Annotated in this window: 50 protein-coding genes (2 of these 50 running past the window's edge); 15 read left to right on the forward strand and 35 right to left on the reverse strand. The window is 61.0% G+C overall.

Annotated elements, in window-relative coordinates; all coding sequences use genetic code 11:
* The 3 genes in view from J2887_RS15660 to J2887_RS15670 are tightly spaced (at most 39 nt apart) and all read right to left on the reverse strand, a layout consistent with a single transcriptional unit that may run on beyond the window.
* Window positions 1–50 carry the 5' end (the start) of a phosphotransferase family protein gene (locus tag J2887_RS15660; RefSeq protein WP_227172030.1) on the reverse strand. 1,015 nt of this gene lie to the left of the window's left edge, so 50 of the gene's 1,065 nt are visible here — the first part of the coding sequence; its start codon is at window positions 48–50; the stop codon falls past the left edge of the window.
* A gap of 10 nt (window positions 51–60) precedes the next feature.
* Window positions 61–876 (reverse strand): SDR family oxidoreductase, encoded by an 816-nt coding sequence (locus J2887_RS15665; protein ID WP_227172031.1) that lies wholly within the window; start codon window positions 874–876, stop codon window positions 61–63.
* A 39-nt stretch (window positions 877–915) separates the two neighbouring features.
* Window positions 916–2,124, reverse strand: a complete 1,209-nt coding sequence (locus J2887_RS15670; protein ID WP_227172032.1) for an acyl-CoA dehydrogenase family protein — start codon at window positions 2,122–2,124, stop codon at window positions 916–918.
* 113 nt (window positions 2,125–2,237) lie between these two features.
* On the opposite strand from J2887_RS15670, the gene J2887_RS15675 reads away from it, so the two are divergent.
* Window positions 2,238–3,161: a LysR family transcriptional regulator gene (locus J2887_RS15675; protein WP_227172033.1), complete on the forward strand. Its 924-nt coding sequence runs from the start codon at window positions 2,238–2,240 to the stop codon at window positions 3,159–3,161.
* Here the strand turns inward: J2887_RS15675 and J2887_RS15680 are convergent.
* Complete coding sequence (locus J2887_RS15680; RefSeq protein WP_227172034.1) at window positions 3,158–3,514, reverse strand: hypothetical protein; 357 nt, start codon at window positions 3,512–3,514, stop codon at window positions 3,158–3,160. The two genes, J2887_RS15675 and J2887_RS15680, sit on opposite strands and share 4 nt — an antisense overlap.
* A 45-nt stretch (window positions 3,515–3,559) precedes the next feature.
* The gene (locus J2887_RS15685) at window positions 3,560–4,324 is read right to left on the reverse strand and encodes an EAL domain-containing protein (protein ID WP_227172035.1); all 765 of its coding nucleotides are present in this window, start codon (window positions 4,322–4,324) and stop codon (window positions 3,560–3,562) included.
* Between the two features lie 206 nt (window positions 4,325–4,530).
* On the opposite strand from J2887_RS15685, the gene J2887_RS15690 reads away from it, so the two are divergent.
* Complete coding sequence (locus J2887_RS15690) at window positions 4,531–5,682, forward strand: isocitrate/isopropylmalate dehydrogenase family protein (RefSeq protein WP_227172036.1); 1,152 nt, start codon at window positions 4,531–4,533, stop codon at window positions 5,680–5,682.
* Between the two features lie 115 nt (window positions 5,683–5,797).
* Window positions 5,798–7,057 carry an aspartate aminotransferase family protein gene (locus J2887_RS15695; RefSeq protein WP_227172037.1) on the forward strand — a complete coding sequence of 420 codons (1,260 nt, stop codon included), beginning with the start codon at window positions 5,798–5,800 and terminating at the stop codon, window positions 7,055–7,057.
* Between the two features lie 58 nt (window positions 7,058–7,115).
* Here the strand turns inward: J2887_RS15695 and J2887_RS15700 are convergent, their stop codons facing one another.
* Complete coding sequence (locus J2887_RS15700) at window positions 7,116–8,093, reverse strand: D-2-hydroxyacid dehydrogenase (protein ID WP_227172038.1); 978 nt, start codon at window positions 8,091–8,093, stop codon at window positions 7,116–7,118.
* Window positions 8,094–8,313: 220 nt separating this feature from the next.
* Between J2887_RS15700 and J2887_RS15705 the strand changes: the two genes are divergently transcribed.
* From J2887_RS15705 to J2887_RS15725, 5 genes are all read left to right on the forward strand, one after another.
* A complete protein-coding gene (locus J2887_RS15705; RefSeq protein WP_227172039.1) occupies window positions 8,314–9,537 on the forward strand; it encodes a pyridoxal phosphate-dependent aminotransferase in 1,224 nt (407 codons plus the stop codon).
* Between the two features lie 47 nt (window positions 9,538–9,584).
* The gene (locus tag J2887_RS15710) at window positions 9,585–9,776 is read left to right on the forward strand and encodes a CPXCG motif-containing cysteine-rich protein (protein ID WP_227172040.1); all 192 of its coding nucleotides are present in this window, start codon (window positions 9,585–9,587) and stop codon (window positions 9,774–9,776) included.
* 135 nt (window positions 9,777–9,911) lie between these two features.
* Window positions 9,912–10,481 carry a DUF1439 domain-containing protein gene (locus J2887_RS15715; protein ID WP_227172041.1) on the forward strand — a complete coding sequence of 190 codons (570 nt, stop codon included), beginning with the start codon at window positions 9,912–9,914 and terminating at the stop codon, window positions 10,479–10,481.
* Window positions 10,478–11,092 (forward strand): LysE family translocator, encoded by a 615-nt coding sequence (locus J2887_RS15720; RefSeq protein ID WP_227172042.1) that lies wholly within the window; start codon window positions 10,478–10,480, stop codon window positions 11,090–11,092. Before J2887_RS15715 ends, J2887_RS15720 begins: the two co-directional genes overlap by 4 nt.
* Window positions 11,093–11,166: 74 nt before the next feature.
* Window positions 11,167–12,033: a tetratricopeptide repeat protein gene (locus J2887_RS15725; RefSeq protein ID WP_227172043.1), complete on the forward strand. Its 867-nt coding sequence runs from the start codon at window positions 11,167–11,169 to the stop codon at window positions 12,031–12,033.
* A 96-nt stretch (window positions 12,034–12,129) separates the two neighbouring features.
* On the opposite strand, the gene J2887_RS15730 is transcribed toward J2887_RS15725, so the two are convergent.
* From J2887_RS15730 to J2887_RS15755, 6 genes are all read right to left on the reverse strand, one after another.
* Window positions 12,130–13,599, reverse strand: coding sequence for an IS1182 family transposase (locus J2887_RS15730; RefSeq protein ID WP_227172044.1), 1,470 nt, complete (start codon window positions 13,597–13,599; stop codon window positions 12,130–12,132).
* 122 nt (window positions 13,600–13,721) lie between these two features.
* Window positions 13,722–14,819, reverse strand: coding sequence for a fatty acid desaturase family protein (locus J2887_RS15735; protein ID WP_227172045.1), 1,098 nt, complete (start codon window positions 14,817–14,819; stop codon window positions 13,722–13,724).
* 453 nt (window positions 14,820–15,272) lie between these two features.
* Complete coding sequence (locus J2887_RS15740; RefSeq protein ID WP_227172046.1) at window positions 15,273–15,938, reverse strand: response regulator; 666 nt, start codon at window positions 15,936–15,938, stop codon at window positions 15,273–15,275.
* 40 nt (window positions 15,939–15,978) lie between these two features.
* Window positions 15,979–17,925, reverse strand: a complete 1,947-nt coding sequence (gene acs / locus J2887_RS15745) for an acetate--CoA ligase (protein WP_227172047.1) — start codon at window positions 17,923–17,925, stop codon at window positions 15,979–15,981.
* 251 nt (window positions 17,926–18,176) lie between these two features.
* Window positions 18,177–19,712, reverse strand: a complete 1,536-nt coding sequence (locus tag J2887_RS15750; RefSeq protein WP_227172048.1) for a fatty acyl-CoA reductase — start codon at window positions 19,710–19,712, stop codon at window positions 18,177–18,179.
* A gap of 377 nt (window positions 19,713–20,089) precedes the next feature.
* Window positions 20,090–21,403: an AAA family ATPase gene (locus J2887_RS15755; protein ID WP_227172049.1), complete on the reverse strand. Its 1,314-nt coding sequence runs from the start codon at window positions 21,401–21,403 to the stop codon at window positions 20,090–20,092.
* Window positions 21,404–21,814: 411 nt separating this feature from the next.
* Between J2887_RS15755 and J2887_RS15760 the strand changes: the two genes are divergently transcribed.
* Window positions 21,815–23,776: an HDOD domain-containing protein gene (locus tag J2887_RS15760; RefSeq protein WP_227172050.1), complete on the forward strand. Its 1,962-nt coding sequence runs from the start codon at window positions 21,815–21,817 to the stop codon at window positions 23,774–23,776.
* On the forward strand, window positions 23,769–25,949 hold the full coding sequence (locus J2887_RS15765) for an EAL domain-containing protein (RefSeq protein ID WP_227172051.1): 2,181 nt from the start codon (window positions 23,769–23,771) through the stop codon (window positions 25,947–25,949). The genes J2887_RS15760 and J2887_RS15765 overlap by 8 nt, the downstream gene beginning before the upstream one ends.
* A gap of 28 nt (window positions 25,950–25,977) precedes the next feature.
* On the opposite strand, the gene J2887_RS15770 is transcribed toward J2887_RS15765, so the two are convergent.
* Window positions 25,978–26,775, reverse strand: a complete 798-nt coding sequence (locus tag J2887_RS15770) for a substrate-binding periplasmic protein (RefSeq protein ID WP_227172052.1) — start codon at window positions 26,773–26,775, stop codon at window positions 25,978–25,980.
* A gap of 471 nt (window positions 26,776–27,246) precedes the next feature.
* Here J2887_RS15770 and J2887_RS15775 point away from each other — a divergent pair, with 471 nt between their 5' ends.
* Window positions 27,247–27,900, forward strand: coding sequence for a class I SAM-dependent methyltransferase (locus tag J2887_RS15775; protein WP_227172053.1), 654 nt, complete (start codon window positions 27,247–27,249; stop codon window positions 27,898–27,900).
* 54 nt (window positions 27,901–27,954) lie between these two features.
* Complete coding sequence (locus J2887_RS15780; RefSeq protein ID WP_227172054.1) at window positions 27,955–28,962, forward strand: DUF2156 domain-containing protein; 1,008 nt, start codon at window positions 27,955–27,957, stop codon at window positions 28,960–28,962.
* A 14-nt stretch (window positions 28,963–28,976) separates the two neighbouring features.
* Here J2887_RS15780 and murI read toward each other — a convergent pair whose 3' ends face one another.
* Both murI and nudC read right to left on the reverse strand, forming a co-directional pair.
* Window positions 28,977–29,789: a glutamate racemase gene (gene murI, locus J2887_RS15785; RefSeq protein WP_227172055.1), complete on the reverse strand. Its 813-nt coding sequence runs from the start codon at window positions 29,787–29,789 to the stop codon at window positions 28,977–28,979.
* Window positions 29,786–30,601, reverse strand: a complete 816-nt coding sequence (nudC, locus tag J2887_RS15790; RefSeq protein ID WP_416381919.1) for an NAD(+) diphosphatase — start codon at window positions 30,599–30,601, stop codon at window positions 29,786–29,788. The genes murI and nudC overlap by 4 nt, the downstream gene beginning before the upstream one ends.
* 153 nt (window positions 30,602–30,754) lie before the next feature.
* Between nudC and plsB the strand changes: the two genes are divergently transcribed.
* Window positions 30,755–33,220 (forward strand): glycerol-3-phosphate 1-O-acyltransferase PlsB, encoded by a 2,466-nt coding sequence (gene plsB / locus J2887_RS15795; protein ID WP_227172057.1) that lies wholly within the window; start codon window positions 30,755–30,757, stop codon window positions 33,218–33,220.
* 19 nt (window positions 33,221–33,239) lie between these two features.
* On the opposite strand, the gene J2887_RS15800 is transcribed toward plsB, so the two are convergent.
* The 7 genes from J2887_RS15800 to ppc all read right to left on the reverse strand — a co-directional run bounded on the left by J2887_RS15800 (window position 33,240) and on the right by ppc (window position 41,052).
* On the reverse strand, window positions 33,240–34,037 hold the full coding sequence (locus J2887_RS15800) for a class I SAM-dependent methyltransferase (RefSeq protein WP_227172058.1): 798 nt from the start codon (window positions 34,035–34,037) through the stop codon (window positions 33,240–33,242).
* Window positions 34,037–34,396, reverse strand: coding sequence for a UDP pyrophosphate phosphatase (locus tag J2887_RS15805; protein WP_227172059.1), 360 nt, complete (start codon window positions 34,394–34,396; stop codon window positions 34,037–34,039). The genes J2887_RS15800 and J2887_RS15805 overlap by 1 nt, the downstream gene beginning before the upstream one ends.
* A 179-nt stretch (window positions 34,397–34,575) precedes the next feature.
* Complete coding sequence (locus J2887_RS15810) at window positions 34,576–35,373, reverse strand: undecaprenyl-diphosphate phosphatase (RefSeq protein WP_227172060.1); 798 nt, start codon at window positions 35,371–35,373, stop codon at window positions 34,576–34,578.
* Window positions 35,374–35,402: 29 nt separating this feature from the next.
* A complete protein-coding gene (gene tsaB, locus J2887_RS15815; RefSeq protein ID WP_227176150.1) occupies window positions 35,403–36,101 on the reverse strand; it encodes a tRNA (adenosine(37)-N6)-threonylcarbamoyltransferase complex dimerization subunit type 1 TsaB in 699 nt (232 codons plus the stop codon).
* A gap of 16 nt (window positions 36,102–36,117) precedes the next feature.
* A complete protein-coding gene (adk, locus tag J2887_RS15820) occupies window positions 36,118–36,768 on the reverse strand; it encodes an adenylate kinase (protein WP_227172061.1) in 651 nt (216 codons plus the stop codon).
* A gap of 174 nt (window positions 36,769–36,942) precedes the next feature.
* A complete protein-coding gene (locus J2887_RS15825) occupies window positions 36,943–38,313 on the reverse strand; it encodes an HDOD domain-containing protein (RefSeq protein WP_227172062.1) in 1,371 nt (456 codons plus the stop codon).
* A 93-nt stretch (window positions 38,314–38,406) separates the two neighbouring features.
* A complete protein-coding gene (gene ppc, locus J2887_RS15830; protein ID WP_227172063.1) occupies window positions 38,407–41,052 on the reverse strand; it encodes a phosphoenolpyruvate carboxylase in 2,646 nt (881 codons plus the stop codon).
* A gap of 168 nt (window positions 41,053–41,220) precedes the next feature.
* On the opposite strand from ppc, the gene J2887_RS15835 reads away from it, so the two are divergent.
* Entirely contained in the window at window positions 41,221–41,454 is a 234-nt protein-coding gene (locus tag J2887_RS15835) for a hypothetical protein (RefSeq protein ID WP_227172064.1), read from the forward strand.
* Between the two features lie 126 nt (window positions 41,455–41,580).
* Here the strand turns inward: J2887_RS15835 and J2887_RS15840 are convergent, their stop codons facing one another.
* From J2887_RS15840 to cysM, 5 genes are all read right to left on the reverse strand, one after another.
* A complete protein-coding gene (locus J2887_RS15840) occupies window positions 41,581–41,925 on the reverse strand; it encodes a pilin assembly protein (protein WP_227172065.1) in 345 nt (114 codons plus the stop codon).
* 164 nt (window positions 41,926–42,089) lie between these two features.
* Window positions 42,090–42,944, reverse strand: a complete 855-nt coding sequence (mazG, locus tag J2887_RS15845) for a nucleoside triphosphate pyrophosphohydrolase (RefSeq protein WP_227172066.1) — start codon at window positions 42,942–42,944, stop codon at window positions 42,090–42,092.
* Window positions 42,941–45,178 carry a GTP diphosphokinase gene (gene relA / locus J2887_RS15850; RefSeq protein ID WP_227172067.1) on the reverse strand — a complete coding sequence of 746 codons (2,238 nt, stop codon included), beginning with the start codon at window positions 45,176–45,178 and terminating at the stop codon, window positions 42,941–42,943. The genes mazG and relA overlap by 4 nt, the downstream gene beginning before the upstream one ends.
* A gap of 57 nt (window positions 45,179–45,235) precedes the next feature.
* On the reverse strand, window positions 45,236–46,585 hold the full coding sequence (gene rlmD / locus J2887_RS15855) for a 23S rRNA (uracil(1939)-C(5))-methyltransferase RlmD (RefSeq protein WP_227172068.1): 1,350 nt from the start codon (window positions 46,583–46,585) through the stop codon (window positions 45,236–45,238).
* A gap of 127 nt (window positions 46,586–46,712) precedes the next feature.
* Complete coding sequence (gene cysM, locus J2887_RS15860) at window positions 46,713–47,606, reverse strand: cysteine synthase CysM (protein WP_227172069.1); 894 nt, start codon at window positions 47,604–47,606, stop codon at window positions 46,713–46,715.
* A 321-nt stretch (window positions 47,607–47,927) separates the two neighbouring features.
* Here cysM and J2887_RS15865 point away from each other — a divergent pair, with 321 nt between their 5' ends.
* The gene (locus J2887_RS15865) at window positions 47,928–50,804 is read left to right on the forward strand and encodes an ATP-binding protein (protein WP_227172070.1); all 2,877 of its coding nucleotides are present in this window, start codon (window positions 47,928–47,930) and stop codon (window positions 50,802–50,804) included.
* Between the two features lie 59 nt (window positions 50,805–50,863).
* Here J2887_RS15865 and pdxJ read toward each other — a convergent pair whose 3' ends face one another.
* The 8 genes from pdxJ to J2887_RS15905 form a co-directional block, all read right to left on the reverse strand.
* Window positions 50,864–51,616 (reverse strand): pyridoxine 5'-phosphate synthase, encoded by a 753-nt coding sequence (gene pdxJ, locus J2887_RS15870; RefSeq protein ID WP_227172071.1) that lies wholly within the window; start codon window positions 51,614–51,616, stop codon window positions 50,864–50,866.
* A gap of 10 nt (window positions 51,617–51,626) precedes the next feature.
* Entirely contained in the window at window positions 51,627–52,334 is a 708-nt protein-coding gene (recO, locus tag J2887_RS15875) for a DNA repair protein RecO (protein ID WP_227172072.1), read from the reverse strand.
* Window positions 52,335–52,341: 7 nt separating this feature from the next.
* Window positions 52,342–53,259, reverse strand: a complete 918-nt coding sequence (gene era / locus J2887_RS15880; protein WP_227176151.1) for a GTPase Era — start codon at window positions 53,257–53,259, stop codon at window positions 52,342–52,344.
* Complete coding sequence (rnc, locus tag J2887_RS15885) at window positions 53,259–53,951, reverse strand: ribonuclease III (protein WP_227172073.1); 693 nt, start codon at window positions 53,949–53,951, stop codon at window positions 53,259–53,261. Before rnc ends, era begins: the two co-directional genes overlap by 1 nt.
* The gene (locus J2887_RS15890; protein WP_227172074.1) at window positions 53,948–54,355 is read right to left on the reverse strand and encodes a DUF4845 domain-containing protein; all 408 of its coding nucleotides are present in this window, start codon (window positions 54,353–54,355) and stop codon (window positions 53,948–53,950) included. Before J2887_RS15890 ends, rnc begins: the two co-directional genes overlap by 4 nt.
* 25 nt (window positions 54,356–54,380) lie before the next feature.
* Window positions 54,381–55,187 (reverse strand): signal peptidase I, encoded by an 807-nt coding sequence (gene lepB / locus J2887_RS15895; RefSeq protein ID WP_227172075.1) that lies wholly within the window; start codon window positions 55,185–55,187, stop codon window positions 54,381–54,383.
* An 11-nt stretch (window positions 55,188–55,198) separates the two neighbouring features.
* On the reverse strand, window positions 55,199–57,001 hold the full coding sequence (lepA, locus tag J2887_RS15900) for a translation elongation factor 4 (RefSeq protein WP_227172076.1): 1,803 nt from the start codon (window positions 56,999–57,001) through the stop codon (window positions 55,199–55,201).
* A gap of 149 nt (window positions 57,002–57,150) precedes the next feature.
* Window positions 57,151–57,671: the end of an EAL domain-containing protein gene (locus J2887_RS15905; protein WP_227172077.1), read on the reverse strand. Its footprint extends 2,206 nt past the window's final position; only the last 521 of its 2,727 coding nucleotides appear in the window; its start codon lies beyond the right edge, outside the window; its stop codon occupies window positions 57,151–57,153.

Consider the following 57,671-nt stretch of genomic DNA (forward strand, 5'->3'; position numbering starts at 1 on the left):
TCCAGTTCTTCACCCTTGCGGATTGCCACCGCCTGGTCGATCTGGCTCATTGCTCTTCTCCTATTGGGCAGCCTTCGCCATCTTGCCCATCCAGCGTTTGGTTTCCTGGTGCATTAACCAGTCGAATGCGCGGGGGACGTATCGCTTGAGAACCCACATTCGACGCTCCTTGGCATGGGGCAGCACCCAGAACTGGCCAGTGCGGACGGCGCGATGAATGTCTTCCGCCACCTGGTCGGCCCCCACGCTGGAGCGCTTCATCAGTTTGTTGACGTTCTGCTGCATGCCGGGAATGTCCGACCGCATGGTGCTCGCCAGGTTGGTCTGGAAGAACGCCGGACACACACAGCACACGCCGATGCCGGCGTCCCGCAGTTCCTGGCTCAGGGTTTCCGACAGTGCGATCACGCCGGCCTTGGAGACGTTGTAACTGCTCATCACCGGCGCCAGCATCAGCCCCGCCATCGACGCCACATTGACAAAGGTACCGGCGCCCTGGCGCTTGAACAGCGGTGTGAACGCCTTGCAGCCCCGGACCACCCCCAGCACGTTGATATCAAGAATCCATTCCCAGTCCGCCAGGGTGCTGTCTTCAATGGTACCCGCCGAGGCGACGCCAGCGTTATTGACCACCACGTCTACGCCGCCCCAGCTATCCAGCAGGGTATCGCAAGCCCGTTCCAGATCGGCCAGTTGCCGCACATCGCAGTTCAGATACAGGGGCTCACCACCGGCGGCGCGAATCTCCGCCTCCACCTCGGCGCCCTGCTGCGGGTTGATATCACCAATACAGACTCGGGCACCGTCACGGGCATAGCGCAGGGCAAGGGCACGACCAAGGCCGCTGGCGCCACCGGTAATGAAAATTCGTTGCATGGTTTGCCTCGTCGTTGACTCTGTGAGCGTTGCCGGCGCTCAGCGGTATTTTCTCAGTTCCATCCGCGCCACGGTGGCGCGATGCACTTCGTCCGGACCGTCCGCCAGGCGCAGGACCCGGGCGTAGGCAAACAGCTGGGTCAGCGGGAAATCGTCATCGCTGACACCGGCGCCGCCGTGGATCTGGATCGCCTGATCGACGATGGTCTGCAGCATCTGCGGAATCACGGCCTTGATCATGGCCACCTCGGCAAGCGCACCCCGAATGCCTTTGGTGTCCAACAACCAGGCGCATTTCAGCGTCAGCAGCCGGGCCTGCTCAATCGACATGCGGGCGTTGGCAATGATGTCCGGATTCCCCCCGAGCTTCGCCAGCGGGCGGCCAAAGGCCTCGCGGCTCACCGCCCGTTTGATCAGTAGCTCCAGGGCCCGTTCCGCGGCACCGATGGCCCGCATGCAGTGATGCACCCGCCCCGGCCCCAGACGACCCTGGGCGATCTCGAAACCGCGCCCGGGCCCGGCAATGAAAGCGCTGGTCGGCAGGCGCACGTTGTCGAACACCACCTCGCCGTGACCATAGGGCTCGTCGTAGGCGCCAAACACCGGCAGCATCCGCTCGATCGTCACACCCGGCGTGTCCAGCGGCACCAGGACCATGGAATGCTGGCGATGCTTGTCAGCCTGGGGATCGGTCAGGCCCATGAATATCGCCACCTTGCAGTCCGGGTGACCAATGCCGGTACTCCACCATTTGCGACCGTTGAGTACCACTTCGTCGCCTTCCACCGTGGCGGTGGCCGCCATGTTGGTGGCATCGGACGACGCCACTCCCGGTTCGGTCATACAGAACGCCGAGCGGATCTCGCCACTGAGCAACCGCGGCAGCCACTCGGCTTTCTGCTGCTCCGAGCCGTAGTGAATCAGCACCTCCATGTTGCCGGTATCAGGCGCGTTACAGTTGAAGATCTCCGGCGCGATAAAGCTCTTGCCGGTTTCTTCAGCGATCAGCGCGTAATCGGAATTGAGCAGACCGCAACCATGGGCCTCGTCGGGAAAGAACATGTTCCACAGTCCCTGGGCCCGGGCCTTTTCCTTGAGCTCACGGATAACCGGCAATTCCACCCAGCGATTGTCCTGGGCCGCCAGCTCACGATGGTATTGCGCTTCAATCGGAAAGATCTCGTCCCGCATGAATGCCTTGACGCGCTCGAGATAGTCCTGCCCCTTGTCGGAAATAGTGAAGTCCATGGTGATTCCCTCATCAGTCGATTGGCACCAGTCTAGGAGCCCTCAAGTTATCAAGCGACTGAATTATTTTAATCCGCTATCATAAGGCTGACTTATTCACAGATCCGCGAACCATGGCACTGAATCGACTCGACCTGAACCTGCTGCACGTCTTCGACACCATCTACCGGGAAGGCAGCCTGACCCGCGCGGCCCGGGCGTTGCATCTGACCCAGCCAGCCATCAGCCACTCTCTCGCCAAGCTGCGCGAACACTTTGACGACCCGCTGTTCACCCGCCAGGGCAACCAGATGGTGCCCACTCCCCTGGCCCGCCGATTCCTCGCCTCCATGCGACCGGGGCTGACCCAGATCCAGAGCGCCGTCAACCAGTTCCACGCCTTTGATCCCGCCAGCCATCGCAAGACCTACGCCCTGGCGATGCGGGACGTGCTGGAGTCCACCTTTCTCCCCAGCCTGATGGCACGTCTGGAACCCTATCCGGAACTGGAAATCATCAGCCAGCGGGTGGCCCGGCGGGATATGGAGACCCAGCTCGCCGCCGGCAAGCTGGATTTTGCCGTCGACGTGCTGCTGCCGGTGTCCGAGCAGACGGCCCATGAGCGGCTGCGGCAGGATCGCCTGGTGGTCATCGCCCGCAGTGACCACCCGCTGGCCCACGAGCCGCTGACTCTGGACGACTACCTGGCGGCCAGTCATGTACTGGTATCATCCCGGGCGGAGGGCCCCGGTATTGAAGATTTTGAACTGTCCCGGCAAGGGGTTCAGCGGCGCATTCGTCTGCGCTGCCAACACTACTTCGCAGCCTGCCGGGTGGTCGCCCAAAGCGATCTGCTGCTGACCATGCCGGAAACCTACGCCCGCATCATTGCCGAAAACACCGGTCTGGCCCTGCTGACCGCGCCTACCAACCTGCCCGATCTCGATGTCCATCTCTACTGGCACCGGCCATATGAGCAGGAGCCGGCACTGGCCTGGTTTCGTCAGCAACTGCACCGCATCGGCCAGGAAACGGCTGATGTATCAGGGGCGGGCTAAACTGCCCCGACCAGATACAGGAACGCGGCAAACCCGCTACCGGTCACCAGCAACGCCGCCAACACAATCCCCAGCCCCCACCACATGGCAGCGGCATCGGAGATAGCGACGTCGTGGCCGCGCAAGGTTCGGTAAAACGCCCAGGGACCCAACAACAACGCGCCGACACCGGCGAACACCAGCCCAATGGCGACACCGGCGAAGGTCCAGGTTGCCAGCACGGAGGTCCGGTCCGCGAGCTGGTCGACCACACCATGGCGCTGCAGAAAGCGACGACAGAACAGCCACAGCAGGCCAAACAGCGCGATCACAAACAGCACCGCCCCCAAGAGGGTGAGAACACGATAGAACAACTGGGTAACTCCTTGTTACGGCTAGGATGGTTCAGCAAACCCCATTCAGCGGGGAATGTAAACCTCAGGTAACTGATCGAACGCCGGCCGGGCAAACAGGTAGCCCTGGAACAGTCGCACTCCCCGCTCCCGCAACCAGTCGTACTCCGCCTCGCTTTCAATCCCTTCCGCCATCACCTGCACTCCCAGGCGACGGCAGGTCAACAGCAGGCCATCCACCACCGCCTGACTCCTCGGACGCTGATCAATGTCGCGAATCAGCATCATGTCCAGCTTCAACAGGTCCGGCGGGGTATCCATCAACACATCAAAGCGGTTGTAGCCGGCGCCGAAATCGTCCAGCGCCACGCTGAACCCCATCTGCTGGTAGCTGGCAAGAATCGACAGAAGATGCTCCTTTGACGTCAGCGCCTCGCCTTCGGTGACCTCGAAGATGATCCGGCTGGTATCGAAGTCGTAATGTTGCGCGGCCGCCAGGGTGGTGCGAATACAGTACTCCGCCCGATAGACCGCATTGGGCAGGAAATTGATGCTCAGGCGGGCGGTCATCCCCAACCGCGATGCCAGCTTGACCGCCCGCACCCGACAAACCTGGTCAAAGGCATAGCGGTTGGCGTTATGGACCCGGCCGAGCACTTCACCCGCCGGTTCGCCCTGCTCGCCACGGACCAGGGCCTCGTAAGCGAACACTGTACGGGTCTCGGCATCAACGATGGGCTGGAAGGCAAAACTGATAGAAAAATCCAGTCCCGCGCCACAGGCGCACAACTCACAGTGGGACTCGTCAAACAATTCCTGTGGAACCGACATGCTGCATCCTTTGTCATGAAAACCGGTAAGACAGCTTCAACACCAGCATAGAAGCTCCAGTGGCACATCAAGCAGGGTCCGGAAGAAGGCTCCGGGCTGGCGAGGGCCACTGCCACAGCTACACTGGTTTCAGGATTGAACAGCCTCACAACCGATGTCGCATCTTGCGACTACTTGCTTGTACGACCGATGGATAAGGAATCCCTATGGCCAAGACTACCCGCATTGCAATCACCCCCGGCGATGGCATCGGCCCGGAGGTCGTCGCCGAAGCCGTTCGCTGCCTGGAGGTACTGAGACAGCAACACCAGCTGGAGCTTGAGTGGGTCCGCTTCCCCTGGCCGTCCCATGCCTGGCACGAGGAACATGGCGAATCCATGCCGGCAGACGCATTGCAGCAGTTGCAGGCATTCGACGCCATCCTGCTCGGTGCCCTTGGCGATCCCGGTCCGGTGAACGATCCCGACCGCTACCTGCTGCCAGACAGCGTGTCGCTGGCGCCATTGCTGCAGATGCGTAAAGGTTTCGACCAATGGGTCTGTGAACGCCCGGCCCGGCTGCTGCCCGGCGCTCGCCAGTACCTGGCGGATGACCGAGCCCGCGACATCGACATGCTGGTGATCCGGGAGAACTCGGAAGGCGAGTATGTCAGCCAGGGCGGCCGGCTGCGCCAGGGCACCCGAGACGAAATTGCCACCCAGATCGAGCTGTTCACCTACCGTGCCACGGAGCGGATCATCCGCTACGGTTTCCAGCAAGCCAGACTGCGGGCTGCGCAGCGCCGGGCCGACAATCAGTCGCGTCAGTTCCGTACCCAGGATGGCCGCCAGTGTGACAGCCAGGTCTGCGTGATCACCAAACGCAATGCCCTGCGTTACTGGGGCGACCTCTATACCGAGGTCTTTGAACAGGTGGCCGCAGACTATCCCGATGTCGCCACCCACCACGAGCTGGTGGACGCCGCCTGCATGAAGTTCGTCCAGTGCCCCTGGGCGTTTGATGTGGTGGTAGCCAGTAACCTTCAGGGGGACATCCTGACCGACCTCGCGGCTGTGCTGTCCGGCGGCATGGGGGTGGCGCCGTCCTGCAACCTGAATCCCGACAACCCGGAGCTGCCGTCGATGTTCGAACCCACCCACGGCAGCGCACCCGACATCGCCGGCCAAGGCATCGCCGATCCCACCGCCATGCTGTTCACCACCGCGCGGATGCTGGAGTGGCTGGGCCGTCAGGATCGCCGCCTGGCCGAAGCCGGAGAACGGCTGTTTCAGGCCGTCGCGGATGATCTGGCCAGTCAGCACGGCCAGGCCCGGGATACCCGTACCATTGGCGATGCAGTATGCCAACGGCTGGGCTAGACAGCCCTGGCAGGGTGATCCGAAGCTTTCAAAGGTTCCCTTGCAACACAGGCATTTAAAATCCTCGGCTTAAGGGCTAGGCTGGGAAAGACCAACTCAATTCGGGAGGTGCACCGTGACGGATCATAAAGGCAAACTGTCTCCCCTGCTGAAGCAGGCAACCGGTATCGTGGCCGCCAAGGGCGAAGGCTGCCATATCATCGACCCGGAGGGTCGCCGTTATCTGGATTTCACATCCGGTATCGGCGTCACCAGTACCGGCCACTGTCACCCCAAAGTGGTTGAAGCGGCCCAGAAGCAGGTCGCCACCATGATCCACGCCCAGGCCACCACGGTGATGAACCCGCGCTTGCCGGAACTGGCAGAGAAACTGGGGGAACTGACCCCGGACAACATCGACGCTTTCTTCTTTTCCAACGCCGGCACCGAAGTGGCCGAAGCCGGCATCCGCCTGGTGCGTCAGGCCACCGGTCGCCCTAACATCATTGTGTTCCACGGCGGCTTTCACGGCCGAACCATGGGGTCACTGTCGCTGACCACCTCCAGCGTTGGCCTGCGGGCCGGCGTCAGCCCGATGATGGGCGGCGTGGTGGTGGCGCCCTTCCCCCACGTGCATCACTACGGCTGGTCGGAAGAGGAAACCACCGACTTCTGCCTGCGGGAACTGGACCGCATCTTCGTGACCTACTCGGCGCCCAAGGAAACGGCCGCCATGATGATCGAGCCCGTGCAGGGCGAAGGCGGTTACGTGCCGGCCAACCGGCGTTTCATGGAGGGATTGCGGGAACGCGCCGACAAGCACGGCATCATGCTGGTGTTTGATGAGGTGCAGGCCGGCTTTGGCCGCAGCGGCCAGTTCTGGGGGCACGACCACTTTGGTGTCAAGCCGGATGCCATCATGATCGCCAAGGGGCTGGCCAGTGGCTTCCCGATTTCCGCACTGGCGGCCTCGGAAGACACCATGGCCAAGGGCTGGCCCGGCTCTCAGGGGGGCACCTACGGCGGCAATGCCGTCGCCGCTGCCGCCGCCCTCGCCACCATTGACGTGATTCGCGAGGAGCAACTGGTGGCCAATGCGGAGGCAATGGGCAAGCGACTGCGGGACGGCCTCGAAAGCCTGCAGAAAGACTATCCGGAAATGGAGGATGTCCGTGGCCTTGGCCTGATGCAGGGGGTGGAAATGCGCCGCGACGGCCAGCCGGATGGCGAACGCGCCGACAAGATTCTCAAGGAATGCGAGCACCGTGGCCTGCTGATGCTCCGCTGCGGTCCCTACCAGGAGATCGTGCGCTGGCTGCCGCCGCTGATCGTCAACAGCCAGCAGATTGACGAAGCCCTGGGCATCTTTGAGGAAGCGCTCAAGGCCACCGCCTGATCTGCTGCTTTCTCAGCCAGCGGCACCGCCCAGGTGGTGCCGCTGGCTGAGACACACTCTATCCCGCGTAACCCAGGGACTTGTTCACTTCATTGAACAGCGACTCCCCCTGGTGCCAGCGATCAAAATTTTCCAGGAACTGATCGGTCAGTGCCCGCCGCCAGCCGATAAAATCCCCCGCCATGTGTGCCGTCATGATGACGTTGTCCCGTTCCCAGAGCGGGTGCTGCGGCGGCAGTGGCTCCTCCTCGAAGACATCCAGCGCGGCACCGGCGATCTGGCCCTGGTCCAGCGCGGCCACCAGATCATCGGTCTTCACAATCGGTCCCCGACCAATGTTGATCAGGCGTGCGGTGTCCCGCATCGCGGCAAAGGCCTGGGCGTCAAACAGGCCCTCAGTCTGCGGTGTCAGAGGCGCGGCAATGACCACATAGTCTGCCAGCCCCAATTGCTCCATCAGTTGCTCCTGGCTGTGTACCGCAACAAAATCCGGGTCGTCATGACGTTCCCGCCGGGCGATACCATGGGCGTGCATTCCCACCGCGGTCACCAGCCGGGCAATCTGACGACCAATCGAACCGGCTCCAACCACCAGCACCTGCCGGCCCTCAGCCCGCTCGGTATCGCGATGTTGCCACTGGTGCGCCAGCTGGTAGCGGATGGATTGCGGGAAGTCCTTGGCGAACATCAGAATCGAGCACAGCACGTATTCGGCGATGGTGCGATCAAAGATGCCCCGGGCGTTGGTTACGGTCACGGGGCCTTCGATCAGGGCCGGAAACATCAATGCATCCACCCCGGCACTGGTGGCGTGTATCCACTGCAACCGGTCCGCCGCCGGCCAGGCCGCCGCCAGCGCCTCGGTGCGGAAATCCGTCACCATCATTACGTCGGTCCCCGGCAGGGTCTCGCGTAGCGAGGCTTCGTCCGAGGCCAGCCGGACCTCGGCGCGGCTGCGCACCGCCTCCAGCCCCGGTGGCTCAGGATCACCCGGGGCAGTCAGCACAGTGACGACAGGACGGACATTGGTGGACATGGCAGTTCTCCATTTGATTGCTAGACATCAGCGCAGTCACGGTTTTAACGAGGCCAGAATCCCCCGCAAACGGTAACGGTTTCCTCAGTCTGGGCGCTGGGAAAAAGCCGGTCAAATTCAGGGGTTGTCCCGCCTGCGTTTCCTGTCTAACCTGCATGAAGGTCCTGAACAATGGTCGTTCGACCTCAGGCCTTCGCCTATGTGATCTCAGGAGGTGTGTATGCCGGAAGCAGCACGGGACGCAACAACCGCCCAGCCACGCAAGATCAAGTACCGCAAGTCGAAAGCCCGCTGGCATCCATCGATGCAGGCGATACCGGTTCCAGGCATTCGCCGCATGGTCAACATGGCCGCCACCATGAAGGACGTGATCCACCTGTCCATTGGCCAGCCCGACCTGCCCACGCCCCCGCACATCGTCGATGCCTACATCGATGCCCTCAGGGCCGGCCAGACCGGCTACACCATGGACGCCGGCCTGCCGGAGCTATTGGTGGCACTGCGGGACTATTACGGCAAGCGCTACAACCGCAAGCTGACGCGGGACAATATCCTGATCACGTCCGGGGCCACCGAGGCCATGTACCTGGCCATATCCGCCACCGCCGCCCCCGGCCGCCAGTTCATCGTGACCGACCCGTCGTTCCTGCTGTATGCACCGCTGATCCGCATGAATGGCGGTGAGGTGAAGTTCATACCGACCCACCCGGAGAACAACCACCAGCTCGATCCCGACGAAGTGATTCGCGCCATGGGGTCGCGCACGTTTGCCATCATCCTCAATTCCCCCAACAACCCGACCGGCGCGGTCTACCCCCGCAGCACCATCGAAACCATTGTTGAGGAATGCGCCTACCGTGGCATCCAGATCTACAGCGACGAAGTCTACGACCACCTGATCTTCGATGACGACGACTACGCCAGCGTGCTGAGCTGCGCCGTCGACCTGGATAACATCATGTGCATCAGCAGCTTCTCGAAGACCTACAGCATGGCCGGGCTGCGGGTGGGCTGGGTGATCTCCAGCCAGGCCGCGATCAAGTCGCTGCGCCGTTACCACATGTTCACCACCTCGGTGGCCAACACCCCCTCCCAGTTTGCCGGAGTGGCGGCGCTGACCGGCGACCAGCAATGCACCCGGGACATGGTCAATATCTATCGCGAACGCCGCGACAAGATCATGGACCTGATCGACGAAACGCCACACCTCACCGGTTACAAGCCCGGTGGCGCGTTTTTCTCGTTCCCCAACCTGCCGCCCCATGTGGACGGCTCCGATCTGGCCCTGCGCATGCTCAAGGAGACCGGTGTTTGCGTGGTACCTGGCGATGCCTTCGGGGAGGATACGGCAAACGCCCTGCGGTTCAGCTTCTCCACCTCCTGTGAAAAACTGGAGGAAGCGTTCGACCGCATCATCCCGTGGATGGCCAAACAGCAGTTCTGATCAAACAGCAGATCTGACCAAGCAACCCGACGGACACAGACCGCAACATGGCAGCCCTGGAACACGCCACCATACAATGCCCCTACTGCTGGGAGATGCTGGACATCAGCATCGACCCCAGCGTATCGGAGCAGACCTATGTGGAGGACTGCCAGGTCTGCTGCCAACCCATCGTGATCACGGCTGCCATTGACGACCGGAGTGAACTGACCGTCACCGCCGAGGCGGAAAACGCTTGAACCGTCGCCGACGTATGCCCGGCCGTGGGCGTCAGCGACGGGTGACCGATCAGTAATACGCCACAGCGCCCCCCAGCAAGGCAATTACAGGTAGAATAACGACAGTCCGACTCACTCCGACCCTAGAGGCCCGCGATGAAGCAACTGCTCGCCACCTGTCTGTTGGCCCTGACCGTCAGCGCCTGCGCCAGTTTCTCCCCCTATTCCATCAGCGAGGGCACGCTGGAGAACCATCTCGCCCGCGCCATCAATGACTTTGACCGGCAGCAGCTCCAGGCTGGCTCGCCGCTGAGCGTCACCCTGAACGATGCCGACATTACCCTGGGGCCCGACGGTCGTGACGTCGCGGTGATCGACATCGACGGCCAGATTGCCGTCAACGCACTGATGACCAAGATTCCGGTGGATGTGTTTCTGAAAGTGGAAGGCGCGCCCGTGTACGACGCCTCAGAGAAAGCCATCTTCATCCGTCGCCTCCAGTTGCTGGACAGTCGCGTGGAATCCAACCTCTTCAATCAGGACCTCAAACCGCTCACCGACACGGTGATGCGGGCCGTGGCCCAGTTGCTGGAAACCGTTCCAGTGTACCGGCTGGATGAGTCCGACGCCCGCCAGCGGCTGTTTGGCATGGTGCCCATGGACATCCGCGTTGCCCCCGGGCGCATTGAGTTGGTGATGGACGAGCAGAAAGGTCGCGCGCAATGATCACCATGGAATTCCTGGTCACCTGTCTGGTGCTGGTGCTGATCCCCGGCTCTGGTGTGCTCTACACCGTTGCCACCAGTCTGGCTCGCGGCCCTCGTTCCAGTGTCGTCGCCGCCTTTGGCTGCACTCTCGGTATCCTGCCCCACCTGGCGGCAACGGTGCTGGGCCTGGCCGCCATCCTGCACACCAGCGCCGTGGTGTTCCAGGTTCTGAAGTTGGTGGGCGCGGCCTACCTGCTCTACCTGGCGGTACAGACCTGGCGCAACCGGGGCGGGTTTGCCCTGGAGGAAAGTGATGACGGTGAAGGCTCCGGCAACCTGGTGGTACGCGCCATCCTGTTGACCATTCTCAACCCCAAGCTGAGCCTGTTTTTCCTCGCCTTCCTGCCACAATTCGTCACCGTGGGTGCCGAACAGGCCACCACCCAGTTGGTGGTCCTCAGCGCCGTCTTCATGGCTATGACCTTTGCCGTCTTCGCCGGCTACGGCTTCCTCGCCAACCTGTTCCGCCGAGCAGTGATGGAGTCCCCCAAGGTCCAGGGCTGGCTCCGCCGCGGCTTTGCCAGCACCTTCGCCGCCCTCGGCGCCAAGCTGGCCCTGGCGGAGCGGTAGCTGATCGGTTCAGCCATTGCGAAGTCAGGGCCTCCCTTTGCCCAATATGGAATGTTAAAAAAGGAACTTTAGTAGTGATTCACACCATCAAATCACTGGTAGCCGGCGGCCTGCTGCTGGCTACAACAGGTTGTGCAACAACAGACACAGGCAGAGCGATTGCGTTGGTCGAAGAGGACCGGGACCAGGAAGCCCTGGTGTATCTTGAGAGATCCGCTCAGGCGGGAAGCAAGTATGCGGCGCTGCTCGCAAGCTTTCTTTACTTGTCCGGCGATCAGATTCCGGCCGACTTCGACAGCGCAGAGAAATACCTGAAGCTGGCACGAAGCCTGGAGGACGTACATCAGGGCCAAGTAATTGACTACTTCACGGTTCTGGCCGAATCACAGTGGATGTTCTACGACGGCGATCCAGCCAACGATGAAACTGCGGCGAACCTGCTTCGCTCAGATAATTACGCCGACTACGCACCGGCGCTCCGGCTGCTGGGAACAGCCTATGGATTCGGCATAGGCGTTGAGAGAAACCATCGTTTGTCCAAGCTCCTGTACGAACGTGCGATCGAGCATGATGACGGCAGCACAGCAAAGTCCCACTATGCTTGGTGGCTGGTCGCGCATCCAGACGAAAATTACAGGAACCCGCCCCATTCCCAGCGACTTCTGAATGAGATCATGACTGATTCGGAGTGGCCGGATCATCCGATCGACTACAAAATAACCGCCGCGATCTTTGCGGCCAACGGCGACTTCGACCAGGCGCTCCACTATCAGGGGGAAGGCATCCAGAGGCTCAAGGTGCTCGAAGACAATTCCGCCAATTTCCACCGACAACTGGCGAGTTACCGATGTCTAGAGCGAGCCTACGGACACCGGATTGCCTGGCATTATGAGCCGGAGGATACCCCCTTCGACTACCATGCGATCACACCTTGCCGCTAATTGCCATCAGGCAAAAAAAGGCACGCCCACATGGACGTGCCAGACTGCTGACAAACCCCGGTTTTCCGGGGTTTGTTGCATTTGGTCGTTCTGTTTTCAGCCGACGGTCGCTTGAGTCAGCCTTCCTCGTCGATACTTCCTATCAACCAGTTTTTGAGTCCATGCCAGGATTGATGCCTGTAAGACCAGTGCTGCGAGCGATTTCAGCCCCAAAATACGCGCCAGGAGCTGCGCGATCTTCTTCATGTTCTGGGCAGTCGCAGCCAACAGACATTGCTCGCGGACCTTTGACAGCCCTCGCAATCGAGCATAGCGATGGCCATGCAACTGCTTGGCATCCGCGAACGAGCGCTCCTCCGTCTCTTGCCGTCGTTTGTACAGCGCCTTGCCCCAAGGCGTTAATCGGTTGTGGTCGACTCGTTCTTTGCAGTCCTGCCAAACGTGGCGGGTGAGCACCTTGACGTGGTTAGCGCTGCGCGTGCACTGACCAAGTAGCGGGCAGTCTTTGCAGTGAACCGGGTTGGACTTGTACTCCCGGTAGCCCTGCCGGTTGGTGGTGGCGTAGATCAGTAACTGTCCCTCGGGGCAGCGATAGGTATTGGTTTCCGGGTCATAGGTGAAGGCGCGCTTGGGGAGATAGCCCTTGGGCTTGTTGGGGCGTCGGTAGCCCATCACGCCATAGATGCCCCGGTCTTCCAGGCCCTTGCAGAGACCCGCCGTGTAGTACCCCGCATCCAACCCCACACCCCAGACGTCAAAACCGAAGCGTTCTCGCTGGCGGTCCAACCGATCGAGGTAAGGCCGGCTGTCATGGAGATTGGCCGGGGTCGCGTAACTGTCTGTGATGATGGCATGACGCCCATCCACCGTCCGGTGGTCCAGATAGAAGAAGCCCTTGGGTTTCCCTTCCCGCACCATGTAACCGCTGTCCGAGTCGGTACGACTCACCTTGGTGTCCTTCATTTTGGGCGGCTGCTCGGACAACTTCGTTTTCAGCGGCTGCTTGCCATGAGCCTTGCGGTCGCTCTCGATCGCCTGCTCCAAACTCTCCAGGTAATCCACCACCTTCACTTCCGCCTGTGCCAGGTCGTACTTGTTCTTGTTGGCGTTGGCCTTGAGGTGGGTGCTGTCGGTGTAGAGCACTTCGCCACCAACCAGGCCGTACCTCATGGCCTGAAGCACGATCTCATCGAAGATCTCCTGATAGATGTGGCTGTCATGAAAGCGACGACGGCGGTTCTGGCTCAGCGTGGAGGCATCTGGCACCTTGTCGGTCAGGTTGAAACGCAGGAACCAGCGGTAGGCCACATTGACCTGAATCTCCCGCACCAGCTGCCGCTCACTGCGGATACCGAACAGGTAGCCCAGAAACAGCATCTTGAACAACACCACCGGATCAAGGGCCGGGCGGCCGTTGTTCGCGCAATACAGGTGCCGTACACGCTCACGAATGAACTCGAAATCAATGGCGTGATCGATTGAGCGAAGCAGATGGGTTTCAGGAACCAGGGACTCGAGACAGACCATCTCGAGTTCGTGTTGTTGTGGGGAGGGCTCTTTGAGCATGGGGCAGCCTCTGGAAAGTCGCTGACCCAATTACAACAAACCCCCGCTACCATGGCGAGAGTTTGTCAGCAGTCTGAGGCACGCCCATGGGCGTGCCTTTTTGTTTTCACGGTGCCTTCCGGTTATCCGGCCTGATGGAACGTCGTGGCCGAGTACCGGGATTGCAGTGGCATCAGATCAAATACCCGCTCCGGACGGATGGGGTCCACCAGCTCCGTGGCCGACTTGTAGACCCTCGGTGTGGTGTACAGATACTTGATCGCAGTGCTGTGAGGCATTGCCATATAGCGGTCGCCATGATGCTGTTCCAGCCATTCCCGCACCCGCGGCGCCTTGTTGGAAGACATCTTCGGGAAGAAGTGATGCTCCACGTGATGGCTGAAGCGGTAGTGCAGTCGGTCCAGGATCGGGTTGCTGCGCAGGCTCATGGAGTTGTCCAGCGGGTTGTTGCTGACCGTCTGCGGGCGCAGGAAGTGGTTGGTGAGGATGTACCCCTGACCAAGCGCATTTGCCACCATGAACGGGATCAACACCGTAAACACCGCCAGCGGCCCGGACAGGATCGCCAGCACGGCCCAGGCCGCCACGCACAGGTAGGTCTGGCGGATGGCCTTCTTGCGGTCAAAGCCCTTGAAAAGCTTGCGACGCTTGGCCTGGAACCACAGCACCAGCTGCGCATGCATGGTGAACGAATAAGTCAGGAACAGGTAGCTGTACCAGGTGCCTGACCCCGGTGCCAGCTTGGTGAACTTCTGTTGTTTGGGGTCCACCCGGTAGCGACGAAGGGTACCAAAGCTGTCCGGGTCTACATCGCCCATGTTGGTGTTGCCGTGGTGCACTACATTATGCCACTTGCGCCAGAACTCGGGCGGGACGATCAGCGGGCCGAACCCGAGCCAGCCAAAAAAGTTCTGCCAACGCTTGCTCATACCCAGCGCACCATGCAGTACCTCATGCGCCAGGAGCGCCTGGGAACCAATGGTGTGCCCCACCAGCAAAGCCAGGCCCAGGTTGGCATACCAGGGCAGACCCGCCAGAAGAATGGTGGCAATCCCTCCCCAGATCACCAGCTGGAGCGGCAGGAACCAGATGACCCGCCAGGTCTGGGCCTGAAAGGTATCCGCTGGCAGCTCCTTACGCATGTCGTCGCGAAGCTTGCGTTCATCCTGGAAGCCGAAACCACTGGTCTCAAACGATTCGGGTTTGACAGCTGCGTTCATTCAATCACCTACGAAATTCAGCGTACATTTGTTAGCTGAATTTACAGAACTGCCTGTGACAAAGCAATGGCATTTACATAAACATTTGATTACAAAACAACCGGCCAGAATACCGAAAAACTAGCAATAGCTTGATTAAAAATGAATTTATATAGACTTCCATTTCTGAGAAACACTTCCAAACGATCACCAAGATCTCGATAATTTGCGAACACCCGTACCTCTATCCGAATATTGCATTAACCAGAGACGGCTGTCTGAGTTGGGGAATATGACACGGCAGGCATCGCCAACGGCACAGGCACAGGCACAGGCACAGGCACAGGGACAGGGACAGGGACAGGGACAGGAGAAGAACAGCCAGAACAACCTCCGGAAATAAAAAAAGCTCCCGAGCCACAGCCCGGGAGCTTTCTGTTTTCACGCTGGCCAGTGCCCGTAGGGCGACCTGGATCAGCTACCGGATAATGAGGTATCCGAAGGATCGATCTCCATCTGCTGGATGGCGATTACCGCCTGGGTGCGGTTGCGCACCCCCAGCTTGCGGAACACCGCCGTGATGTGAGCCTTGATGGTGGCCTCCGACACGTCCAGATCGTAGGCGATCTGCTTGTTCAACAGGCCTTCGGCGAGCATCCCCAGCACCCGGAACTGTTGCGGTGTCAGTGATGCCAGCTTCTCGGAGAAGTCGGGGGCATCGGCCTGCAGTCGCTCAATTTTCTCTGCCACACCATCCGGCAGCCAGACGTCGCCTTCCAGCACAGCCTGAATGGCCTCCGTGATCGTGGGCAGCGACGCCGACTTCGGGATGAAGCCGGAGGCGCCGTAGTCGATTGAGCGTCGCATCACCTGGAGCTCCTCAGAGCCTGACACAACCACCACCGGCAGCCCCGGATACTGTCCACGCATGAACACCAGCCCGGAGAAGCCGTGAGCCCCCGGCATGTTCAGATCCAGCAGGACCAGATCCGCATCCGGATGGGCCTCCACCGCCGCCTGCAACGCCTTGATGCTTTCCACTTCCACCGTTTCGGCATCAGGTACTGCCTGGTTGACCGCCTGCTTCAGGGCTGCCCGAAACAGGGGGTGATCATCGGCGATGATAATTTGTTGTGCCATTCAACAGAGTCCTCACAGGTGTCAGGCCTGTCGCCAGGCCTTACTGGAATTCACGATGATTGATGAGCTCATCCACCACACTGGGATCGGCCAGCGTGGAGGTGTCGCCCAATTGATCGTGCTCGTTAGCCGCAATTTTACGCAAAATACGGCGCATAATCTTCCCTGACCGGGTTTTCGGCAAGCCCGGCGCCCACTGAATCACATCAGGTGACGCGATGGGACCGATTTCCTTGCGCACCCACTGTACCAGCTCCTTCTTGAGCTCGTCGGACGGCTCTTCACCCTGCACCAGAGTGACGTAGACGTAGATGCCCTGCCCCTTGATGTCGTGGGGATAGCCCACCACCGCGGCTTCAGCGACCAGATCGTGGGCCACCAGCGCACTTTCCACCTCGGCGGTGCCCAGGCGATGACCGGAGACGTTCAGAACGTCATCCACACGCCCGGTGATCCAGTAATAGCCGTCATCGTCGCGGCGGGCGCCATCACCGGTGAAGTACATGCCCTTGTAGGTGCTGAAATAGGTCTGGACGAAACGCTCGTGGTCGCCATAGATGGTACGCATCTGCCCCGGCCAACTGTCGAGGATCACCAGGTTGCCTTCGGTGGCTCCCTCCAGAACGTTGCCGTCATTGTCTACCAGCGCCGGCTGCACGCCAAAGAATGGCAGCGTCGCAGAGCCAGGTTTGAGATCAAACGCACCAGGCAGCGGTGAGATCAGGATACCGCCGGTTTCGGTCTGCCACCAGGTGTCCACGATCGGGCAGCGGCTGTCGCCGATGACCCGGTGGTACCATTCCCAAGCCTCGGGGTTGATGGGTTCCCCCACCGAGCCCAGCAGATGCAGGGACTCGCGGGTGGTGCCTGCCATACAGGACTCACCCTCGGCCATCAGGGCGCGGATCGCGGTCGGCGCTGTGTAAAGCACGTTCACCTTGTGCTTGTCCACCACCTGCCCCATGCGGGAGCTGTCCGGGTAGTTTGGCACCCCTTCAAACAGCACGGTGATGGCACCATTGGCCAACGGCCCATAGAGGATGTAACTGTGGCCGGTGACCCAGCCAAAGTCGGCGGTGCACCAGTAAACGTCGCCATCCTGATAGTCAAACACGTACTGGTGAGTCATGGACGCGTAAACCAGATAGCCGCCAGTGGTGTGCAGTACACCTTTGGGCGCCCCGGTGGAACCGGAGGTGTACAGCATGAACAGCGGGTCTTCGGCGTTCATCGGCTCCGGCGCACAATCGGCGGAGGCGTCCTTCATCAGCTCTTCGTAGCGTACATCCCGGCCTTCGTTCCAGGGCACATCGCCCTGGGTGCGGGACACCACCACAACTTTCTCGACACTGCCAAGGTTCTCATTCCGCAGGGCCGCATCGACATTCTTCTTCAGCGGGATCTTGCGACCGCCACGAACCCCCTCATCCGCGGTGATCACAAAACGGGATTTGCCGTTGTCGATCCGCGCTGCCAGCGCCTCTGGCGAAAAGCCACCGAACACCACCGAATGAATCGCACCAATGCGGGCGCAGGCCAGCATGGCGACGGCGGTTTCGACGATCATCGGCATGTAGATGGTGACCACATCCCCTTTCTTCACGCCCTGGGATTTGAGGACGTTGGCAAACTTGCAGGTCTCTTCGTGCAGTTCACGGTAGCTGACGTGACGGGACTCCGCCGGGTCGTCGCCCTCGAAGATGATGGCGGTCTGGTCGCCCCGGGTTGCCAGGTGACGGTCCAGGCAGTTGGAGGAGGCATTGAGCTCTCCGTCCTCGAACCATTTGATGGACAGGTTGTTGTAATCGTAGGTGGTATTTTTCACTTTAGTGTACGGCTTGATCCAATCAAGCCGTTTGCCGTGCTCGCCCCAGAACGCATCTGGTTCGTCGACTGACTGACGGTACATCTGATCGTACTGCTCCCGGGTGATCAGGGCCCGTTTGGCAAAATCCGGATTGACCGGGTAAACGTGCTTCTCAGTCATTGTGCTCCCCTCATTTTATTGTGAGTCTGTTCATCGTTGTGAGTATTGTAGTGAAAGCGCCACTGGGGCTATGGAGACGGATTCCCTATAGTTCACCATGCGGGCAGTTCGTCAATGAATTAGACCAACGTCCTAACAAAATGGCACTTGTGGATCAGGCCACTTGGGGGCTTTTTCGGTACCACACCCAAGCATAGACAGGAGACACGGGGAGTAAAGCAGGCCCCCGATGACGGGGGCCTGCCACGGCGTCAGGCGGCCTGACGGGTACGGCGGGACTTCAGGCTGTAGAGCTTGCGCTCTTTGAGGGCGTACTGGTTGAGACCGGCAAGATGGATCTTGCGCAGGTAATACTCCCAGTCGATGCGACGGGCATCCACCGGGAACAGGGCCTGATCAGCCGAACCCATGCGCTCGGACAGGGCCAGCAGCTGATCGTTCTGGAAAACGTAGTCAGGTGCCGTGTAGAACCCGAAGATCGTTGCCAGGGAGCGGGTGGTGTCCAGATTCTTCAACAGCGTCAGTTCCCGGGTGTGGCCAATGAACCTGAGCAGCCGGCCAGCCACCGACAATGGCAGGCGCGCACCGCTGATCAGGGCATCGAACAGACGCTGATCGATGGCCATGAACGGCTTGCGGGGCTGCCGATAGAACAGTTGATCGTAGGCGGCGTGATTGGTACGGGCCTCTTCCATCAGGTGGTCAATGAACTCGCCCAGGGTGATGGGATTACGACCGCCGCTGCAGCACTGGTAGATGCGGTGCTGCCCCGGCTCAGCGAGGGCTTCCGCCAGCGACAGGATGATGCTGTTGGCCACCAGATCCACCGGGATGACATCGATGACGCCAGTGCGCTTGCCCGGAAATACCGTTACCTTCTCGCGGGCATAGGCCAGGATAATGGCATCCGCTACCTTAACGCCCTCAATCCAGCCCGGCGCCGGCTCTTCCAACGCACTTTCAATAATGGAGGGCCGGAGGATGGTAAGTGACTTTCCGGCCAGGGCTTTCAGCAGCAACTGCTCTCCCAGCCACTTGGTAAAGGTGTAGGTGTCACTCCAGCCGTAGTGGTTTGCTTCGCGGATGCCAAGGTCCACCAGCTTGCGCTCCAGAACCTTGCCGGTGTAGCGGGCGCGGACATCGGCAATCTTGTCCTGCAGCAGTCGCACCAGGTCGTCAATCTCGTAATAGCCATCGTCATGACGCGGGATGTCGTCACCGGCTGGCGCCACCACCTGCTCCAGTGCGCTGCCGCTGTTCTTGCCATAGACGTAGCAGGTCGAAACCTGAATCACCGGCACATCGCCACCCGCCTGGGCAAAGGCGGTGATGTTGTTCAGGCACAGGGTGTTGATGGCCAGCGCCTTGTCGAGCTCTTCCCGGAAATTGACGCTGGCGGCTGAATTGATCACCGCGTCAACGCGCCCTGCCAGGGCGGTAAAGTCCTTTTCTGACAGCCCGAAGCGGGGCTCGGTCACTTCTCCGGTGACGCAATGGAGGCGGTTCTCGACAAAGTCATCAAAGCCGTCGGCATCCTCCAGCCGCAGGCGCTCAAACACCGAAGAGCAGGCAATTTCGTTCAGAAAGCGGTCACGGGCATCGGGGTGACGCTTGTTGCCCCGGATCAGCAGGTGAATGCCACCGATGTCCGGAACCGAGCGGATCAGCTTCTCCAGCACTACCTTGCCAAGAAAGCCGGTGGTGCCTGTGATCAGCACCTGTTTGCCCCGTAGCCGGGTCAGCACGTTGGAACTGGCTTCGTCAATCTCACAGGACGGTTCAGTCATGATGTGGAACTCCTTCTCTATAAGAGGTCAGTGTTTCTGGAAAATCGTCATGCATTCCGGTCATCCCTGAGCGTCGCTCGACCGAAAAGGTTTTGTTATCGCCGGGAGTCTCTTGATGGATCCCTTACTATCTCGGGAGTGGCGCAGACTGCGGCGACAGGCCGCGGCATTCCGCAACGTTTGCCGGGCGCTTGCCAGAAAAGCGTTTGCAGGAAGCAGGCCAGCCCCGTCAGATCAGGCCAATATTTGCACAGTGTGCATGACATTGCGGTGACATACAGCAAAGAAAAGCACCAACCCGGATTAAAGATTGGAGAGCCGTGACAAGTGTCTGAAAATCAAGCTTGGCGGGCCGCAGAGCGGTCAGTGACAGGGTGTCAATCCTCGCCCGGCTCGCGATTGCCGGAGGGTGACAGGGTCTGTAGAAACTCATCGAGGGAAACATCCGAAGGCTGCTCCCGCAACGCCCGGGTCAACTGGCTCTGGTCGCCAAAGCGAACCCGGTCATAGCGTGGCTCCAGCGGTTCCGACATTGATTTCGATGCAGTTTCCGGCATTGGCGTCGCCGTCTCGCCCGGGGCCACCCGGTCTGCCAGCTGGCGCAGGTGAACGGCCAGATGGGCGCGCTGATCGGCCGCCAGCGCTTCCCAGTCAAGGGCGGCGAGCCCAGTCTGCACGATCTCGATGGATTCACTGTCCAGACTGCGCCCCAACAGGGCAAACACGGCATTGAACGCCTCATAACGAAGCACCGCAGCATCCCCCTCGGCCGCCAGCAGGTCGCCCAACTGGCGCACCAGATCCCGACATTGCGCCTGAGGATCTTGAGGCACAGCGGCAACGTCACGACGCCCACGACTGGAGACCCGATGCCAGTAGGCTGCGACGCCGGCCTTGCGGGCTGGCAACTGGGCAAACCGCACCCCCAGCATGTCGGCCAGTGACCGGAACTGGCGGCACGACGGATCACTCTCCGGCAGCAGTGCTACCGGGCGCTGGGTTTGAATCGATTGCTGCAGGGTCTCATCCCGCCATACCGCCCCCAGGTAATGCAGGCGCACCCCAAGATGACGCTGCGAAGCGGCATCCAGTCGCTGGAACACCGACTGGGCCTGGCTCGCCCCCCGAGCCATATTGACCACCACGCTGGGCGTGCGGCCATAGCCACGACGCTTCAGGACCTTGAGCAGGGAGAAGGCATCTGTCAGTGAGGTCGGGTCCGGCGTCACCACCACACAGGCCAGAGCCGCAGCGGCAATCATGTGCAGGTTGACCGCCTGCAGACCAGCGGCGGTGTCGATCACTACATAGTCGTAGTTACGCTCCAGGCGCGCCAGCCCCTTCAGCAGTCCCAGGCTCTGGTCAGCATTGAGATTGAGGCACTCCTGAACCCCGGACGCCCCGGGGACAATATCGAGACCAAAGGGCCCCGACATCACCACGTCCTCCAGCTCACACTCACCGGCAACCACCTGCGCCAGACTGCGTTCGGGATAGCGCCCCAGCATGATGCTGACATTGGCAAGGTCGGTGTCACCGTCCAGCAACAATACCCGCACCCCCTCCCGGGACAGGGTCAAGGCCAGATTCAGGGCAATCGATGTCTTACCAACCCCACCCTTGCCACCAGTCACCGCCAGGATGCGGGGAATGTGGGTCCTGGTCGCAGAGGGTCTGGAAGATCCAGCCATGAGAGAAAGTCCGTTACCGCGAGTCATAGAACATCCAAAATCAGGTAACCCGTTTCCCGACCGTGTGGTCGCGGGCCGCCCGCAACCGAGTGTAACGCGACTTTTTGACAACCGGTAGGCAACGTCAGGCCAGATTAGCGTCAACGCCAAAGAGTTGACATGAATTTACAGTTCCGTTGCGCCAGATTTTTGTTCACATTGTGATCAGATAGGTGGTTATAAGGAATGCAAGTGTCACAACTATAATTTATGATTTGCGGAGCCTCAGATGAAACCAGCACATAATAAAAGTGAACGAAGCGTCACATAAGACGCCAATGGTGAGGGGCGCCACTAACCCTGGCAACACACCCCAGGACCGGCGCATTCCACGCCCTATTTTCTGAAGACTCGGCTGCGCAACCATCAACCATGGATCAGACCACACTGCCCGCTATTGACCTTCCAAGCCTGCCGGAGGTCAGCCTGAAAGCGCTGGAGGCTTGCCGTAATGGTGAAGGCCATCGTGCTATTGCGGCCATTCTGGCCAGCGATACCGGCCTTACGGCAAGGATACTGTCTCTCGCGAACTCATCCCTGTACGGCCGTTGCGGCACCATCCGCAGTCTGGACCAGGCCCTGTTGAGACTGGGCACCCGCCAGATCGAAACCCTGGTGCTGACCGCCGCCCTGCAGCAGCTGATGCAGGAGTTGGGCAGTGAACAATGGCAACAGCTGCGGGATTTCTGGCGCCACTCGCTGACCTCCGCTCTGCTGGCGAAAGCCCTCGCCACCCTGACCCGGTATCCCGAGCCCGCCGAAGCGTTCCTGCTAGGTATGCTGCACAACATCGGTGAACTGGTCGCACTGCGAGAGCCAGACCCGGACCGGCGACAGCGGCTGCTGCAACAACATCCCTTGCTGGCCGCCCGACTGGCCGAGGCCTGGGGGCTTGGTGCCATGGCTGCCGATGCCATGCGTCACCAGCAGGCACCACCAGACGACATTGGCGATGCCAGCCATCTGGTAAAGCTGATCAATCTGTCGACCCGTTTGGCCCTGTCCGACGCCGCCGGACTGCACTCAGCGATGACCGTCTTCGATCTGGGCGAGGAACTGACGCTGGAAATCAAGCGCCGCATCGATCATGAAGTAGACGCATTCGCCTTAACGCTTGATATCCCATTGGATGGCGACTATTCCCCTACGTCTGGCCGCCAGGCACTGCGACAAGCCGTGGCCGAGCAGGCGTTACTGGAACAGGCGCAGCCAGCCGCCAGCCTGCAACAAGCCGCGGCAACACTGACCCTGATCACCGGCCTGCCAGCCCTGAGCTTTGGTACTCAGGATGACGCTCTGGTGCTGCTGGGGCGCAGCCACGGCGACCTGCCCACCATGACGCTGGATGCCGAACCGGCGCACAGCGCGCTCACGCGGGCTTACGCAGACGGCCAGCCCGCCCCGATCAGCCCCGGCTCAGCCACCGTGCTGGACCAGCAACTGCTCGGCCTGCTGGGCACTGCCGCGCTGATCGCCCTACCGGTGGCCACAGAGGGCCAATCTTTCGGCGTCCTGGTTCTGGGTCTGAGCCAGCCAGAACAGCCAGCACCACCGCTGGCGATACGGTATTGCCAGCGCCTGGCTCGAGCCCTGGCCCTGCCCCAGCCAAGCCCGAGCGCTCCCCCTGCGGCAACCGCCGCCCTGCAACGCCAGATTCACGAAATCAGCAACCCGCTGACCATCGTTCGCCAATACGTACACCAGTTACAGCACCGCGCTCTGGCGGATGACCTGCAGCAGGATCTTACCGTTATCCGCGAAGAGCTTGAGCGCGCCAGCCGGTTACTGTTGCAGCTGGGCCAGCCGGACACCCCGGATACCCGCCCCGCCACCGACGCGGTGGAGCTGAACAGCGAGCTGGTCGCCCTACAGCCACTGTTCCGGGACAGCCTGTTCAGCAGCGACGACCGGGTGCTGGCTCTGGACCTGTGCCCTGTGGCCGCCGATATCACCGTGCCTCGCAGTCAGTTGCGCCAACTGATCATCAACCTGGTCCGCAACGCCGCCGAAGCGCTTGGTGAACGCGGACGGGTGTGGCTGCGCACCATTACCCCGGTCTGGCAGAATGGCCAACGCTGGGTCGAGTTGTCGGTGGAGGACGATGGCCCGGGGTTGCCGCCGGGCGTTCAGCAACGCTTGTTCCAGCCGGTATCCAGCACCAAGGGCTGCGGCCATAGCGGTCTTGGCCTTAGTATTACCAAACAGCTGGTGGATGACATGGAAGGCCACATCAGTTGCCGAACCGGAGACAGCGGCACTCAATTCCGGATACTGTTACCGGCAGCCGACCTTCCCGACCATTCCCGACAGACACAGGCCAGCGCAGATGACTAGGGACCTGCCCACCCACCTGAGCCGGGCCGAGCGCCCCGCCCAACTTCTGGTTGCAGACGATGACCAACGCCTGCTGGCAGGCCTTGCAGATCTGCTGCGCGGCGCCGGCCACACCGTCACCGAGGCCCTGGGTGGCCCCGCCGCCTGCGAAGCCCTGGACAACCAGGACTTCGACCTGGCCCTGCTGGATCTGCACATGCCGGAGATTGACGGCTACGAAGTCATGGCCCATGCCCAGGATGTTCAGCCGCACTGCGGAGTCATCGTTATCAGCGGCGAGAGCACCTTTACCTCTGTCAGTCGCGCCCTGCGCCGGGGTGCCCTGGATTACGTAAAGAAGCCCTTCGCCCCGGATGAGCTGCTGGAAACAGTTCGCAACGTGCTGGGGCAGCGCTCACTGATCCGCGACCACGCCAAGGTCCAGCATCGACTGAAAAAATCCGAGGCCCTGCACCGCTACCTGGTCAACAGCTCGCCTGACATCGTCTTTGTGCTCGACAAGGCCGGCCGCATCTGCTTCATCAACAACAAGGTCAACTCTCTGCTTGGCTACACCCCGACCGATCTGATCGGCGAGCATTTCGGCCTGCTGCTGGATGACCAGGATATCACTCGCGGCACCTACGCCCTCCAGGACGCCAGCGTCAGTGCCGACAACCCCCGCACGCTGGAGGTGCGGATGAAGACCCGGGGCAGCCGCCGGGCCAACCGCCACTTTGAGGTCACCGCCTTTCCCATCGACCCGGATACCTGGCCTCACACCAACGACCCGGAGGAACGCGCCATTGGCCAACGAGCCCGCATCTACGGCACCGCCCGGGATGTTACGGAACGCAAGGAGGCAGAAGCGTTCATCAATTTCCAAGCCTACCACGACCTGCTGACCCGCTTGCCCAATCGCGCGCTGTTCAAGGACAGGCTGAATCTGGCCATCACTCAGGCCCGACGCAACAGTCAGAAGCTGGCGGTGATGTTTCTCGACCTGGACCGTTTCAAGGTCATTAACGACACTTTGGGCCACGCCATGGGTGACCGGCTGCTGCAGGCGGTCACCCGCCGGCTGGAAGAGTGTTTGCGTCGGGGCGACACCCTGTCCCGGTTTGGTGGTGACGAGTTCACCCTGCTGCTGCCCGCAATTCACGGCAAGGAGGATGCCCGCCAGATTGCCAACAAGCTGATCCGTGCGCTGCAGCCGCCATTCCAGCTGGGCGATCACGAGGTCTTCGTCGGCATCAGCATTGGCATTGCCGTGTTTCCGGATGCCGGCGACTCTCTAGACCAGTTGATCCAGAACGCCGATATCGCGATGTATCACGTCAAGGGGAAAGGCAAGGGAGACTACCGCTTCTACTCCGACACCATGAGCATCGATACCGCCAACCGGCTCAGTCTGGAGCGGGATCTGCGGCTGGCGCTGGACCGGGACGAACTGCGGGTCCATTACCAGCCCCAGGTTTGTGCCAATACCAACCGGATTGTCGGCCTGGAAGCACTGGTTCGATGGCAACATCCAGAGCGCGGCCTACTGTACCCGCCGGATTTCCTGCCCCTCGCGGAGGAGACCAAGCTCATTGACGACCTCAGCGAACGGGTGCTGGCCAAGGCCTGTCACCAGGTGGGCCAGTGGATTCACGATGGTCACGACGACCTGCGGCTGGCCGTCAACCTGTCACCGATCCAGGTTGAACACCCGCGTTTTGTTCATACACTGATGGAGCAGCTGCGCACCTACCAGTTTCCGCCTCACAACCTGGAGATCGAGATCACCGAAAATGTGATCATGAACGATCTGGAACAGATCAGCCAAAAGCTTCGGGAGCTGGCAGACTATGGCGTGCGCATTGCCATTGATGACTTCGGTACCGGCTACTCTTCCCTCAACTACCTGCATCGGCTGCCAATCCACACCCTGAAAGTGGACCAGTCGTTCATCCGGGGCATTCGCAACAGCGAGGACGGCGCCTGCATTGTCAACGCCATTGTCGCCATGGCTCACGGTCTGAAACTGGAGATTGTGGCGGAAGGGGTCGAGACCGATGCCCAGTTGTGCTATCTGCGCCAGTTGGGCTGCCATCAGGTCCAGGGTTTCTTCTACGGCCCGGCCCAGCCAGCGGAGTTCATCCGCCGCAGTCTCAGCAGGGATCGTCTGGCGCAGAACGTCACTGCGGTGTAATGGGCAAAGCAACGTAGAGAGCAGTCGACTAGTCGTGAACCTTGACCTGGATGTCCGAAGGCAGGGTGACCGGCACATAGCGCTGCCAGATCCGCTGCATCTCGCCGGAGGCAACCAACGCCTCCAGGCGGGTGTCCAGCATGGCAATGAGCTCCGCCGGCATGTCCTGATCAACGACGAGGTAGACCGGGTAGTTGGGCACCACCGAGCTGATGTCCACCTCCCGCATGCAATCCCGCTGACCGTCGAAGTGACTCAGGTGATAGCGTAGCCGGGACGCCATTTCGACAAAACCGTCCACCCGCGACAGACTCACCAGTTCCAGTCCGGTCCTGAAGTTATCGGCCGGCACCAGGCGCAGCGTCTCGTCCGCTGACTCCAGCCCCGGGTAGCGGAAGTTCCGTAACGTCACCACAGAACGACCATGGAGATCCCGGACGGATCGAATCGGGCTGTCGATGGTCGGATTGCAGGTCAGCATCACGTGACGGGTAAGGAACAACGGCTCCATCAGGTATCGCCCCTTGCCCCGAAACGAATCCCAGACCGGCGCATCGAAGGCGATCCAGTTCTTGACCCGCCCCCTGGCAACCTCATGCAGCAGGCGATTGACCGGAAAGACATGATGGCGAACGGTTATCCCGGAACCTTCCACCAGCCGATCCACCACATCCGAGATAACCCCGCCGTGGCTTTGTCCTTCATGAACCACCTGAAAAGGCCCGGTCTTGTCCGCCACCACCAGATAATTGATGGTTGACTCAGAGCCCGCGTCATCGGGGAAAGTGCCCTCATCATCAGCAAAAACTCCCGCGGCGGCCATCATTCCGACCAGCGCCCAGCAAAACAATCTGTTTCCAGCTCGACTCACACAACGCCTCCAACGGCTCAGCAATCCTCCCGGATTGCCTTGCGCCTGGTAATTTCGGGGTCGGTCAGCCTCACCTGGCCGCAGTCAACGACCCTCCCCTGCCTGGAGCGCCCGCCCACCCCGAGTATAGTTGGCCTGATCGCCGATCACACACGGCACAGAGGCCCTGGCACACCTCACCCGGATTGTCGGACACTTGGAGTGCAAACGTTGAAGCAGTTTGCAAAGCGTAGCGAAACGTAACGCAATGTATCCGAAAATGAGGCCTGCTACACAAAACTCCTGCCATTGCTTCTCTAAGCTGCCAGCAGACACTCGCCACAATGGCAGAAAAAACCCGTATCCCAGACAACGCCGATACGGATCTGGCGCCAACGAAACCCTAGGCGCCACTGCTACTAACCACAACAACAGGCGGACACCAACATGCGCGACAAGTACAAATACATTGGCCCGGTCTACGACTTCCTGAGCAACCTGTACAGCGGCAAGAACATCCACCATTGCAAAACCGCGATGCTGGATGTGGAAACCGTCAAGCCGGGCGACCGGATTCTGTTTGCCGGCGTGGGCCATGGCCGTGACGCCATTCGCGCCGCGGAGCTGGGCGCAGAGGTCACCGTGGTGGACCTGTCCGAAACCATGCTGCGCAAGTTTGCCGATGCACTCCAGACCGACGCTCCCAATCTCAAGATACGCCGGGTCCATGGCGACATCATGAAAGTGGACGAGGTGGGACAGTACGACATGGTCGTGGCCAACTTCTTCCTCAACGTGTTCGACGAGGAGATGATGGTCAAGGTCCTCGAGCATCTGATCAAACTGGGCAAGGCCGACGCCAAGGTCGTCGTTGGGGACTTCTGCTACCCCACGGGCAACCTGTTGTCACGCCTGTTCAAGAAAGCCTACTGGTATCTGGCGGTGTTCATTTTCTGGCTGTTCGCCAACAACGCCTTCCACAAGATCTACAACTACCCCGAGCACATGCAGCGCCTGGGACTGCGGGTCACCACCAAGAAACACTTCAAACTGCTGAACATGGACTGCTACTGGTCAATATTGGGTCAGAAACAGGCCTAACCGACCGCCTCCCCTTCCCATCCAACAACAAAAGACACCGTGGGGACAGCAACAATGACGAATCAGATCCTGACGCTTGAAGCCGCGGACGGGCTTCAGGAGGGTAAGCTGAGTTTCACCGAGCGGGTGGACTACCTCAAGAAGTTCGGCACCCACTCCCAGTCCTTTTCAACCCTGCAACCGGACATGGATTACTTTGATCTGCCCGGGATTGGCTACATCGGCTTCATGCGCAAGTGGGGAATGACCTTCGTCCTGTCCGACCCGGTGACGGCTCCAGAGCATTTCGAGCTGATACTGGAACGCTTTCACCAGCGGTATCCGAATGCCTCCTACGTTCAGGTCACTGAGCCGGTGGTGGAGATCCTTCACCGGCGCTTCGGACTCTATGGCACCCAGTTCGGCAGTGAATCAAGGATCGACCTGGCCGCCTGGAGCCTCAAGGGCAAGAAGAAACAGACCATTCGTACCGCGCTCAACCAGGCAGAAAAGAACGGCATCACCGTCAGGGAACGTTTCAGTGACGATCATACCCGGGAAATCTCCGAGGCCTGGATTCGCACCCGCAAGTGCAAGAGCAATGAAATCCGCTTCCTGATCCGTCCCATGCAGATGACGTATCGGGAGAACGAGCGTCACTTCTATGCCTACCAGGACGGCAAAGCGGTGGGGTTTATCTACTTCGATCCGATCTACCACAACAACCGGATCATCAGTTACGTGCCTAACATCAGCCGGGCCAATGCCAACTTCCGCCAGGGCATCTTCTACACCCTGATGGCGCACGCCATGGAGGTATTCCAGGCCGAAGGGGTACCCTATCTCGATCTCGGCCTGATTCCACTGTCTCTGGACGACTCGCTTGAGCGCCAGGAGAGCCGGCTGCTGAAACGGCTGTTTCACCGACTCTACCAGCATGGCAACTTCCTCTATAACTTCAAGGGCCTGGAGTTCACCAAATCACGCTTCCGTGGCGATGTCAGCAAGACCTACTGCAGCCATCGCCGCAGCGTTCCGGCGTTGGAGTTCCTTGCCATGTTCAAGCTGACCCGGCTGCTGTAACCGGGCCGTCCCGATCACGCCGACTCAGGCTGCCAGTCAGCGACAAACGGGCCGTCGGCCAGATCCAGTCCAGCCATGAAGCACTCAACCCCGGTGGGAACGGCACCGGTGAACAGCGCCGCGACCAACGGTTGCGCCAGCACCGACTGCTCAGCTGTCGGCGCCATGTCCAAAAGATAGGCTACACGACGGGCGATGGCGTCACCGGAATCCACCCAGTAGCGGACCGTCGGCAGCAGGGAACGCAGAGCTTCGCTGATCAACGGGTAATGGGTGCAGCCCAGCACCACGGTGTCCACCTCCGCATTGCGAAACGGCGCCAATGCCTGGTCCAGTTGCGCCAGGGGCAGTTCGGCACCACCAACCCACTGTTCGATCCAACGCACCAGTTGCGGATGACCAATGCGGGTCAGTTGGCAATCGGCAGCATAATCCGCCACCAGCTGATCCAGGTACGGCCGACGAATCGTGGCGGGCGTCGCCAACAGCCCCAGGCAACGGTTGTCGGACAGCTGGGCCGCCGGTTTGATGGCCGGAACCACGCCCACCACCGGCAAGGCAATGCGCTGACGCAGCTCTGGCAGGACCACGGTACTGGCCGTGTTGCAGGCCACCACCACCATGTCGGCAGGATACACCGCCAGGGTCCGCTCCATCAGCTTAACCGAGTGCTCGACCACCGTCTCCTCGGCCTGGTCGCCATAGGGAAAGCGGGCGTTGTCCGCCAGGTACACCAGTTCCAGGGCCGGCAGGGTCCGGCGAATACAGCCGGCAACGCTCAATCCGCCCAGCCCGGAGTCAAACACCAGCACACGGGATGGTTTCAACGGCTAGACTCCGCCTGCAGCTCGGCGATCATCGCCGCAATCAGACGACCGGCAATGGTGGTGGGCGGCGGCACCGGCGGCAGGCTGTCGGGGTGGTACCAATCCGCTTCCACCAGCTCATCCTCCTGCAATACCAGTTCCCCACTGTCGTAATCGGCAAAGAAGCCGAGCATCAACTGATGGGGAAAGGGCCAGGGCTGGGAGGCCTGGTAACGCACGTTGCTGACCCGGAGTCCGGTTTCCTCCAGCACCTCCCGCTGCACGGCGGATTCCACCGACTCTCCCGCTTCCACAAAGCCGGCAATCAGGCTGAACATACGCTGCTTCATGCGCGTCGAGCGGGCCAGCAGGAAGCGGTCGCCTCGACAGATCACCACGATCACACAGGGCGCCAGACGGGGGTACCAGGGAATTTCACAGCTGCCACACCAGCGTGCCCGTTCGTGACTGTGGAAGCCGGTTTGCTGACCGCAGCGGCCGCAGAAACGGTGATCCTGAAACCACTGTTGCACCTGAAATGCGGTGCCCAGCAGTTCCGCAGGCGCATCCGGCTGGAACAACAGCGCATCACGCAGCGCCACCAGCTCCGCCGCCCCGGGCAGGCGATCTTCCGCCAGTTCCACCACATAGACCGGGCGATCTCCCAGCTGGCCCACGTGCACCGGCTCGGTGCCCTCCGCCAATGCCGGCTGGGCCTCCGGCCAGTCCAGCAACCAGCGTTCACCGACGGTCACGACCCGACCGTGACAAAAGCCGGCAACCACCGCATCGGGCCCGGGCGATACCCGGGTCCAGCCCGGCTCAAAGTCCATTGTCACCAGGATTCTCCCCTGAGGATTCTAAGCAGGCAATGTACCACAGCCGCTGCCGGGGCCTGAAGGCGCGACGACCCATGCTGCGGCTTTCCGCTACCGCCGCAAGCAAGTAAACTTAGCCCCTGTTTTTAAGACCGGAGCACACAACTTATGCGACTCTTCCCGAAAATTTGGGGCCTTTTCCTGACGGTTTTCCGGAAAGTTCTGTTTCTCTGGGTCCGGACCGACGTCAGTGGCGCTGACCGGGAAGAGCTGGCGCTGGAGGACGGCAAACCGGTCTGTTACGTGCTCCAGTACAGCTCCCTATCCAGCCGCCTGGTGCTGGAACAGGAAGTCCGACGAGCCGGTCTGCCCAGAGCAGAGGTGCCTTTGCCGCTGGAACAGGGCCCGGCCCAGTCTTTCGTGTTTCTGTACCGGCGGGTTGGCGGTCTGTTCAGCCGCCGCCAGGCTCCGCGACTGACACCTCAGATGGAGGCCCTGGTGCAGTATGGCCTGGCCCACCCCGAGCAGGACATCCAGGTGGTGCCGGTATCGCTGTTCTGGGGCCGCTCGCCAGACAAGGAAAAGTCGCTGTTCAAACTGCTGCTGTCAGACACCTGGTCGGTGGCCGGGCGCCTGCAGAAGCTGTTGATCATCCTGGTCCACGGCCGCAACACCTACGTCCAGTTCAATCGCCCGGTGTCCCTGCGACAGGTGGTGTCGGAGTACCAGGACAACGAGCCAAGAGCGATCCGCAAACTGGCCCGCATTCTCCGTACCCATTTCCGCCGGGTGCGTCAGGCGGTCCTCGGGCCGGACCTGTCTCATCGCCGCACGTTGGTTGAGGGCCTGGTCCGCACCCAGGCGGTCAAGGAGGCGATTCGGGAGACTGCCCGTCGCGACGATATTCCCCCAGAGAAAGTTCGCGCCAAGGCCCGTAAGTACGCCGATGAGATCGCGGCCAGCATGTCCATCGTCACCATCCGCTTTCTGGAGGTGGTGCTGAGCTGGCTGTGGAACCGGATCTACAACGGCATCGCCATCAACAACATCGAAGTGGTCAAGGATGTTGCCCAGGACAACGCCGTGGTCTATGTGCCCTGTCATCGCTCCCACATCGACTATCTGCTGCTGTCCTACGTGCTCTACAAGAATGGCCTGATGCCACCGCACATTGCCGCCGGCATCAACCTCAACATGCCGGTGGTGGGCCCGATCCTGCGTCGCGGTGGCGCCTTTTTCATGCGCCGCAGTTTCCGCGACAACCCGCTCTACGCCACCGTGTTCAACGAGTACATGCACGTGATGTTCTCCCGCGGCTATTCGGTGGAATACTTTGTCGAAGGTGGCCGCAGCCGCACCGGTCGCATGCTGCCGCCGCGGCCGGGCATGCTGTCGATGACCGTGCGCAGCTTCCTGCGCGACCACCGCAAGCCCATCGTATTCGTGCCGGTTTACATCGGCTACGAGAAAGTGATGGAAGGCCGCTCCTATCTGGGCGAACTCCGGGGCAAGAAGAAGCAGAAAGAAAGCGTGCTGGGGCTGGCCAAGACCGTGCGCAAGCTCAGCAATTCATTTGGTCGGGTTGCGGTCAACTTTGGCGAGGCCATCCACCTGTCCGACGTGCTTGATGACACTCACGCCAGCTGGCGTCAGGAGGCCTACGACGCCGACTATCGTCCCAGCTGGCTCAACCAGGCGGTGGAAAACCTGTCGCTTCAAGTGGCCAACCGCATCAACGCCTCGGTGGCCGTCAACCCCATCGGCATGACCGCCACCGTACTGCTCAGCACCGAGCGCCTGGCGATGGACGAGCGCCAACTGGTAAGGCTGATGGACCAGTTTGCAGAGCTGCTCAAGGCCTTCCCCTACGCCGACACCGTGACCCTTCCGGACGGCAGCGGCCAGGACTGGCTGGCCTACTGTGAAAGCATGGGGCTGGTCACCCGGCAACCCCAGAAGCTGGGTGACATCATCGGTCTGGAGGGCAGCAATGCCATACTGATGACCTACTACCGCAACAACATCCAGCACCTGTTTGCGTTACCGGCGCTGATCGCCTGCCTGTTCGAGAACAACCGCTCCCTGTCCCGGGACAAGGTGGTCACCCTGTGCAGCCTGGTGTACCCCTACATCCAGTCAGAGCTGTTCCTGCACTACCCCGCTGACAATGCCGAGCCGGCGTTCCACCAGTGGATCGACATACTGGTGGACAAGGGTCTGTTGCGGGCTGATGGCGACCGGCTGTGCCGTCCCGAAGAAGGCACCGACGCCATGCTGCGGTTGCGCAGCCTGTCCCGCTTCATCATCCAGACCCTGGAGCGCTACCACATCGCCATTGCCATTCTCAGGCGCTACGGCTCGGGCAAAATCAGTGCCGCGGAGCTTGAGGAACAGAGCACCCTGCTGGCGGAGCGGATGTCGATTCTGTTTGGTCTCAACGCACCGGAATTTTTCGACAAGACCCTGTTCCGCAACTTCATTGCCAACCTACAGAAGAATGGTGTACTGACCACCGACGACAACGGCCAGCTGTGTTACTCCGAGGGATTGGATGAAGTGGCGGAAGACGCCCGACTGGTGCTGACAGTGGAAAAACGCCAGGCGATCCAGCAGGTCACCATGCTCGGCGCCTGAAGGCGCCGGTGACGGTCGATTACTGAGGCAAGGCCTTGATCGGATAGATGTCGTAGCGGCTGCTTTTGCCTTCCAGGCGGGTGGCCGGTTCCGGGCCCTCAATGGCTGGCGCCTTTCGCGGCCGCTTCACCACCACCCGGTAGCGCGCCGCCGCCAATGCGGCCGTCAGCAGGGCCGGCGCGTCATCATCGTCGCCCACCACCGGCCGAAACAGCTGCATTTCCTTTTTCACCTGTGCCGCCTTGTCGCGGTGCGGAAACATCGGGTCCAGGTACACCACGTCCGCGACCGGCGCATCGGCCTGGCTGAGCCAGTCGATACTGCTGCCAGCCTGGAGCGTCATTCGGCTCAGTACCGGCGCAGCCTGCTCGTTCAGTAGCCCCCGCTGCAAGCCATCCGCCAGCAGGGCATGAATTATCGGGGAACGCTCAAACAGCGTCATCTCGCAGCCCAGACCCGCCAGCACGAACGCATCCTGGCCCAGACCGGCGGTGGCATCCAGCACATGGAGGCTGTGACGGGTTTTCTGCAGCCCGACGGCGCGGGCAACCAGTTGCCCGGTGCCACCGCCGTGTTCGCGACGATAGCCGGCCTTGCCTCGGGCAAATTCCGCCCGCACCGGACCCGGTGCTTTTTTCCCGGTCATCTGCAGGCCAAGCCCCAGATCGTCGAAGAACAAGAGAAGGGCATGACTGCTAACGTGGCGAGGCTCTACCTTGCCAAGGAACGGCAGGTCAAGCTGTTGAGAGAGGGACTGGGCTGCCAGCGCATCCCCGAGGGGACCGCAGGCCACGGCAATGGAACCAGGATCAGGCATCAGACGCGGATATCAATCCCCGCCAGTTCCACATCCCGGCCTTCACGCTGGGACGCGACATCGGCAAAAGTGTTCAATGCCTTGGACGCATTAAGTGGCAGCTCGTCAGCGCGGAAACGCTCCAGCTGAACATCTTCGGCCGCACGACGGGCTTCCACCCGACGGGTACCAAGCTCACCACGATCGTCCGCCGGTCCCTGGGCCGCGTTTACCGCGGGCGCAGCAAGATCCTGACGGACCTCCTCGGAGCTCTGATCCGGGGTGGCCGCCGGCGTTCGCGCCGCATCCGAGCGCTCACGCAGCTGCGCGTTGCCAGGTTGCAGGGGATAATTGGCGCCGGAACCGATACCGTTAATCATGGGATTCTCAACCAATAGATGCCGGCTTGAACATCAAAAGCCGTGTCCAGAATGAACGGCCTGGTCGTCAGGCTGGAGGTCGTACCCCCACACCGACAGACGTCAGGCCACTCCAGTATGAAAGGGTTTGGCCAAAAACGGAAGCCCAATGTTCATTTTTTCGCCAGCTCAAAAAAACGCTACCACAGCATGAGCAGTAACAGGCCGCCCAGCAATAACCGATAAATGACGTAGGGCATCAGCCCCAGCCGCTCCAGAAACTTCAGGAACAGATGGATGCACAATACCGCGCTGACAAAGGACAGCGCGGTGCCCAGACCGATCGACAGCCAGTCGGCACCTTCGCCCTGCCCGATCAGCTCAACGGTCTTGAGCATGCCGGCGGCCGCGATCAGCGGTATCGATAACAGGAACGAAAAGCGTGCGGCGGCATCCCGGCCAAAGCCCAGGAACAGCGCCGCAGTCATGGTAATACCGGAGCGCGAGGTCCCAGGAATCAGGGCCAGGGCCTGGGCCAGACCGATGATAAGGGCATCACGCCAGCGCAGGCTCTCGATCCCCCGCTGTCGGCGCCCAATCGCATCGGACCACCAGAGCACCAGACCAAAGCCAATGGTGGACGCAGCAATCACCAGACCGGAACGCAGCTGGGACTCGATCAAACCTTCAAACAGAATACCGGCAAGCCCTGCCGGAATGGTAGCGACAATGATGGCCCAGGCCAATCCACTGTCCGCGCCAATGCGGCCACGGGCAGTATCGCCCAGCCAGTGTCCGGCCAGCCGCCATACGTCCTGACGAAAGTACCACACCACCGCGACCAGGGTGCCAACATGGACGGCAACGTCAAACGCCAGGCCCTGGTCGGGCCAGCCCAGCAGTTGCGACGGCAGGATCAGGTGGGCAGAGCTGCTGATGGGCAGGAACTCGGTAAGCCCCTGAATGATGGACAGCACGATGATGTGCCACAGTTCCATGGCGAGGATCTCCGAAAGGCCGGGGTGGCCTAGCGGCCAGGCAGTTTTTTCCAGGCAACGGTGTTACGCAGATACACTGGCTGAGCGTCATTGGCAGCCACACCGGGTTCGCCACGGGCCAGGCTCTGCGCCGCCAATCGAGCCACCCAGCCAGCGCGAGGAACGAGGCTGTCATCAATCCGGGCCATCGCGGCGGGCACCTCCTCGGACATCCTTTCGCGATACTGCCAACCGGACCCGACGCCATACCAGCGTTGAGGGCCGTCCGGCAGCTCGACCTGCTCCGGAGCGCAAACCCGCTCCTCGGCAATGGCCAGCGGAAAGCCGTCCCGGATCTCGAAACCGCCGAGGTACACCTCGTCCATGCGGGCATCGAAAGCGACGGCAACCCCATCGCCTTCCGCCAACGCCAATTGCTCACAGGCGTCCGCGGCCACGGCCGCCAGTGAAGATACCGGAACCACCGGCACCTTGAGCCCATAGGCCAGGCCCTGAATCACCCCGGTGGCAATGCGCAGACCGGTGAAGGAACCGGGCCCCCGGGCAAAAGCCAGGGCATCCAGGTCCGCCGGCACCAGACCCGCGTCCGCCAGCAACTGCCGGATCATCGGCATCAGCAGGCGGGTATGGCCCCGTGGCGCGAGCTCAAATCGTTCACTGAGTTGGCCATTGTTCCAGAGAGCTGCAGAGCAGCCCTCGGACGACGTGTCCAGCGCCAGCAGGGTCAGGGTCTTGGTCACAGGGTTACTTCAACTGGCTGAGGATGGCGTCACGGATGTCGTCAAGGGAACCGATACCCTCAACCCGGACGTACTTGGGTGCGGCATTGTCCTTGCCGGCCCAGTCCTGATAGTAGTCCACCAGCGGCGCGGTCTGGCTGTGGTATACCTCAAGGCGCTTGCGAATGGTGTCTTCCTTGTCGTCTTCGCGCTGGATCAGCGGCTCGCCGGTTTCATCATCCCGGCCTTCCACCTTGGGGGGATCGTACTTGACGTGGTAAGTGCGGCCACTGGCCTCGTGCACACGACGGCCGGACAGGCGACTGACGATTTCTTCGTCCTCAACGGCGATCTCAACAACGTAATCGATGCCAATCCCCTGGTCCTTGAGTGCCTCAGCCTGGGGGATGGTGCGCGGGAAGCCATCCAACAGGAAGCCGTTCTTGCAGTCTTCCTGTGTCACCCGCTCCTGGATCAGACCAATGATGATGTCATCAGATACCAGACCACCGGTGGCCATGATTTCCTTGACTTGCAGACCCAGCTCGGACTCGGCCTTCACCGCGGCACGCAGCATATCGCCGGTGGAGATCTGGGGAATGTCGAAGCGCTCGGTAATGAACTGTGCCTGGGTTCCCTTGCCGGCTCCCGGCGCGCCTAACATGATCACTCGCATATCGTTGTGCTCCCGTTATCTTGATTATCGTTAAAAAGCGGTTGCAAAACCCTGGGGCTTTGCGACCGCCTCTTGGACGGACTGAGGCAAAATGGAGCCGGCATTATACGAAGTCCACCCTGTGAGAGAAAGTGGACCTCCGTCGCATTAAAGACAGCCGCTTGTTCCAGGACATCACGCCGTGAGAGATTGGGCCAGGGTATCGAGGTCACCGGAGACCCGCTCCATCTCCTGGTTGAGGCGGTTCAGGTCCGAGTCATCCAGCCCCAACCGCGCCAGCAATGGAGCAGTATCCTCAGGATTGAATTCGTCGCCGATGCCCTGTTCCTTGAGCATCGCGTTGGCCAACTGGACCATCAGTACATAGTTCTCATGGTCGCCGTGGTAGTCCAGCTGCTGATGCACCCCGGCTGCCTTGACGACAGCATCGGGCAACTGCCACAGACGATGCAGAATGCCACCAATTGCACCATGGCCGACGGTCAGCATATCGTGCTGCTGGCTGCCGCCGAACACCTGCTGCTCCAGTGAACGCATGCTGGCTTCGGGATTGGCTTCCCGCATCGCATTCAGTTCATCGAACTCGGCCGGGAACAGATGGCCGATCAATAACAGCCCAAAGTTGTGCAGCAGCCCGCAAAGGTAGGCCAGGCTCTTGTCACCACCACAACGCTGCGCCAGATGCTGGCACAGGAAGGCGCAGTACAACGAATGACGCCAGAACTGGTCCATCCCCAGCATACCCTCACGCGGGACATCAAACGCCCGCACCGAGGCGATACCCATGGCAACGTGGGCCACCCGGTCAAAACCGAGCACCCGGGTGACGGCCTCCTGGACTGACTGGATCTGGCCGGGGTAGTTGAACAGCGCCGAACGGGCGTAGCGAAGAATCTGGGCGGTGAGGCTGGGATCAAGTTCAATCAGGTCCGCCAGTTCCCGGGCCGATGCCTCAGGGTTTGCGGTCAAACGCAGAATCCGCAGTGCCAGCGCCGGCATCGGCGGCAACCGGTAGAGCTTCTGCAGCTGAGTAGCGACATCGTCAAGACTGAGCGCGGTCTGACTGCCAGCGCCGGGACCACGGATCACCACATGGGCCTCATGGGCATCCGCCAGCGCCAGCTTCAGGTTGCGACGGTCCAGGCGCACCAGCGAACGGTCGGTGCCGGAGCTGAGCAACGCATGCTCCAGGGTGAGCACGTCCTGGTCCACCAACACGGTCAGACCATAGGCCGCACCGACAGGCGGGTGAAACCCGGGATCACAATCGCTGAACAGCCGATCTGCCTGCTGACTGCTCAGGGGCTGCAAGCGGCGCCCTGTCAGCTCGGTCATCAATTCCTCATCGAGGGCGGTATCGAATGGATGTACCACCATCACTACGCCCTGCAGGTCTATCATCAGCGTGGCCTGCAGGATGTTGCCCTGGGCCTCACCACTGGCGATCACCGCAGCATCGAGGTTGGCCATCGGCTCAAGGGCAATGTCCTCAAACGCGATGCCCTTGCGGGTCAGGTACTGTTGCAGTCTCGGGGCCAGTGCCAACGCGGTCTCCTGATTGTCATCTCCGGCGGTCGGCCGATACTACCAGCGCCCCGGGCCGGCTCCAAGCGTCGCCGGCCTGGGCCCGTTTGGTTACTAGCCAGTATTGCGCATACCGGCGGCGATGCCGGCCATGGTGACCTTCAAAGCCTGGGCCACAGTTTCCGGCACCTGCTGACCACGCTCTTCGCAGTCCCGATCCCGGCGCAGCAATTCCGCCTGCATGTAGTGCAAAGGATCGGTGTAGGGGTTACGCACTCGCATGGAGTGGGCAAACACCGGCTCGCTGGCCAGCAGCTCGTCCTCCTCCTTCAGCGCTTTGACCAGCGCGATGCAGCCATCCAGCCGCTGCTGCAAGTCCTCGCCGAGGGGGCGCAGGCGGTCCTCCACCAGGGTTTTCTGGTAGTAGTCGGCGATGCGCAGATCGGCCTTGGCCAGGACCATCTCCAGCATGTCGACGTAGGTCCGGAAGAACGGCCAGCGCGCCATCATTTCCCGCAGCACCGGCAATCGTCCCGACGACTCAGCGGCGGCCAGGGCGACATCGCTGCCGAGCCAGCTGGGCAGCATCAGGCGCATCTGGGTCCAGGCGAAAATCCAGGGTATCGCCCTCAGGCTCTCAACCCCGCCGGTGGCCTTGCGTCGGGCCGGACGGCTGCCCAGAGCCAGTTTGCCCAGCGCCTGTTCCGGAGTGGCCTGCCGGAAATAGGGTACAAAATCCGGATTCTCACGCACCACCGCCCGGTAGGCAGCCAGAGAGCGCTCGGTCAACCAGTCCATGGTGTCCCGCCATTCCGGCTCCGGCGCCGGCGGCGGCGCCAGAGTTGCCTCAACTACCGCCGTGGTATACAGCGTCAGACTCTGCTCCGCCAATCGTGGCAAACCAAATTTGAAGCGGATCATCTCACCCTGTTCAGTAATCCGGAAACTGCCGTTGACCGAGCCTGGCGGCTGGGACAGGATCGCCCGGTTGGCCGGACCACCACCCCGCCCGACCGTGCCGCCGCGGCCATGGAACAGGGTCAGGTGAACGCCGAAACGGCCGGCAACCTCGGTGAGTTTTTCCTGGGCCTGGTACTGGGCCCAGGCCGCCATCATCTGGCCCGCGTCCTTGGAGGAATCGGAGTAACCAATCATCACTTCCTGACGGCCCTGGCAGTATTCCCGGTACCAGTCGATGTCGAACAACGCCGCCATGCTGTCAGGAGCGCCACTGAGATCCGCCAGGGTCTCGAACAACGGCACCACCCGCATCGGGTGCTGCATGCCAGCCTCCCGCAGCAGCAGGATCACATTGAGTACGTCCGAAGGCTTGCTGGCCATGGAGATGACGTAGGAACCCAGTCCCTGGGGTGTCTGGGCCGCCACCACTTCACAGGTGGCCAGCACTTCCCGCACCGGCTCCGAAGGCTGCCAGTGACGCGGGGTCAGTGGCCGGCGGCCCTGCAATTCCTTCACCAGGAACGCCTGGCGCTCCTCCTCCGACCACGACAGGTAGTCTCCCAGGCCAACATACTCCACCAGTTCCGCGACCGCCTCGGCGTGCCGCGTCGCCTCCTGGCGGATATCCAGGCGCACCAGCGGCAGCCCCAGCGAGTGGGCACGACGCAGAGTGTCCAGTAATGGCCCCTTGGCGATGCTTTCCAGGCCGGAATCCACCAGTGAGCGATAGCACAGTTCCAGCGGATCGGTCAGGTCACGGTTCTCGAACAGGATGTCACTGGCGTCCGCCGGCTCGCCCTTGATGCGGGCCTCCGCCCAGTCCCGGGTTTTTACCAGCCGCTCGCGCAACTGTCCCAGCACTTCCCGGTAGGGTTCGCGACTGTCGCCAACGCTGGCCCGCAATTCGTCACTGGCCTGCCACATCGACAGCTCCGCCCGCAGCGCCTTGATGTCCCGCAGGTAAAGATCCGCGGCCATCCAGCGTCCCAGCAGGAACACCTGTTGGGTGACCTGATGGGTGACGTTGGGGTTGCCATCCCGGTCGCCGCCCATCCACGACGCAATCCGGATCGGCGCCGCATCCACCGGCAGGCCAAGTCCGGTTGCCTGTTGCAGGGCCTGGTCCAGACCTCTGAGGAACCTGGGCAAAGCCTGCCACAGGCTGTTCTCGATGACGGCAAAGCCCCACTTGGCCTCATCCACCGCGGTTGGCCGTTCATGGCGGATCTCGTCGGTGTGCCAGGCCTCGGTGATCAGTTGTTGCAACCGATCCGTGAGCTCTTCACGCTCCGCCGGCAGCAGGTCGTCATGGTCCAGACCCGCCAGGCACTCGGACATCTCGTCGTATTTCTGGATCAGGGTACGGCGTGCGACTTCCGTCGGGTGTGCGGTCAGCACAAACTCGATGCGCAGGTCCGCCACCTTGCGGTGCAACTCGTCAGCACTGACACCGCCGTCCATCAGCCGCTGGAACACTTCCTCCAGCGATTCCACCATCAGGTCTGACTGATGCCCGCGTTTGCGACGGATGCCGTGGTACTGTTCCGCCAGGTTGGCCAGGTTGAGGAACTGGTTGAACGCACGGGTGACCGGCAATAGCTGATCATCCTCCAGGTTGCTCAACAGCTGCAGCAGCCGCTGCCCGGAGCCACTTTCCTGGCGACGGTCCGCTTTCGCGGCCGCACGGATTTCCTCGATCAGCTGGAAGGTCTGTTCCCCGGGGTGCCGGCGAATGCTGTCTCCCAGCAATTCTCCGAGCAGGCGAACGTTGTCTCTGAGGTCGGGATGTAGCTCTGTCACATCGGCATCCTTTTGAATTGACTAAGGCCAAAGGTTGTATCGATACTAATAAAGACTTTGGAGCCTGAGAACAACCGCCGAATGCACCACACACTTGATCAACGCGATCGGGCCGTGGTCACCCAGCCGGTTCGGGCTCCCCGACGCCTGTGCCGCAAGGAGTTATCCATGAAAGTAACCGAACTGCCCCAGCACTGGGAATCCGAGAAGGACCCGGTGGAGCGCAATCACGACTACAACCTGCGTCTGCCACTGGAGGATGCGGCCCGCATTGCCGCCCTGGCCGAGTTGTACCCGGACCGCAGCGAAACCGATATCCTCAATGACATGGTGTCCGCCGCCCTTGACGACCTGGTGCGTCAGAGCCCGTTGAAGGACAAGCTGGCGGACAAGAGCAAGTAAGCGCAATGAAGGTAAGACGGCGTGAACCGAGCGGTCACGCCAGCCTGGCGGGCAGGACGCCCGCCGGAGCAAGAAAATCGCTGAACTGAACGGGGCACAAGCGGCCCCAGGCACAGGCCGGCTGGATCAGGCCACGGAGTCCAGCTGCCGGGCCTTGAGCGACTGGATATGCTTCTGGCTCAGACTGATGAAGCGGGGTGTCAGGCCCTGATCCTCATAGATCTCAAACCCATCCTCGTCGATCGCCACAACCTTGTTGCCCTGAACGTAGGGGAAACTGGTTTCCAGCTCATCCAGCGACGCGGAGATCAGGTCCCGCAACAGGTCCTGGGGGGATTTCATCGGATACAGCGCGGCCAGTTTTTCCAGCCGCTGATGGTGCTGATCGGACAGTGCCAGGAAGTAGCCATCCCGGGTCAACCGACCCCGTGCATGCTTATCCCAGTATTTGACCAGATCTTTGATCTTCATAGTGCTGCAACTCCTGCTGTGCTTGGCCCGGATGACAGACACCCTTCCCCGCCGGGACGGTGCATCCGTTTCCCCAAAGTTTAGACGATGCCCCAACACGGGGCGCGCCAAATTGGTAACGGATTGTACCTATCGCCCGGCACTGGCGCCCGCACTGGCACCGATCACTGGGACTGCTTTTCCACGCCCTTGACCGACTGCCACAGCGCATCCAGTGCTTCCAGGGATTCCGCGTCCATGTCGCGCCCCTGTTCCGCCAACCGCTCCTCAATCGCCCGGAACCGGCATTCGAACTTGCGGTTGGTTCGCTTCAGGGCCTGCTCAGGGGTTACCTTCAGGAAACGTGCCAGGTTCACACAGACAAACAGCAAGTCGCCCAGCTCGTCTTCCACCGCGTCAACGTCGCCTGTGCCCGACTGGGCCGCCTCCCAGGCTTCCTTGAGTTCGTCAATCTCCTCGTGGAGCTTGTCGAACACCGGCCCGATGGTGGGCCAGTCGAAGCCATGCCGGGACGCCCGACGTTGCAGCTTGTCTGCCCGGGCCATGGCCGGCAGGGTACGGGCAATGCCGTCCAGACGGCTGGCGGGCGGTGAATCCGCATCCGGCTCCGACGCCTGGGCTCGCTCTTCCGCCTTGATCCGCTCCCAGCTGGCCTTGATCTCATCGTCGGTCGGACGATTGTCCGGGTCCACTTCACTGCTCAGCTCGCCATCCGGAAACACATGGGGATGACGCCGCACCAGCTTTTGCACCAGACGATCCACCACCGAGTCAAACTGGAAATGGCCTTGCTCGGCCCCCAGCTGGCTGTAGAAAATCACCTGGAACAGCAGGTCACCCAGCTCATCCTCCAGGTGCGGCCAGTCTTCCCGCTCAATGGCGTCAGCGACTTCGTAAGCCTCTTCCAGAGTGTGAGGGACGATGCTGGCGAAGGTCTGCTTGAGATCCCAGGGGCAGCCGGTGTCGGGTTTGCGCAGCCGCGCCATCAGGTACTTGAGATCGTCGAGGGTGTAACTCATTTGCGCTTCCGCCTGACATCCACGATGTTGGACAGGTTCCGGATCTGCGCCAGCAACCGGGCCAACTGCTCCAGGCTGCTGATTTCCACCGTCACCGTCATGGTGGCAGTATTGTCGTCCGGATTGGTGATGGTATTGAGGGCCAGCACGTTGCTGCGGGAAGCCGTCAGCACCTGGGTAATGTCGCGCAGCAGGCCAGCACGGTCGTAGGCCTCGATTTCGATATCCACCGGGTAGACCGATTCCTGTTTACCGCCCCAGCTCACTTCAATGATGCGGTTGGGTTCCAGTTCCCGCAGGTTCAGGAAGGTGATGCAGTCCTGACGGTGCACCGTGACCCCACGACCGACGGTAATGTACCCCCCAATGGGATCGCCCGGCAGCGGCTTGCAGCATTTGGCCACCTGGGTCTTGAGCTTGCCAACACCCTGGATCTGGATATCCGACTCGGTGTCGTAGGTTTTCTTGCGATCCCGCACCAATTTGAGATCGAGCTGACGATCCCGGGGTTCGAGCATCTGTTGCGCCACATTGGCAACGTGGGTCGGTCGCAGATCACCGGCACCCACGGCGGCGTACATATCCTCGGCGGAATGGTAGTTGACCTTGGCCGCCAGCTCAGAGAGATCGAGCTCGTGGATCGACAGACGCTTGAATTCGTCCTCCAGGATCGCCCGGCCGTCAGCGACGTTGCGATCATGGTCCTGCAGCTTGAACCAGTGGGTAACCTTGGCCCGGGCCCGGGATGTCTGAATGTAGCCCAGGCTGGGATTGAGCCAGTCACGGCTTGGTGCCGGATTGTTGGAGGTGAGGATAAACACCTGCTCACCGGTCTTCAGCGGGTAGGTCAACGGCACAATGCGGCCATTCACTCGCGCACCACGACAGGCATGGCCCACCTCGGTGTGGACACGGTAGGCAAAATCCACCGGTGTCGCGCCCTGAGGCAGATCCACCACATGCCCCTCAGGGGTAAAGACATAGACCCGATCCGATGACACATCGGTCTTGAGGTGATCCGCCAGGCCGGAGAGATCGCCCAGATCCTCCTGCCAGTCCAGCACCTGTCGCAGCCAGTTGATCTTGGCGTCATAGCCACTGGATTTGTTGCCCTGGTCCATGCCCTTGTAGAGCCAATGGGCACACACCCCGAGTTCCGCTTCTTCGTGCATCTTGTGGGTGCGAATCTGCACTTCCATCACCTTGCCCTCGGGGCCCACCACCGCGGTATGCAGGGACTGGTAGCCGTTTTCCTTGGGATTGGCGATGTAATCGTCGAATTCGTTGGGAATATGGCGCCACAGGCTGTGGACGATGCCCAGGGCGGCGTAGCAGTCACGCACCTCCGGCACCAGTATGCGCACGGCGCGAACGTCATAGACCTGGGAAAAGTCGATGCCCTTGCGGCGCATCTTCCGCCAGATGCTGTAGATGTGCTTGGCCCGTCCGGTGAGTTCACCCTCGATACCGGCGTCCTGCAGTTCGTCTTCCAGCGTTTTCAACACCCGCCCGATGTAACTGTCCCGGGCCAAGCGTTTTTCATCCAGCAGCTTGGCAATCTTCTTGTAGGCGGACTCATGGAGGTAACGGAACGACAGGTCCTCCAGCTCCCACTTGATGTGGCCGATGCCCAGACGGTGAGCCAGCGGGGCGTAGATATCGAACACTTCACGGGCCACCCGCATGCGCTTCTCGGCCGGCGCATCCTTTACCGCCCGAATGGCACAGGTCCGCTCCGCCAGTTTGATCAGCGCCACCCGGACGTCGTCGATCATGGTGACCAGCATCTTGCGGACATTGTCCAGCTGGCCCTGACTCTGCCCCAGCACGTTGCCCTTGAGCGGATGATGAATAGCGGAGATCGCCGCCATCTGCTGGACACCGTCAATGAGGTTGGCCACCTCATCGCCGAAATCCGCGCGAATGGCCTCCAGCCCGACCTTTTCCTCACGGACGGCCCGATAGAGGATGGCCGCCACCAGGCTGGCCTGATCCAGATGCAGTTCCACCAGCACCTGGGCCATCTCACAACCAGTCTTGAAGCTGCTGGCACCGGGCGCCCAGAGACGATCATCCTGGACCGCCTGCAGGTCGATTTCCGCGGCCGTACGGCAGGCGCGGCGAAACTGCTCAACGTCCTGCAGGTGGGTCTGGGCTTCAATGTGATGAATCCAGCGGTCGAGATCCAGCTGGCCATCGGGATTGACTACAACGTCTTCGCGAACTTTTACCATGCCGTTTTTGTTATCCCCGTTCCTTGTGCCGACCATCCCTGGCCGGACTGTCTGCCCCTATCCCCGTGACCCCTTGCTGTCACGCTCGAACAGGGCAATCGATTCCACATGGGTGGTGTGAGGGAACATGTCCATCACCCCGGCCCGCACCAGTCGGTAGCCATTGCGCACCATCACGCCGGCGTCCCGCGCCAGCGTTGCAGGGTTGCAGGAGACGTAGACAATGCGGTTGGCGCCGAAGGCGGTCAGGTACTCACACACTTCCTCCGCCCCGGAGCGGGGGGGATCAATCAGAATCTTGTCGAACCCTTCCGCCGCCCAGGCCTCAGCGGTGAAATCACCTTGCAGGTTGGCTCCGTAGAAGCGGACATTATCGATGCCATTGCGTTCGGCATTTTCCCGCCCCCGAACTACCATGGCGTCATCACCTTCAACCCCAACGACCTCACCAGCCCGACGGGCGATGGGCAGAGTGAAGTTGCCAAGCCCGCAGAACAGGTCCAGAACCCGCTCACCCGGCTGAATGTCCAGCCAGTCCACTGCCCGTTCTACCATTTGCTGGTTAATACCCGCATTGACCTGGGTAAAGTCCATCGGATGAAAGGTCATCGTCAGGTCGAACGCGTCCAGTCGGTAATGCAGCCGTTCTTCCCCGCCTTCCGGCCAGATCCGGTGGACCGTGTCCGGTCCCTTGGGCTGGAGGTAGATATGCAAGCCCTGGGCCTGGCCAAACTCAATCAGCCGCGCACGGTCTTCGTTATTCAACGGATCAAGATTACGGAATACCAGGGCCGCTTCATCATCGCCGCAGGCCACTTCCACCTGGGCGATTCGCTGGTACGCATCGAGGCTGTGGATCAAGGTCCGCAGGCCAGTGATCTGCTCACCAATCCGTGGGTCGAGCACCGCACAGTGGTCGATGTCCGCCAAGAAACTGGTGCGCTTTTCGCGGAACCCGACCAGCACCGACTCCCGCTTATGGACGTATTTGACGCCAAGACGCGCCTTGCGGCGATAGCCCCGGTCCACCGAACGCAAGGGTTCAATCCACTGCTCCGGCTCGATGCCCCCAAAGTGGGCAAAATGCTCCCGCAGCGTGCCTTCCTTAAAGGCAATCTGGGCGTCGCCGCTCATGTGCTGCAGGCTGCAGCCACCACAAAGGTCGGCGAAATCGCAAGGCGGCGTGGCGCGATCGGCCACAGCCTCTAATACTTCCACGGTACGGAGTTCATCAAATTTGCTGCGGGTGCTGACCATCTTGGCCATCACCGACTCGCCCGGCAGCGCGCCGTCGACGAACTGGATCTTGCCATCGAGGTGGGCGATGCCACGACCATCGTGACTGAGTTTCTCTACATCACACCGAAGTGGCTCGGTGGGCAGGGCCTTCCTGCGTCTTCTGCTCATACTGCATTAACTCTGACTGAATATGGACGGCGGCTCCACCGGGCTGGAGGCCGGTGGATTCCACCCTGGCCGCGCCGGCAACAACCGGCCTGCGGCGACGGAGAGGGATGAATCCGGTGACTGGAAATCAGGCTCCGGGGAACACCCCGGTCGACAGGTAACGATCACCCCGGTCACAGATAATGGCCACGATCACCGCATTTTCAACCTGGGCCGACAGCTGAAGCGCCCCGGCAATGGCACCGCCGGAGGACACACCGCAGAAGATGCCTTCCTCGCGGGCGAGAGCCCGCATGGTGTCCTCGGCCTCCTGCTGACCAATGTCCAGCACCTGATCCACCCTAGTGGCATCGAAGATAGACGGCAAATAGGCTTCCGGCCACCGGCGGATTCCGGGAATCGAGGCGCCTTCGCGCGGCTGAAGGCCAACGATTTCCACGTCCGGGTTACGTTCCTTGAGGTAGCGGGAGACACCCATGATGGTACCCGTGGTCCCCATGGAGCTGATGAAGTGCGTGACCCGACCGGCCGTCTGCTCCCAGATTTCCGGCCCGGTGGTGCGGTAATGGGCCAGCGGGTTGTCCTGGTTGCCAAACTGGTCCAGCACCAGTCCCTGACCTTCCTGCTGCATGCGATGGGCCAGGTCGCGGGCCCCTTCCATGCCCTCTTCCCGGCTGACGGTGATGATTTCCGCGCCATAGGCCCGCATGGAGGCCCGCCGCTCCTCGCTCATGTTCGCCGGCATGATCAACACCATGCGGTACCCCTTGATGGCAGCGGCCATCGCCAGGGCTATGCCGGTATTGCCACTGGTTGCCTCAATCAGGGTGTCACCCGGCCGGATATCACCACGACGTTCGGCCTCCTGGATCATGCTCAGGGCGGGACGATCCTTGACCGAGCCGGCAGGATTGTTGCCTTCCAGTTTTGCCAGCACCACGTTGCTGGTCTCGCCAGGCAGCCGCTGTAGCCGCACCAGGGGTGTGTGGCCGACATAGTCTTCAATGGTGGGGAAATGCATGATCAACGTCTCTCCTGTCACCCTGGGGCGTGCCCCGCCTGGCCGACGGGCTGTGTTACACTGTCTGGCACTTGGCGCGGCAGCACCGGCACGCATTGGGTTCGACATCATACGCGTTCCGGCCTCCGGCGCCCAATACAGGTTGTAGCTATTACCATGACGAACGGCTATAACCGGGTGAGGATCACACCCTGGCTCAACGCGTTAGGCTAACCTCTGTTTGATCAGAACAGGGGTGGCTCTACAGGAGTCATCAGGGCAAGAGTCACTTGCGCAAAGGGACCCTTGGGACAGGACGGTCAATTACTTCGGAATCAGGGCATGCGTCGCTGGGGCATCCGCAAAAAAGTACTGGTGGTGACGCTGGTTCCCACCCTTCTCACCACTCTGATGCTGGGTCTGTTTTTCTCCCTGAGCTGGGTCAAGAACATCGAACAGCTGCTCCAGGACCGGGGGGATTCCCTCTCCCGGCAGCTGGCCGCAGGCTCAGAGTACGGCATGTTCACCGCCAACCGAAGCCTGCTGAGCAGCCTGTCCAACGCGCTACTGGAAGAGCAGGACGTACGCTCCATTACCTTCTACGACGCCAGTCGTCAGCGTCTGCTTCACACCGGCCCGGGCTACCGCGAACCGATCGACAGCTCCGCCCTGACCCAGTCCAACGCACTGCGCCACCAGCGCCGCAACAGCACACTGTTCATCACTCCGGTGTTCCTCCAGGACCTGATGATCGAGAACATGCTGGAGCTGGAACCGATTCCCGGCAATCCCCGCAGCAGCGACCCCATTGGCTGGGTGGCGGTCGAGATGTCCCACATCCGTACCGAGAAGGAAACCTACAAGGCCCTGCTGATCTCGCTGCTGCTGGTGCTTGCCGGAGTGGCGGCCAGCCTGCTGATTGCGGTGCGTCTGAGTCGCGCCTTTACCCACCCGATCTTTGAGCTCAACGAAGCCGTGGCCCGCCTCAAGGAGGGCAAGCTCGATACCCGGGTCTACACCGAAGCGGGACCGGAATTCGAGCAGCTGGAATCGGGCCTGAATGCCATGGCCGCCGAACTCAGCAAGGCCCAGGCGGAGATGCAGCAGAACATCGACCAGGCCACCGAAGATCTGCGGGAAACCCTGGAAACCATCGAGATCCAGAACATTGAACTGGACCTGGCCCGCAAGGAGGCGCTGGAAGCGAGCCGTATCAAGTCGGAATTCCTGGCCAACATGTCCCACGAAATCCGTACCCCGCTGAACGGCATCATCGGCTTCACCGAACTGCTGCTCAAGGGCCCCATGCCCAAGCAGCAGCGGGACCACCTCAACACCATTCGCAAGTCGTCCGAGATTCTGCTCACCATCATCAATGACATCCTCGACTTCTCCAAGATCGAAGCAGGCAAGCTGATCCTGGACCGGGTGCCGTTCCAGCTCCGGGATATCGTGGAAGAGGTGATGGTGATGCTGGCGCCGGCCGCCCACGGCAAGAACCTGGACCTGGTGCCGCTGGTTTATGCCGACGTGCCGGACAACCTGATGGGAGACCCTTTGCGGGTGAAACAGGTGATCACCAATCTGGTGAACAACGCCATTAAGTTCACCCAGACCGGCGAAGTGGTGCTGCGGGCCAGCCTGGAAGACGAAGACCCGGAAAATCACCGGGTCACCTTACGATTGAGCATCAGCGATTCCGGGGTTGGTCTGTCCCGGGCGCAACAGCAATCCTTGTTCAACGCCTTCAATCAGGCCGACGCCTCTACCGCCCGGCAGTACGGCGGCACCGGTCTGGGGCTGGCAATCTCCAAGCGGCTGGTGGAGGAGATGGGCGGCAACATCGGCCTTGAAAGCGAACTGGGCAAAGGCTCCACTTTCTGGTTCACCCTCTCCACCGACCTCTCCGCCACCGTCGGCTCCGCCCCTCCCCGGGATGCTCTGGGAGGCGAACGACTGATTTATCTGGAGCACCAGAAAACCTCTGGCCTGGCGGTGGAACACCTGTTGCGGGACTGGGGGCTGGAGGTGGACCGCGCCGGTTCTCCGACGGAGTTGCGGGAGAAAATCGCCGAGGCGCAGCAGAAACAGGCTGGTTATGCTCTCGCCATGGTGGGTATTACCCGCCACCTGCTGCATTCCAGTCAATACTGCAGTCTGATCCGGGATCTGGAGCTGGAACGGGATTGCCGCACCCTGTTACTGACCCCAACCCTGGAAACCCAGGACGACCCGTTGTCCAAACTGGCCAGCGGTCACCTGACCAAGCCGGTCTGCCGCGATACCCTTTATGATGAGCTGCTCCTGCTGATCCACGGCATCGAGAACACCAAGGCGAAGCCAGCCGTCAAGAGCGGGCCGGTACTGCTTGAGCACGACAACACGCCACGGGTACTGGCGGTGGACGACAATGAAGCCAACCTGAAGCTGGTGTTGACGCTGCTGCGGGACCAGAACATTGAAGCCGAAGGCGCAGCCAGTGGCTTTGAGGCGCTGAGCAAGGCACGCCAAGGCCGTTTCGATCTGGTATTCATGGACCTGCAGATGCCTGGAATGGATGGCGTTGAAACCACCGAACGGCTGCGATCCCTGGACAGCAAAGGCAAACGACTGCCCATCATTGCCCTCACCGCCCATGCCCTGGCGGACGAGCAGGCCCGCCTGGTGGCTCAGGGGTTTGATGGCTACATCGCCAAGCCCATCAGCAGCCGCCAACTGATGGAAACAATCCGCGATTACACCGGTTTCCAGAGCCAAAACCTTCCAGATCACCAGAACGTAGCGGAAGTCAGGGATACACGACGGGGCATTCGCCCCTCAACCCGCAAGAAACAGCAGGACTGCGTCAGTGTCGAGGAAAGTATTCAGCTGGCGGCTGGCAAGACAGACCTTGCGGAGGAGCTGTTCAGCATGCTGCTGGAGCAGCTCCAGGGGGATCGTCAGCGCATCCGTGAGCTGTGGCAACAGCAGCAGCTGGACGAACTGCTGGAATGTGTCCACAAGCTCCATGGCGCCGCCCGCTACTGTGGCGTGCCGGAACTGCGGGCGATGGCGGAACAGCTGGAAACCGGCCTGAAACGACAATCCCCGGAGCTGGAATCACTGACCGAACAGATGCTGGCGGCGATGGAGCGGCTGGAAATCTGGAGTGATCAGACCGACTGGCAGTCCCAGTTCCGGGCCTTCGACACCGAAGCAACCGCCCACCCGGAAACCTGATACCACCGCAGCGCCGAAATTGCAGCTTTCAGAGCGGCCCTGAGATCCTCTGAGGCGGCCTAGAGCTGACGAGCGCGATCCAGAATCGCCCGCATTTCCTTGACCGCGTTCTTGAGACCGGTGAACACCGCGCGGGCGATGATGCTGTGACCAATGTTGAGCTCGTTGATGCCGTCAATCGCCGCTACCGCTTCGGTATTGTGGTAATGGAGACCGTGGCCGGCATTGACGATCAACCCCCGCTGGCGGGCGTGGGCAACCGCAGCCTGCAACACCCCCAAGGTTGCGGCCACCGCCTCGGGCGTTTCAGCTTCCGCGTACTCCCCGGTGTGCAGCTCGATCACCGGCGCGCCACAGCGCACAGCGGCGTCAATCTGCTCCGGATCGGGGTCGATAAACAGCGACACTTCGGCGCCAATGGCCGCCAGCCGCTCACAGGCTTTGGCAACCCGAGCCTCCTGCCCGACCACATCGAGCCCACCCTCAGTGGTCAACTCCTCACGCTTCTCTGGTACCAGGCAGACACAGTGAGGGCGCACCTGTTCGGCAAAGGCCAGCATGGCGTCCGTGACGGCCATTTCCAGGTTCATCTTGCTGTTGAGCGTTTCCCGCAACAACAGTACGTCCCGATCCTGAATGTGGCGACGGTCTTCCCGCGGATGGATGGTAATACCATCGGCCCCCGCCTCCTCAGCCAGCAGCGCGGCCTGGACCGGGTCCGGATAACGGGTGCCACGGGCCTGACGCAGGGTCGCCACATGGTCAACATTGACCCCCAGCAGCACTCTCTTGGGTAACGGATTCGAACTCATCGGGCTCTCCTCAGCCTTTGTGGAACAGGGACCGGCTATGCAGGGGCCGTCCCTGCAACAGATGATCGACCAGAACGCGCATGACCCGCTTGGCCAATCGGCGCGTATCTGCAGACCCATAGTCACCGGCGGCCAGCCCCAACAGGGTATCACCGGCAAGAGACTGCAACCGGGTCTCCGGGGTTGGGTGAGCCAGGATACCCTGGCCAGGATCATAGCAATAGTGTCCCCGGGGCTCGACTTCCCGCCCCAGATCGGTCACCCAGCCCCAGTCAAAGCCGTAGCCCAGGGCCTGGGCAAATGCTATCTCAAAACGTCGCAGTACCGGCTCCACATCGGTGGTATCGGCCAGCGCATGCAGGCTGTCGATGTAGCAGGCAAACAGTTCGGGGAGTGGATCGCCTTCCGGCACCAGACGTTGCAGCAGTTCGTTGAGGTACAGTCCACTGTAGAGTGCAACGGTTCCTTTCGGCGCGGGGCCATCACGGACCTCCAGTTGCACCAGGGTCTTCAGATCGCTGCGGCCCTGCCAGTCCAGCAACAGAGGCAGAAAGGGCTGCAACTGGGCCTTGAGCGGACTGCGGGCGCTGTTGGCGCCCCGGGCAACCAGGCCCAAACGGCCATGGTTGAGGGTGAGCACATCGACCAGCAGACTGGTTTCTCGGTAGGGTCGGCGATGCAGCACATAGCCTGGCTCGCCTTGTACGGGAGCGGCCATGGCTGCCTCAGAGGTCGTTCATTCCCAGGCTCTTCAGAGCCCGGTCGCTGTCCGACCAGCCCCGCTTGACCTTGACCCACAGGCGCAGCATCACCTTGGAATCGAACAGCCGCTCCATATCCTGGCGAGCCTCCTTGCCAATCTGGCGCAACCGCTCACCCTTGTCGCCGATCACGATCTTCTTCTGGCCCTGCCGTTCCACCAGAATCAGGGCAGAGATGTGCAAAGTCTTGCCATCCTGACGGAATTCCTCGATTTCGACGGCAGCGGAATAGGGCAATTCGGCGCCCAGCTGACGGGTGATCTTCTCCCGCACCATTTCAGAGGCCAGGAAGCGTTGGCTGCGGTCAGTGATCTGGTCGTCCGGGTAAAAGTGGACACTCTCTGGCAGGAACCGGCCGACGGCCTCTTCCAATGGCGCCAGGTTCTGGCCCCGGAGCGCCGACAGGGGAATGATTTCTGCGAACTCCCGCTTCGCAGCCAGCATCTCCAGATGCGGCAGCAGGGTTTCGCGACGCTCGGTCTTGTCGACCTTGTTCACCACAAGAATCACCGGGCAGGTCAGCCGCTCCAGCTTGTCCAGGACCATCTGGTCGGCACTGGTCCAGTGTGCCTGATCAACCACGAATACCACCACATCGACATCAATCAACGCCGAACTGGCGGCCTTGTTCATGTATTTGTTGATGGCGCGCGGCTCATCTTCGTGCATGCCCGGAGTATCCACATAGATCGCCTGCACCGGGCCCTCGGTTTTGATCCCCAGCACCTGGTGACGGGTCGTCTGGGGCTTACGCGAGGTAATGCTGAGCTTCTGGCCGAGAATGTGGTTGAGCAGGGTCGACTTGCCCACATTGGGGCGGCCCACGATGGCGACAAAGCCACAGCGGCTGTCCGGATTTTCAGGGCGGGTGGGGTCCATCATCATTCCTCACTCTCCACGCCCAGCGCCTTGAGTGCACTGCGGGCAGCCTGCTGTTCCGCCAGTCGGCGACTGCTGCCGACACCCGTGGTTTTGCGGTCCAGCGACGGCAACGCACAGGAGACATGAAAGGTCTGGGCGTGGGCTTCGCCATCCACCGAAATCACCTCGTACTGGGGCAAGGGGTATTGCCGCGACTGCAGGAATTCCTGCAGTCGGGTCTTGGGATCTTTCTGGGTGTCCTGCAGGTTGAGGTTTTCCAACCGCTGCCGAAACCAGATCAGCACCTGCTCCCGGCAGGTATCGAAATCGCTGTCGAGGTAGATGGCGCCAATGATGGACTCCACCGTATCCGCCAGGATCGAGTCCCGTCGAAAACCACCACTTTTGAGCTCACCGGACCCCAGACGCAGATACCGGCCAAGATCAAACTCGCGGCCAATCTCGGCCAGGGTGACGCCCTTGACCATACGGGCCCGCAAGCGACTGAGCTGGCCCTCACGGGCTTTTTCGAAGTTCAGGAACAGGTGCTCCGCGATCACCATGTTCACGATGGAGTCGCCAAGGAATTCCAGGCGTTCGTTGTTCTGGTTACCGTAGCTCCGGTGGGTCAGAGCCAGCAGCAGGTACTCAGGCTGCTTGAACTGGTAACCAAGGCGGCGTTGCAGCCTGTCTAGATCGGGTTGGGAACTCACTGGCCCCTCATCTCATACTCATGGTTAAAGCTGACGACGGCGTCGATGTCGCTGATGATTGATGTGCGCATCTCATACGCCACCGTAATCATGACCACCTCGCCGTCCTTCTCGATGTTGATATTGTCAGAATCAAAATCTCGAACGTTATTCACCAGAAGACGTTTATCAATCAGGGATCGCACCGCAACAGGAGACATATCAGACAGCCCGTCCGTGCCATCAAGACTCTCAATGGCCTCCTGGATGGTGATGTCATCCAGATAGATCGGCCCCAGCTTGAGCGCCAAAGTCAACAACCCGCCAAAGAACAGCACCATGGTCAACATGGTCAACGTCGAGGCACCACGCTGGAGCTCCAGCGCCTTCTGGCCACACTTCATCATCGCTTGCATACCTGTCATATCAGTTGTTCATCCCTTGGCGCAGTCAATCTATCGCTCCCACCCGGTCAAAGGTGGGCAGACTGGTCAGCGACTTCCAGTGCATCCAGATGGCAAAAGCTTTGCCAACCACCAGTTCATCGGGGACGGTGCCCCAGAACCGGCTGTCGTTACTGTTGTCCCGGTTGTCACCCATCATGAAATAATGGCCTTCCGGCACCACCCACTCACCCTCACCGGCGCCACTCTGTCGGCCCAGGGTCAGGAAGATGTCATGCTCCACATCCCCCAACCGTTCCCGCCGCAACTCCACCGGCGGCAGCTTGGCGACAAACTGGCTCTCAACCTCCTCACCATTGATGTAGAGGGTCTTGTTACGGTAGCGGATGCGATCACCCGGCACTCCGATCACTCTCTTAATATAGTTGGTCTCGCCATCCTCCGGCACCTTGAACACCATGACATCCCCTCGCTGGGGGTCACCGATGTCAACGATCTTGGTCCCGATGACAGGCAGGCGCAGCCCGTAGGCGAACTTGTTGACCAGGATGAAGTCATCGACTTCCAGGGTGGGCAGCATGGAGCCGGAGGGAATGGTGAAAGGCTCGACCAGAAAAGAACGCAGGACCAGGACGATGGCCAGCACCGGGAAGAAGGAGCGGCTCAGGTCCACCAGATAGGGCTCCCGGCTTTCCTCGCCGTCGTCATCCAGGGCCGCGCTATCGGCGTTGGCCGCCGATGCCGCGCCATGACTGGCCAGCCGTCGCGGTTTGAAAAACACCACGTCCGCCAACCAGACCAGCCCGGTGGCAAAGGTCAGCACCACAAGAATCAGCGGGAAATTGATATCCATCAGGGATGTCCCTAGTTGTCTACTTTCAGTACGGCAAGGAACGCTTCCTGGGGTACTTCCACATTACCCAACTGTTTCATGCGTTTTTTACCTTCTTTCTGCTTCTGCAGCAGCTTTTTCTTACGGCTGACATCGCCGCCGTAACACTTGGCGGTGACGTTCTTGCGCAGCGCCTTCACGGTGACCCGGGAGACAATCTGGTTGCCAATCGCAGCCTGGATCGCGATGTCGAACATCTGCCGCGGAATCAGCTCTTTCATCTTTTCCACCAGCGCGCGACCGCGGTAATGAGCCTGCTCGCGGTGCACGATCAGCGCCAGCGCATCCACGCGGTCGCCGTTGATCAGCACATCCAACCGTACCAGGTTGGCCGGATCAAACCGCACAAACTGGTAATCCAGAGAGGCGAAACCTCGGCTCGCCGACTTGATGCGGTCAAAGAAGTCCAGCACCACTTCCGCCATGGGCAGCTCATAGGTGAGCTGTACCTGGGTCGCCAGGAAGTGCATATTCTTCTGCACACCGCGCTTTTCCTCACACAGCGCGATGACGTTGCCCAGATGCTCCTGGGGAACCAGGATGTTGGCTTCAACAATCGGCTCCCGCATCTCTTCGATGGAGCCAATATCCGGCAACCGTGACGGGTTATCCACCGACACGGTCTCACCCTGGGTGGTGACCACTTCATAGATTACCGTGGGCGCTGTGGTGATCAGCTCGAGGTTATACTCCCGCTCCAGCCGCTCCTGGATAATCTCCATGTGCAGCATGCCCAGGAAGCCACACCTGAAACCGAAGCCCAGGGCATCCGAGCTCTCCGGCTCGAAGAACAGCGAGGCGTCGTTCAGCGTCAGCTTTTCCAGCGCGTCACGAAAATCGTCGTAATCATCGGAACTGATCGGGAACAGACCCGCATAAACCTGGGGCTTGACCTTCTGGAAGCCCGGCAGCGGCGTCGCCTCTTCCGCGCCTTTCTGATGCACGATGGTGTCCCCCACCGGCGCACCATGAATATCTTTGATGCCAGCCACCACAAAACCGACGTCGCCGGTGCTCAGTTCGCCGGTATCGGTCAGTTTGGGGTTGAAGATACCAACCCGGTCAGCGTTCCAGGCGCGGCCAGTGGACTTGATCACAATCTTGTCGCCCTTGCGGAGTCTGCCCTGAGTGACGCGAACCAGCGACACCACGCCCAGGTAATTGTCAAACCAGGAGTCGATGATCAACGCTTTCAGGGGGGCGTCAATCTCTCCGGCCGGGGGCGGAATACGCTTGATGAGGTCTTCCAGTACGTCTTCAACGCCGAGGCCGCTCTTGGCGGAACAACGCACCGCATCGGCCGCTTCTATACCGATGATGTCCTCAATTTCCTGAGCCACCCGCTCAGGCTCAGCCTGGGGCAGGTCCATCTTGTTGAGCACCGGGACAACTTCCAGCCCCTGCTCAATGGCGGTGTAACAGTTCGCCACGGACTGGGCCTCAACCCCCTGCCCCGCATCCACCACCAGCAGCGCCCCTTCACAGGCATACAGGGAACGGGACACCTCGTAGGAGAAGTCCACATGCCCAGGAGTATCGATGAAGTTCAGCTTGTACTCGATTCCGTCACGGGCCTTGTAGTTCAGCGTGACACTCTGGGCCTTGATCGTAATGCCGCGCTCACGCTCAAGATCCATCGAATCGAGCACCTGGGCGGCCATTTCCCGCTCGGTCAGACCACCGCAGATCTGAATAAAGCGGTCTGCCAGCGTGGATTTGCCGTGATCAATATGGGCAATGATGGAAAAGTTACGGATTCGGCTAAGATCAGTCACAGACAATGGGTACTCGTGTAGGACGATACAGACGAGCCCGCATGGCCAGACAGACGCCTGACCGTGCCGCCGGGATGTGTAGGGCGGCGGATGCCCTGCGGGCTCAGCAACGCGCTGATTCTACCGGTTACCGCCCGCCATTGCCATGATCAGGACATCAGTGGCCGCTCATACTGCCGTACCAGGAAGCCGATCAGTGCATCCTCATCCAGCGGATGGCTGAACAGGTTACCCTGGCACTGGGTGCATCCGGCAGACTTGAGGAAACTCAGTTGCTGCGGTGTCTCCACCCCTTCTGCCACCACCGTCAAATGCAGCTTGCGGGCAAGCGCGATGACTGCCGAGGCAACGTCGGTGGCACTGACGTTGTAGGGGATATCGCGGATAAAGCGGTCGTCGATCTTGACCACATCCAGCGGCAACTGTTGCAACGCCGCCAGCGAGCAGGCCCCGGTGCCAAAGTCGTCCAGGATCAAGCACACCCCGAGATCGTGCAACGCCCCCAGCAATTCCTGAAGCCGCCGCGGGTCCTCATTCAACAGTTCCGCCGGCAGCTCCAGCTCCAGCCGTTCCGGAAACACACCGGTCTCGGTGATTACCTGACGGAACATGTCCAGAAAACCGCTGTCGGTGACCTGGCGCGCTGACAGGTTGACCGCCACCTTGAGGT

It is taken from the genome of Marinobacter sp. CA1 (genome assembly GCF_020546665.1).
In the GTDB taxonomy this organism is placed as follows: domain Bacteria; phylum Pseudomonadota; class Gammaproteobacteria; order Pseudomonadales; family Oleiphilaceae; genus Marinobacter; species Marinobacter xestospongiae.

Bases quoted from the DNA above. Each gene is read 5' to 3' on its own strand.
- J2887_RS15685 (WP_227172035.1), bottom strand. From the start codon at position 4,324: ATGTCGGTTCCACAGGAATTGTTTGACGAGTCCCACTGTGAGTTGTGC.
- acs (WP_227172047.1), bottom strand. From the start codon at position 17,925: ATGACTGAGAAGCACGTTTACCCGGTCAATCCGGATTTTGCCAAACGG.
- J2887_RS15770 (WP_227172052.1), bottom strand. From the start codon at position 26,775: ATGATGGCCGCCGCGGGAGTTTTTGCTGATGATGAGGGCACTTTCCCC.
- plsB (WP_227172057.1), top strand. From the start codon at position 30,755: ATGCGACTCTTCCCGAAAATTTGGGGCCTTTTCCTGACGGTTTTCCGG.
- J2887_RS15865 (WP_227172070.1), top strand. From the start codon at position 47,928: ATGCGTCGCTGGGGCATCCGCAAAAAAGTACTGGTGGTGACGCTGGTT.
- J2887_RS15750 (WP_227172048.1), bottom strand. From the start codon at position 19,712: ATGACTGAACCGTCCTGTGAGATTGACGAAGCCAGTTCCAACGTGCTG.
- mazG (WP_227172066.1), bottom strand. From the start codon at position 42,944: ATGAGTTACACCCTCGACGATCTCAAGTACCTGATGGCGCGGCTGCGC.
- J2887_RS15705 (WP_227172039.1), top strand. From the start codon at position 8,314: ATGCCGGAAGCAGCACGGGACGCAACAACCGCCCAGCCACGCAAGATC.
- J2887_RS15800 (WP_227172058.1), bottom strand. From the start codon at position 34,037: ATGCCTGATCCTGGTTCCATTGCCGTGGCCTGCGGTCCCCTCGGGGAT.
- J2887_RS15690 (WP_227172036.1), top strand. From the start codon at position 4,531: ATGGCCAAGACTACCCGCATTGCAATCACCCCCGGCGATGGCATCGGC.
- J2887_RS15890 (WP_227172074.1), bottom strand. From the start codon at position 54,355: ATGACAGGTATGCAAGCGATGATGAAGTGTGGCCAGAAGGCGCTGGAG.
- recO (WP_227172072.1), bottom strand. From the start codon at position 52,334: ATGGCCGCTCCCGTACAAGGCGAGCCAGGCTATGTGCTGCATCGCCGA.
- era (WP_227176151.1), bottom strand. From the start codon at position 53,259: ATGATGGACCCCACCCGCCCTGAAAATCCGGACAGCCGCTGTGGCTTT.
- relA (WP_227172067.1), bottom strand. From the start codon at position 45,178: ATGGTAAAAGTTCGCGAAGACGTTGTAGTCAATCCCGATGGCCAGCTG.
- adk (WP_227172061.1), bottom strand. From the start codon at position 36,768: ATGCGAGTGATCATGTTAGGCGCGCCGGGAGCCGGCAAGGGAACCCAG.
- J2887_RS15775 (WP_227172053.1), top strand. From the start codon at position 27,247: ATGCGCGACAAGTACAAATACATTGGCCCGGTCTACGACTTCCTGAGC.
- J2887_RS15840 (WP_227172065.1), bottom strand. From the start codon at position 41,925: ATGAAGATCAAAGATCTGGTCAAATACTGGGATAAGCATGCACGGGGT.
- J2887_RS15740 (WP_227172046.1), bottom strand. From the start codon at position 15,938: ATGGCACAACAAATTATCATCGCCGATGATCACCCCCTGTTTCGGGCA.
- J2887_RS15720 (WP_227172042.1), top strand. From the start codon at position 10,478: ATGATCACCATGGAATTCCTGGTCACCTGTCTGGTGCTGGTGCTGATC.
- rlmD (WP_227172068.1), bottom strand. From the start codon at position 46,585: ATGAGCAGAAGACGCAGGAAGGCCCTGCCCACCGAGCCACTTCGGTGT.
- J2887_RS15710 (WP_227172040.1), top strand. From the start codon at position 9,585: ATGGCAGCCCTGGAACACGCCACCATACAATGCCCCTACTGCTGGGAG.
- J2887_RS15765 (WP_227172051.1), top strand. From the start codon at position 23,769: ATGACTAGGGACCTGCCCACCCACCTGAGCCGGGCCGAGCGCCCCGCC.
- J2887_RS15755 (WP_227172049.1), bottom strand. From the start codon at position 21,403: ATGGCTGGATCTTCCAGACCCTCTGCGACCAGGACCCACATTCCCCGC.
- nudC (WP_416381919.1), bottom strand. From the start codon at position 30,601: ATGGACTTTGAGCCGGGCTGGACCCGGGTATCGCCCGGGCCCGATGCG.
- J2887_RS15675 (WP_227172033.1), top strand. From the start codon at position 2,238: ATGGCACTGAATCGACTCGACCTGAACCTGCTGCACGTCTTCGACACC.
- J2887_RS15700 (WP_227172038.1), bottom strand. From the start codon at position 8,093: ATGTCCACCAATGTCCGTCCTGTCGTCACTGTGCTGACTGCCCCGGGT.
- J2887_RS15715 (WP_227172041.1), top strand. From the start codon at position 9,912: ATGAAGCAACTGCTCGCCACCTGTCTGTTGGCCCTGACCGTCAGCGCC.
- J2887_RS15730 (WP_227172044.1), bottom strand. From the start codon at position 13,599: ATGCTCAAAGAGCCCTCCCCACAACAACACGAACTCGAGATGGTCTGT.
- cysM (WP_227172069.1), bottom strand. From the start codon at position 47,606: ATGCATTTCCCCACCATTGAAGACTATGTCGGCCACACACCCCTGGTG.
- J2887_RS15805 (WP_227172059.1), bottom strand. From the start codon at position 34,396: ATGATTAACGGTATCGGTTCCGGCGCCAATTATCCCCTGCAACCTGGC.
- J2887_RS15665 (WP_227172031.1), bottom strand. From the start codon at position 876: ATGCAACGAATTTTCATTACCGGTGGCGCCAGCGGCCTTGGTCGTGCC.
- J2887_RS15810 (WP_227172060.1), bottom strand. From the start codon at position 35,373: ATGGAACTGTGGCACATCATCGTGCTGTCCATCATTCAGGGGCTTACC.
- pdxJ (WP_227172071.1), bottom strand. From the start codon at position 51,616: ATGAGTTCGAATCCGTTACCCAAGAGAGTGCTGCTGGGGGTCAATGTT.
- lepB (WP_227172075.1), bottom strand. From the start codon at position 55,187: ATGGATATCAATTTCCCGCTGATTCTTGTGGTGCTGACCTTTGCCACC.
- J2887_RS15835 (WP_227172064.1), top strand. From the start codon at position 41,221: ATGAAAGTAACCGAACTGCCCCAGCACTGGGAATCCGAGAAGGACCCG.
- J2887_RS15735 (WP_227172045.1), bottom strand. From the start codon at position 14,819: ATGAACGCAGCTGTCAAACCCGAATCGTTTGAGACCAGTGGTTTCGGC.
- J2887_RS15670 (WP_227172032.1), bottom strand. From the start codon at position 2,124: ATGGACTTCACTATTTCCGACAAGGGGCAGGACTATCTCGAGCGCGTC.
- J2887_RS15780 (WP_227172054.1), top strand. From the start codon at position 27,955: ATGACGAATCAGATCCTGACGCTTGAAGCCGCGGACGGGCTTCAGGAG.
- J2887_RS15760 (WP_227172050.1), top strand. From the start codon at position 21,815: ATGGATCAGACCACACTGCCCGCTATTGACCTTCCAAGCCTGCCGGAG.